Here is a 43281-nt window from a genome sequence, read left to right as displayed (position 1 = left end):
GGGTGTGGGGGGCGGGGTGGGGTCGGGGGCGGTGGGGGTTCGCGGGGTGACGCGGGTGCCCGCGCCGACCCGCGACACCAGGAACCCCTCGGCGACGAGCTGCTCGTACGCCTCCACCACCACCCCTCTGGACACCTGGAGGTCGGCGGCGAGGTCGCGGGTGGCGGGCAGCCGGGTGCCGGGCGCGAGCCGCCCGCCCCGGATGGCGTCCCGCAACTCGGCGGCAATTTGCCCCGCTATTCCACCATTTTCCCGATTTATCTGGATATGCAGGTCGGCCACATTGGTCCTGTCTTCCGGCAAGGCATTGGACTGTTTCCGAGAACCAATGTCTTTCTAGCATCCATCGCATGAAACACGGCATCCCCGGCGCCTCGTCCGCCATGTTCCTGGTCGGCACGCTGGCCGGCGTCTCCGGCCTCGTCGCCGCGTACCCGCTGTACGGCGGCCAGGCGGTCCGGTACCTCGTCGCGGCCGCCATCCTGCTCCTCATCACCCGCCCGCTCGGCCTGCGGTTCGTCCGCCTGACCGGACGCGAGACGCTGTACCTCGGCCTGCTCACCCTGCTCGGCCTGGTCCTGTTCAACGTGTGCGTCATCGAGGCCACCCGCGCCGCGGGCCCCGCCCTGGTCGGCACCGTGCTCGGCACCGTGCCGCTGTGGCTGGCCCTGGCCGGGGGCCGTCCCTCGCCACGGCTGCTGGCCGGCGCGGCGGTCGTGGTGTCCGGCGCCACCCTCGCCACCGGGCTCGGCAGCGGCAACCTGCCCGGCCTCCTCTGGTCGCTCGGCGCCCTGGTCGGCGAGGTCGCCTTCTCCCTGCTGGCCATCCCGCTGCTGCCCAAGCTGGGGGCGATCCGGGTGTCGGCGTACTCGACGGCGCTGGCCGTCCCGATGCTGCTCGCCGTCGGGCTGGTGGCCGAGGGCACGGCGATGTTCCGGATGCCGACGGTGCCGGAGGCCCTGGGCTTCGCCTACATGTCGGTCGTCATCACGGTGCTCGCGTTCTTCCTCTGGTACAGCGCGCTCCCCCGGCTCGGCCCCGGGACGGCGGGGCTGTTCGCCGGGCTCATCCCGGTGGGGGCGATCGTGACGGGCGCGGTGCTCGGCGTCGCCATGCCCACCGCGTACGACCTCATGGGCGCCGCGCTGGTGATCGCCGGCATCCTCGTCGGGCTCACCGCCCCCGCTCCCGCCAGGGAGCCCGTACGGGCCGCCGGAGGAGGCGCGTAATCTACAGGGCGGACGAAAGGATGGACATGGGCGAGTTCGACTACACCGACCTGCTGCCGCTGGGAGCCGATGACACCGAATATCGGCTGATCACGACGGAGGGGGTGCGGAAGGTCGAGGCGGCCGGGCGGACGTTCCTCGAAGTCGAGCCGGAGGCCCTGCGGCTGCTCACCGAGACGGCCGTGCACGACATCTCCCACTATCTGCGGGCCTCCCACCTCGCCCAGCTCAGGAAGATCGTCGAAGACCCCGAGTCCAGCGGCAACGACCGCTTCGTGGCGCTCGACCTGCTGAAGAACGCCTCCATCTCGGCCGGCGGCGTCCTGCCGATGTGCCAGGACACCGGCACCGCCATCGTCATGGGCAAGCGCGGCCGGCACGTCCTCACCGACGGCCGCGACGCCGAGCACATCGCGCACGGCGTGTACGACGCCTACACCCGGCTCAACCTGCGCTACTCCCAGATGGCCCCGCTGACCATGTGGGAGGAGAAGAACACCGGCTCCAACCTGCCGGCCCAGATCGAGCTGTACGCCGAGGACCCGCACGGCCACCCCGACGAGTACAAGCTGCTGTTCATGGCCAAGGGCGGCGGCTCGGCGAACAAGTCGTTCCTGTACCAGGAGACGAAGGCCGTGCTCAACGAGAAGCGCATGATGGCCTTCCTGGAGGAGAAGATCCGCTCGCTCGGCACCGCGGCGTGTCCTCCGTACCACCTGGCGATCGTGGTCGGCGGCACCTCCGCCGAGTACGCCCTGAAGACCGCCAAGTACGCCAGCGCCCGCTACCTCGACTCCATCCCGACCGAGGGCTCGCCCTCCGGACACGGCTTCCGTGACCTGGAGATGGAGGCGAAGGTCTTCGAGCTGACGCAGAAGCTGGGCATCGGCGCGCAGTTCGGCGGCAAGTACTTCTGCCACGACGTCCGTGTCATCCGCCTGCCGCGGCACGGCGCTTCCTGCCCGGTGGCCATCGCGGTGTCGTGCTCGGCCGACCGTCAGGCCCTCGCCAAGATCACGCCGGAGGGCGTGTTCCTGGAGCAGCTGGAGACCGACCCGGCGCGGTTCCTGCCGGAGACGACCGACGAGCACCTGTCGGACGACGTCGTACGGATCGACCTCAACCGCCCGATGCCCGAGATCCTCGCCGAGCTGACGAAATATCCGGTCAAGACCCGGCTGTCGCTGACCGGCCCGCTCGTCGTGGCCCGCGACATCGCGCACGCCAAGATCGCCGAGCTGCTGGACGAGGGCGGCGAGATGCCGCAGTACCTGAAGGACCACGCGGTCTACTACGCGGGCCCGGCGAAGACGCCCGAGGGGTACGCCTCCGGCTCGTTCGGCCCGACGACGGCGGGCCGGATGGACTCCTACGTCGAACGCTTCCAGGCGGCCGGCGGTTCGATGGTGATGCTGGCCAAGGGCAACAGGTCGAAGCAGGTCACCGAGGCCTGCCAGAAGTACGGCGGCTTCTACCTGGGCTCCATCGGCGGCCCCGCGGCCCGGCTGGCCCAGGACTGCATCAAGAAGGTGGAGGTCCTGGAGTATCCGGAGCTGGGCATGGAGGCGGTGTGGAAGATCGAGGTGGTGGACTTCCCGGCCTTCATCGTCGTGGACGACAAGGGCGACGACTTCTTCACGGACCGCACGGGTCCCGTGCTGACGATCGGCCGCCGCTGAGGAACGCGCTGAGGAACGCGCCGAGGAACGCGGCGGGGGTGCCGGGTGGGGGGTTCTCGCCGCTCGGCACCGCCGTCAGGCGGCGAGTCGCACGGGCTCCCGGTGCGGCGGCACCACGGTGCCGTCGGGCAGCAGCAGACCGGTGTCGTCGAACAGGACGACGCCGTTGCAGAGCAGGCTCCATCCCTGGTCGGGGTGGGCCGAGATGACGTGCGACGCCTCACGGTCAGACGCGTCGGCACTGGGACAGACCGGATAATGACTGCACATCGCGCACCTCTCTGATTGCGCTCCGACGATGGTGTCGTGGGTGGTCATGAGTCGTAGGTGCTGGATCAGAACGGGAGCGGGCGGCCGGACGGCGTGCGAAGGTCGAGCGCCGGGGCGCTCGGCTTCCTCGGCCGGCGACGGATCTGGATCTGGCGCATTGTCATCACGTCCTTCGCGTGCCGGTCGGCGGTGCGGTACGGACTCGTCGCTCTGGTTCGACTCGGCGACGGCCCGCTGTTCTCGGCTTTACCATGCGCCCGCCCCCTTACGGCACCCTTACAACTCGCTGACCGACCCCTGTTTCCCCTGGTAGCCGGTCCACGGTTGAGCTGAACGTCCCCTCCATGCATCATGCCCGTTTTCTGGGCAGATGAGTGTGCCGACCGACACAGACCGTGGCCGCGCGGTCTCGACGCCAGGGGGACACTCGTACTACCTTCGGACAGAGGCCCGGCACAGGTTTGCTGACGTGACGAGTCAGGCAGGTTGACTTAAGTTCGCAACAATTTATCGGCCGCGCCTCTACTGGTCGGTTTACACAAATAGGTAAGCTGCCTGCCATGCGTGCGCCCTCCGGTTACCTTCTCGCCGCGCGCTATCGGCTTGTGGAGCCGGTCGGTCGCGGCGGCATGGGCACCGTCTGGCGGGCGCACGACGAGCTGCTCAACCGCTACGTCGCGGTCAAGGAGGTGCGGCTGCCCTCCGTGCTCGACGAGGAGCTGCGCGCCGAGCTGTGCGCGCGCACCGAGCGCGAGGGCCGGGCCACCGCGATGGTGGCGCACCCGTCCGTCATCACGGTCTTCGACGTCGTCACCGAGGACGACCGGCCCTGGATCGTCATGGAGCTGCTGCGCGCCAAGTCGCTGGAGCAGCTCATCCAGGAGGAGGGCCCGCTGGAGCCGCGCCGGGCCGCCGAGATCGGCCGGCAGATCCTCGGCGCACTGCGCGCCGTGCACGCCAAGGGCATCCTGCACCGCGACGTGAAGCCCAGCAACGTGCTCGTCACCGAGGACCGCGCGGTGCTGACCGACTTCGGGCTGGCCGCGCTCGAAGGTGACGTCTCCATCACCCAGGCGGGCATCGTTCTCGGGTCCGCGGGTTACATCGCTCCAGAGCGGGTGCTGGGCTCGAAGGCCAGCCCGGCCGCCGACCTGTGGTCGCTCGGCGCGACGCTCTACACCGCGGTCGAGGGCCGCGGCCTGCACGGTCGCCGTACGGCCGCGGCGGCGCTGGCCGCGCTGACGAGCGGCGAGCCGATCCCGATGACCAAGGCGGGCCCGCTCGCGCCGGTGCTCGACGCCCTGCTCAGGATCGATCCACACACCCGGCTCGACTCGGTGCGCGCCTCGCTCATGCTGGCCAGGGTCGCGGCCGGCGGCTCGGCCGAGGAGCCGCTGGCCCCGCGCCGGCCGCCGCGCGCCGCCCAGGGACGGTCCGCGCAGGGACGGTCGGGGCAGGGCATCGCGCCGCCCGCCTTCGCCCGCCGGCCCGCCCACCGGGGGATGCACCGGGCCGACGTCACGAACTCCGCCCCGGTGAGCGTCCCCAGGCAGGAACGCCGGCCCGGCGAGGGCGTTCACCGCAAGCGTGTGGAGCAGGGCGAAACTCCCTCTGCATATGCCCGTCTGAAAGCCACGGTGATAAAGTTGTGCCTTCCTCGGCGGTTCTGGCCAAGAGAACTTCGCAAGCGAGGGTAAAGCACTTCCCAAGCGAGAATCGATATCTTCTTCGTATGCCGGAACAGCAGACACGCCTGCTCGCGGAGCGTTACGAGCTCATCGCCCCGCTGGGCCGGGGCACCATGGGCACGGTGTGGCGCGCACGCGACCGCGCGCTCGGGCGCGAGGTGGCGGTCAAGGAGATCCGCCATGACCCGGGGCTCACCGAAGAACAGCGGACCGAGCTGCGCGAACGCATGGTCCGCGAAGGCCGCCTCGCCTCGCGCATCAACCATCCCGCCGTGGCCTCGATCCACGACGTCCTGATCGACGACGGCAGTCCCTGGATCATCATGGAGCTCGTCGAGGGCCGCTCGCTGGAGCAGGTCATCGACGAGGAGGGGCCGCTGCCCCCGCGCCTGGTGGCCGAGATCGGCGTCGACCTGCTCGGCGCGCTGCGGGCCGCGCACAGCCAGGGCATCACGCACCGCGACGTCAAGCCGGGCAACGTGCTCATCACCGAGAACGGCCGGGTGGTGCTGACCGACTTCGGCATCGCCAAGGCCGAGGGCGACTCGCGGCTCACCAAGACGGGCATGGTGATCGGCTCCCCGGGCTACACCGCCCCGGAACGTGCCAGGGGCGAGTACACCGGGCCCGAGTCCGACATCTGGTCGCTCGGGGCCACGCTCTACTTCGCGGTCGAGGGGCGGCCGGCCTACGAGCGCTCCACGATCGCCGAGACGCTGGCGGCGCTGCTCACCGAGAGCGCCGACCCGCCCACGCAGGCGGGGCAGCTGCGTCCCGTGCTGAACGGCCTGCTCAACAAGGACTACCGGCAGCGGCTCAACGCCGCCAAGGCGGAGACCCTGCTCCGCATGGTCGCCGACACCCCCACGAGCGAGATGCCGGTGATCACGGCCGAGGCTCTGATGGCTCAGGAGGTCGCGTTGCCCGACCCGTTCGCCAAGAACCCCCCGCCGGGGCCGGCCGGGCAGCCGCAGGCGCCCGGCGCGCGGCCGCCCGGCGCGCGGCCACAGGCACCGGCCGCACGGGGCCAGGAGCCGGGCATGCGGGGCCAGGAGCCCGGCGTGCGAGGCCAGGAGCCACGGGGCCGGGAGCCGCGGCCGCAGCCGTTCTCCGGTCCTCAGAGCCCCGCCGCGACGCCTCCCGGCTCGCGCGGCTCAGCGGGATCGGTCCCCGGCCCCAAAGCGCCCACGGTGCCGCAGAACGCCTCCCAGGGCCACCCGCAGGGCCCGCCCCAGAGTCCACAGAGCCACCAGCAGGGCCGTCCCCAAGGTGCTCCCCCGCAAGGCCCTAGGACAGGACCCCCGACCGGCCCGCAACGGCCGCCGGGCGCGGACGGCCAGGGGCCGGGCAACGCCTTCGACTCCGCCGGCGAGGGCTTCGACCCCGACCGCACGGTCAGCGTGGCCCGCCCCAAGGGCCCGTTCCCCGCGCCGCCGCCCCAGCAGCCGGCCGACGAGGGCTCGATCAACACGATGCGCATCCAGTCGCCGATCGGCTCCCCCGGCCAGCAGGTCTATCCCCCGGCCAACCCCCCGGCGGGCCGGCAGCCCGACACCGCCCCCAACCCGGCTCCCCCGCAGCAGCAGCCCCCGCACTTCGGCCCCCAGCAGGGCGGTCCGCAGGTCCCCTTCGAGGGCCAGGGTCTCGGCACGGACCTGTTCTCCATCGCCGGCCCCGCGGAGCAGAAGCCGACGGGCAACCGCAACGGGATGCTCGTGCTCATGGCGGTGGCCGCCGCGGCCGCCGTCGTCATCGCCGTCCTCATCGTGGCCCTCTTCAGCAGCTGACCCCGGCCCTCGCGGGTAAGACTGGGAGTCATGAGCGAGTTCCGTATCGAACATGACTCCATGGGCGAGGTCCGCGTGCCGGCGGGGGCCAGGTGGCGTGCGCAGACCCAGCGGGCGGTGGAGAACTTCCCGGTGTCGGGACGGCCTCTGGAGTCGTCCCACATCGCCGCGCTGGGCCTGGTCAAGGCGGTGGCCGCCGAGGTCAACGGCGAGCTGGGCGTGATCGACGAGGACCTGGCCGAGGCGATCGCGCAGGCGGCGGCCGACGTGGCCGACAACGAGCACGACGCCCACTTCCCGATCGACGTCTTCCAGACCGGCTCCGGCACCTCGTCCAACATGAACGCCAACGAGGTGATCGCCACCCTGGCCGAGGAGCGGCTGGGCCGCCCGGTCCATCCGAACGACCACGTGAACGCCTCCCAGTCGTCCAACGACGTCTTCCCGACCTCGATCCACGTGGCGGCGGCCACCGAGGTGACCTTCCACCTGATCCCGTCGCTGCGTCACCTGGCGGAGGCGTTGCGGGCGAAGGAGGCCGAGTTCGCGGGCGTGGTGAAGTCGGGGCGCACCCACCTGATGGACGCCACGCCGGTGACGCTGGGCCAGGAGTTCGGCGGCTACGCCACCCAGGTCGAGCACGGCGTCGTACGGGTGACCGCCGCGATGGACCGCGTGCTGGAGCTGCCCCTGGGCGGCACCGCCGTGGGCACGGGCATCAACACGCCGCCGGGGTTCGCGAAGGCGGCCATCGCCAAGCTGCGCGAGGCGACCGGCATCCCGTTCACCGAGGCGGCCGACCACTTCGAGGCGCAGAGCGCGCAGGACTCCATCGTGGAGCTGTCCGGGCAGCTCAAGGTGGTGGCGGTGTCCCTCAACAAGATCGCCAACGATCTCCGCTGGATGGGCTCGGGCCCCCGCGCGGGGCTGGGCGAGATCAACCTGCCCGACCTGCAGCCCGGCTCGTCGATCATGCCGGGCAAGGTCAACCCGGTGATCCCCGAGGCCACGGCCATGGTCGCGGCCCAGGTGATCGGCAACGACGCGGCGATCACGTTCGCCGGGGCGTCCGGGAGCTTCGAGCTGAACGTGCAGCTCCCGGTGATCGCCCGCAACGTCCTGGAGTCGATCCGGCTGCTGGCGAACGTCTCCCGCCTGCTCGCCGACCGCTGCGTCACCGGCATCACGGCGAACGAAGAGCGCCTGCGCGAGTACGCCGAGTCGTCCCCGTCGATCGTCACCCCGCTCAACAGGTACGTCGGCTACGAGGAGGCCGCGAAGATCGCCAAGCAGGCCCTCGCGGAGCGCAAGACCATCCGCGAGGTGGTCGTCGAGCGCGGCCACGTGGCCGACGGCACCCTGACCGAGGAGCAGCTCGACGCCGCGCTCGACGTGCTGTCGATGACCCGGCCGGATTAGGCCGTACGGGTCGCGTGGCCCCAGCGGGTGAGCAGGGAGAGCGCGGCGCCGGAGTCCACGGCGTCGGCGGCCCGCTTGTAGGCGCCGGCGAGTGCGGGCACGAGCTCGTTCGCGCGCGGCGCGCCCTCGGCGGCCACCACGGCGGCGGCGGCGTTCAGCAGGACGATGTCGCGCACCGGGCCGCGCTCGCCCGCGAGGACGGCGCGGGCGACGGCGGCGTTGTGCCGGGCGTCGCCGCCCCGCAGGTCGTCGGGACGGGCGCGGCGGATGCCCAGCTCGGCGGGGTCGAAGGCGGTGCGGGTGACCGTGCCGAGCCGGACCACCCAGATGGTCGAGGGGCCGCAGGTGGTGAGCTCGTCGAGCCCGTCGTGGCCGCGGAAGACGAGCGCGGAGCCGCCCCGCTCGGCCAGCACGCCGGCGATGACGGGCGCCATCCGCTGGTGGTAGACCCCGACCGCCTGCGCGGGCGGCAGCGCGGGGTTGGTGAGCGGGCCCAGGAAGTTGAACACCGTGGGCACGCCCAGCTCGCGGCGGGGCCCGGAGGTGCGCTTCAGCGCCGGGTTGAACACGGGCGCGAAGCAGAACGTGATGCCGAGCTCCTCGGCGACGTGCACGACGGCGGCGGGTGGCAGGTCGATGACCACGCCCAGCTCCTCCAGCACGTCGGCGGCGCCGGACTTGGAGCTCGCGGCCCTGCCGCCGTGCTTGACGACCTTGACGCCCGCGGCGGCGGCCACGATGGCGGCCATGGTGGAGACGTTGACGGTGTTGGCCCGGTCGCCGCCGGTGCCGACCAGGTCGACGGGATCACCGGAGACGCGGATCGCCGCCGAACGGGTCAGCATGCCGTCGGCCAGCCCGGAGACCTCTTCGACGCTCTCGCCCTTGGCCCGCAGCGCGACCGCGAACGCGGCGATCTGCGCGTCCGTGGCCTGGCCCGACATGATCTGCTCCATCGCCCAGGCGGCCTGGCGCGAGGTGAGCGAGACCCCGTCGAGGAGCAGGGACAGCAGCTCGGCCCAGATCTTCGTGACCTCTTTGACGGAGGCGGGAGTGGTGCCGGGTGCGACGTTGGCTGCGGTGCTGGTCACGGGAAAGCGCCCCTTTCGTGAAGTGCTCGACGGGGGCGCGTGCATGATGCCGGTGGCCGCCTCGTCGAGGCGGCCGGTGCGTGTGCGCTCGGAGGTCCGCCTAGGAGGCGGGCCACCACTGCTGCACAGACGCGATCATGCGGCCCAACATATCAGACGGGGTGATCCACATAGCGCAGCGCGCATCTATGTCGTCCGCCCCCATGCTGGCCGATCCGGGGAGCGCCTAGGGTGCGGAGTATGGCGAAGGAGCTGACTGGGCGGACCGCGCTGGTGACGGGGGCGGGCAGCGGCATCGGGGCGGCCTGCGCCCGCCGGCTGGCCGCCGCCGGCGCCCGGGTGCTGGTCGCGGACCTGCGGGCCGAGCCCGCCGAGAAGGTGGCCGCCGAGGTGGGCGGCGTGGCCGTGGTGGCCGATCTGGCCGATCCCGGGTTCGTCGCGGCGCTGCCGGACGAGCCGGTCGACATCGTGGTGAACAACGCCGGGTTCCAGCACGTGGCGCCGATCGAGGAGTTCCCGCCCGAGGTCTTCTCGGCCATGCTGCGGGTCATGGTGGAGGCGCCGTTCCTCATCGCGCGGCGGGTGCTGCCCGGCATGTACGAGCGCGGCTGGGGCAGGTTCGTCAACATCTCGTCCGTGCACGGGCTGCGGGCCTCGCCGTACAAGTCGGCGTACACCACGGCCAAGCACGCGATGGAGGGCTTCTCCAAGGTCGTGGCCCTGGAGGGGGCGGCCCACGGGGTGACCTCGACCTGCGTGTGCCCGGCGTACGTGCGCACGCCGCTGGTGGAGGCGCAGATCGCCGACCAGGCACGGGTGCACGGGATCGCGCCCGAGGAGGTGGTGGAGACGATCATGCTGGCGCCCGCGGCCGTCAAGCGCCTGATCGAGCCGGAGGAGGTGGCCGAGCTGGTCGCCTACCTGTGCGGCCCCAACGGCTCCTTCATCACCGGCGTCTCCCTTCCCATGGACGGGGGGTGGACCGCCCACTGATGTCCCGCCGCTATCTGGAGCTGCTGGCCCGCGAGGCGTCGGCGGTGGAGTTCGAGGGCCCGATCGTCGAGGCGCGGGCCCGGGGGGCGGACGCGGCCGAGATCGAGGAGCTGGAGCAGGCCAAGATCGAGGCGCTGCGGGTGCGCGCGCTGCTCAGGCGGCGGGCCCGGCGCGAGGCCGAGCTGTCGGCCCTGTACGACACCGCCGGCGACCTCGCCGCCCTGCGCGACCTGGACGCCGTCCTGGAGGCGATCGTCCATCGGGCCAGGCAGCTCCTCGCGACCGACATCGCGTACATGACCCTGCACGACCCCGAGCGGGGCGACACGTACATGCGGGTCACCGACGGGTCGATCTCGGCCAAGTTCCGTGCGCTGCGCCTGGCGATGGGCGCGGGACTCGGCGGGCTGGTGGCGCAGACGGCGACGCCGTACGCGACCGCCGACTACTTCGCCGACCCGCGCTTCCGCCACGAGGGCCACATCGACGAGGCCGTCAAGGAGGAGGGCCTGGTCGCGATCCTCGGCGTGCCGCTGCGGCTGGGGCAGCGGGTGATCGGCGTGCTGATGGCGGCCAACCGCAGCGCGCGGCCGTTCCACCAGGAGGAGGTGGCGCTGCTGGCGAGCCTCGCCGCGCACGCGGCGGTGGCGATCGACAACGCGCGGCTGCTCCAGGAGACCAGGAACGCGCTGGAGGAGCTGTCGCGGGCCCACCGCACCGCGCGGGCGCGCGGCGAGGCGGTGGAGCGGGCGGCGCTGGCCCACGACCGGATGACCTCGCTGGTGCTGCGCGGCGGCGGCATCGAGGACGTCGCGGCCGTGGTCACGGAGGTGCTGGGCGGGAGGCTCGCGGTCCTCGACGACCTGGGGCGCCCGCTCACGGGCGACGTGGGCGAGCTGGACGCGGGGGTGTTCGAGGCCGCGCAGGCGTCGCGGGCGCTCGGCCGCACGGTGCGGCGCGGCGAGCTGCTGGTGGCGTCCGTGGACGTCGGCGGCGAGCCGCTGTGCACGCTCGTGCTGCGCAGCGACGACGCCGACGAGCGCATCCTGGAGCGGGCGGCGCTGGTGTGCGCGCTGCTGCTGCTGTTCCGGCGGAGCGTGGCCGAGGCGGAGGGCCGGGTACGCGGCGAGCTGCTGGACGACCTGATCGCCCGGCCGGACTCCCCCGGCCTCGCCGACCGGGCCAGACGGCTCGGCGTGGACCTGGGGGCGCCGCACGTCGTCGTGGTGGTCAAACACGGCGGTCAGCGGGAGCGGGCGGCGTTCTGGGCGTCCTCGCAGGCGGCCATCCGGCACGGGCTCGCGGCGGGGCGGGGCGACGAGGTCGTGCTGCTGCTGCCGGGCGAGCGGCCGGGAGCGCTGGCCACGCGGGTGGCCGCCGAGCTGAGCGCGTCCCTCGGCGCGCCCGCGACGGCCGGCGCGGCCCTCGCGGCCCTCGCGCCGCCGGAGGAGGCCGCCCCCTACGCGACCGCCTACCAGGAGGCGCGGCGGTGCGCCGAGGCGCTGATCGCGCTCGGCCGGGCCGGTGACGGCGCGAGCGCGGCCGAGCTGGGCTTCGTCGGGCTGCTCGTCGGCGACGGCCGCGACGTGCGCGGCTTCGTGGACCGGGTGCTGGGCGCGGTGATCGGCTACGACGCCCGGCGCGGCACCGCGCTGGCCGACACGCTGGCCGCCTACTTCGGCACGGGCTGCTCGCCGTCGCGTACGGCCGAGGCCCTGCACATCCACGTCAACACGGTGACGCAGCGGCTCGACCGGGTCGGCCGGCTGCTCGGCGACGGCTGGCAGGAGCCCGAGCGGGCGCTCGAACTCCAGCTCGCCCTCCGCCTGCACCGGCTCGGCCACACATCCACCGGCCAGAGTGTGGGCCCTGACTCCATATGAGTGACGCCGGTCACTCCCTACCGTGACCGGCATGGCCACTTCCATCAAGAAGATCGTCGCCGCCAGCCTGATCGGCACGACCATCGAGTGGTACGACTTCTTCCTCTACGGCTCCGCCGCCGCCCTCGTGTTCAACAAGCTCTTCTTCCCCGAGTCCGATCCCCTGACCGGCACGCTGCTGTCGTTCCTCACCTACGCCGTCGGGTTCGTCGCCCGGCCGCTCGGCGGCCTGGTCTTCGGACACTTCGGCGACCGGGTGGGCCGCAAGACCCTGCTGGTCGTCAGCCTGCTGATGATGGGGACGGCGACGTTCCTCATCGGCTGCCTGCCGACGTACGAGACCCTCGGCCCGGCCGCCGCGCTGGTGCTGACCGGCCTCCGCCTGGTGCAGGGCTTCGCGCTCGGCGGCGAGTGGGGCGGCGCGGTGCTCATCGTCTCCGAGCACGGCGACGACGCCCGCCGCGGCTTCTGGGCCTCCTGGCCGCAGGCCGGCGCGCCGGGCGGCAACCTGCTGGCCACCGGCGTGCTGGCGGCGCTGGCCGCCTGGCAGTCGGAGGAGACGTTCCTGGCGTGGGGGTGGCGGGTGCCGTTCCTGCTGTCGGGAGTGCTCGTGCTGATCGGCCTGTGGATCCGGCTGTCGATCACCGAGTCGCCCGTCTTCCAGAAGTCGGCGCCGGAGGAGCGGGCGCCCATCGTGGGCGTGCTGCGCCACCACTGGAAGGACGTGCTCGTCGCCATCGGCGCCCGCCTGGCCGAGAACATCTCCTTCTACCTGCTCACCGTCTTCGTCATCACCTACGCCAAGACCGCCGGCGTCGAGAACTCGACCGTGCTGAGCGCGGTGCTCGTCGCCTCGGCGGTGCACTTCGTGACGATCCCGATGTGGGGCGCGCTGTCGGACCGGGTCGGCCGCCGCCCGATCTACCTGGCCGGAGCGGCCGGCATCGGGCTGTGGATCTTCGCGTTCTTCCCACTGGTGGACACCGGCAACTTCCTGGCGATCACCCTCGCGGTCATCGTCGGCCTGCTGTTCCACGGCATGATGTACGGCCCCCAGGCGGCCTTCTTCTCCGAGCTGTTCGGCACCCGGATGCGCTACACCGGCGTGTCGATCGGCGCCCAGCTCTCGGCCATCGTGGCGGGCGCGCTCGCGCCCATCATCGCGGTGGCCCTGCTGCGCGCGTACTCCAGTAGCCTTCCCATCTCTCTCTACCTCGGGCTGGCCGCGGTCCTCACGCTGGGCGCGGTCTACGCCGCCCGGGAGACCCAGGGCCGCGACCTGGCCGAAAGGACCCACGTACGTTGACATCCTCCCCCTCGTGAACCGAGGGGGATTCCGACCGTCGCCGGTCAGCCTTCCTGCTTCATCGCCGGTCGCCCGCCCGAGAGGAGGACTCCCGTTGAGGTCTTACACCAGCTCCACAGGCGTTTCAGCTCTCCGCCAGCCCGGCGGCGAGCAGCATGTTCTGGGCCGCGTTCACCTCCCGGTCATGCACCGCGCCACACGCACAGACCCACTCACGGACGCTCAACGGCATCTTCTCTTGCAGGGTCCCGCAGACCGAGCACAACTTGGAGGAAGGAAAGAAACGGTCCACGACCGCCAGCGTGCGGCCGTACCAGTCCGTCTTGTACTCCAGCATGCTGCGCAGCTCCCGCCAGCCGGCGTCAGAGATGGCGCGGGCCAGTGCGTGGTTCTTGAGCAGGTTGCGGACAGCCAGGTCTTCCACGGCGATCGTTTGATTTTCGCGTACCAGCCGTGTGGTGACCTTGTGCAGGTAGTCGCGCCTGCGGTCGGCGATCCGGGCGTGCACCCGTGCCACCTTCAGCCGGGCCTTGGCCCGGTTCTTCGACCCCTTCTCCTTACGGGCCAGCGCCCGCTGCGCCTTGGCCAGCCGACGCCGCTCACGCCGCTCATGACGCGGATTGGCGATCTTCTCGCCGCACGCCAGCGTGAGCAGCGCCGTGAGACCCGCGTCCACGCCCGTCGACCGCTCGACCGGCGGCAAAGGCGCGATCTTCTCCTCCACCAGCAGGGACACGAACCACCGCCCGGCCGCGTCCCTGGACACGGTGACCGTGGACGGCTCGGCCCTCTCGGGCAGCGGACGCGACCACACGATGTCCAGCGGCGCCCCCATCTTGGCCAGGGTGAGCCGGCCATCGCGCCAGCGGAACGCCGAACGGGTGTATTCGGCCGACGCCCGCGACCGCTTCTTGCTCTTGAACGTCGGATACTTCGCGCGGCGGGCGAAGAAGTTCGCGAACGCCGCCTGCAGATGCCGCAGCGCCTGCTGCAACGGCACCGACGACACCTCAGACAAGAACGCCAGCTCCGGCGTCTTCTTCCAGGCCGTCAGCGCGGCCGACGACTCGGCGTAGGAGACGCCGCGGCCTTCCAGCTTGTAGGCGCGGGTCCGCTCCTCCAGCGCCTTGTTGTAGATCAAGCGCACGCAGCCGAACGTCCGGACAAGCTCTTCGGCCTGCTCGGGGGTCGGATAGAAGCGGTACTTGTAGGCCCGCTTCACAAGCTGCGCCACGTCCCGCACTTTACTTGCGAGATCGGTTCAGCACCGGCCGATCCTCAAAGACGGCGGACCGTCTGTCAGCGCATCGCCTGCCCTTGCCTCGCTTCGCTGGAGTCCGATTCCTTTCCCGCCTGAAGACGGGAGAGTTTCCTAGGAGGTATTTGATGAAGGTCACCACTCCCCGGCTCACCCAGAACGTCCTGACCGTCGAGGGCAGGGACGGCGGCGAGCCCGTGCTGTTCGTCCACGGCAACGTCTCCTCGGCCGCGTTCTGGCGTGACCAGATGGCGGCGCTGCCCGGCCGCTACCGCCCGCTCGCCGTGGACCTGCGTGGCTTCGGCGACACCGAGCCGGCCCCGGTGGACGCCACACGCGGCCTGCGCGACTACTCCGACGACGTGCTCGACCTGGTCGAGACGATGGATCTGGCGCCGGTCCACCTGGTCGGCTGGAGCATGGGCGGCGGCGTCGTGATGCAGGCCCTGCGTGACCGTCCCGGCGTGGTGCGGAGCGTCACGCTGGTCAACCCGGTCTCGCCGTACGGCTTCGGCGGCACCGAGGGCGTGGACGGCCGGCTCACGCACCCCGACGGCGCGGGCGCGGGCGCCGGCGGCGCGAACCCCGACTTCGTGGCCCGACTCCAGTCCGGTGACCTGTCGGACGAGTCGCCCACCTCGCCGCGCAGCGTCTTCCGCTCCTCCTACGTCAAGCACCCGGTCCCCGACGAGGACTTCTACGTCCGCGCCATGCTGACCACCCGCGTGGGCGAGGCCCACTACCCGGGCGACCTGGTCACCTCCGACGCCTGGCCGAACGTGGCCCCCGGCAAGACCGGCGTGCTCAACACCATGTCCCCGACCTACTTCCGGCTGGACGACCTGCCGGAGATCGACCCCAAGCCGCCCATCCTGTGGATCAGGGGCGCCGACGACGTCATCGTCTCCGACACGTCCCTGTTCGACCTGGCCCACCTCGGCGCGCTCGGCGTCGTGCCCGGCTCCCCCGGCACGCCCGCCCAGCCGATGGTGACGCAGACGCGGGCGGTGCTGGAGCGCTACGGCGCCTACCGCGAGGCGGTCATCGCCGAGTGCGGCCACAGCCCGCACCTGGAGCACCCCGCCGAGTTCGGCCGCCTCCTGGCCGCCCACCTGGGCGAGGCGTGATGCTGGTCGCCCTCACTCTCGTCGCGAGCCTGCTGACGCCCGTACAGCAGCAGCACCCGCAGCAGCTCGCGGTGCCGGGCGCGGAGAAGCAGGTGGTCGCCCGCCTGGCCGACCTCACCACCGCCGGCACCGTGGCCAGCGGCCACACCGACCCGGCCGACTGGGCCGGGCTGCACTCGGCCGCCACCGTCAACCCGACCGGCGTGCCGGGCACGCAGATCGACGGCTACTTCCCCGACACCTCCACCGGCAACGCGACGCACGGCTGGAACCACGACGCCCAGTTCGTGATCAGGCTGCCCGACCGCTGGAACGGCGGCCTGGTCGTCAGCGGCACCCCGGGCAACCGGGAGCAGTACGCCAACGACTACACGATCTCCGACTGGGTGCTGTCCAAGGGCTACGCCTTCGCCGCCACCGACAAGGGCAACGTCGGCACCGCCTTCCACGAGGACGGGCGCGCGCCCGGCGACGCCATCGCCGAGTGGAACCACCGCGTCACCCAGCTCGCGGTGGCCGCCAAGGCCGTGGTCCGCCAGCGGTACGGCCGGCAGCCGGCCCGTACGTTCGCGGCCGGCATCTCCAACGGCGGCTACCTCGTCCGCTGGCAGCTGGAGAACCGCGGCCACCTCTACGACGGCGGCGTGGACTGGGAGGGCACGCTCTGGCGGCTCAAGGGCGACAACCTGCTGAACGTCCTGCCTCCGGCGCTGAAGGCGTACCCGGACGAGGCCGGGGTGCGGGCGGCCGGGTTCGCGGCCGGGTCGGAGTTCCTGTGGCCGTTCCACCGGCAGTACTACTGGGAGCTCACCCAGGAGCTCTACCAGAAGGAGCTGGACCCGTCCTACCAGGGCGCGCCCGCGGACTACGACTACGACGCGCGCAAGCCGTACGGGGCCGTCGCCAAGATCGCGCTGACCGGCCGGATCACCAAGCCGCTCATCACGGTCCACGGGACGCTCGACACGCTGCTGCCGATCTCCCGCAGCTCCGACGTCTACGCCCGGATGGTCGGGCCGCACCGGCCGTTCCGCTATCACCGGGTCGAGGGCGGCAACCACCTGGACAGCCTGGTGGATCTCTACCCCGACCGGCTCAAGCCGCTGCTGCCCGTCTTCAGGAGCGCGTTCGAGGAGCTGGAGGGGTGGGTCAGGTGAGATAGCGGTGCCGGCCCGCGCGCGCCAGGCGCACCACGTGCCGGACGCCGGGCAGGCGCCGGCCGAGCCGGTGCAGCGGGGTGTCCCTGCCGAGCGGTGAGGGCCGGCTCGGGTCCACGGCGGCGGCCGGGCGCACCTGCACCCGTCCCCGCCGTACGCTGAGCGCGAAGCGCAGCCCTATCTCCTCCTCGGCCGAGCGCAGCGACGCCATCCAGTCGCCGCGGCAGAGGTGGTCGGGGGCCGGCCACATGCGCCGCACCGGCAGCTTGGCCACGAGCTGTCCGGCGATCTTGCCGGGCAGCCCGGCCTCGGCGAGGGCGGGGGCGCTCACCTCGCGCTCGCGGCCGTGGCCGGTGCTGTGCAGCACCAGCTCCAGCGGCGGGCCGCCGCTCGGCGGCACGTACGGCACCGGCAGCACCACGTAGGCGTGCCCGTCGAGCTGCTTGACCTCGGCCCCCGGTGACACCAGCGCGATCGACTCGGCGAACGAGCGCGGCTCGACGGCGAGCCCCAGCTCCCCCTGATCGGTCCAGCAGGGCACGACGAGCCGCATGCGGGGCCGCTGGGCGAGCACGCCGAGGCAGTTGAGCGGGCCCTCTCCCCTGCGCACCCGGCTTCTCGCCTGGTTGGCGCCGCCGTACATGCGTACGTGCAGCTCCCACTGGCCGGGCAGCAGCGGCTCGCCGAACGCGGCGCTGCTCACGTCGATCCTGGCCTCGGCCTTGATCTGCACGCGGGCCCTGCGGCGGCCCTCCTGGACCACCTCGACGCGCTGGGCGAGCGGCAGGAAGTAGATGTCGCCGGTCTCGGCGTGGCGTACGTAGACCTCGATGCGGGCCCGCTCGACGGCGTCGCTCACGTTGGTGACGGTGGGGTGCAGCAGCTTGGGATCGATGGCGCGCGGCGGCACCCAGTGCAGGCGGGGGCCGTCCACGCGGTAGCGGTCGGGCCGGCCGTCGCCGTCCTTGACCTCGACGGTGAGCCCGAGCACCAGGACGTGGGCGTCCCAGCGCACCTCCGTCAGCTCCGAGAGCAGGCCGCCGCGGCGGGTCGAGGTGGACAGCAGCACGATCTGGTCCAGGCGGCCCGTCCTGACGAACGCGGCCACCGCCCGGAGCTGGACGGGCAGGTGGCGGTCCAGCTTCTCGGGGAAGCGCTCCTTCACGAGCTGCTGCACGAGGCGGAAGTGCCGGCCCCGGTCCACGGAGGAGTCGGCGAACCTGCTGGTCAACAGGGGCCGCAGGACGGCGTAGCGGTACCAGTAGGCGTACATGCGGTCGCGCTGGCGGCCCTCGCCGACGTAGGCGTCGATGTCGTTGAGCAGTGACCGCAGCTCCTGCGCCATGGCGTGCGGCTCCTCCTCCAGCCGGGGCCGTTCGCCGAGGTGGCAGCAGACGTGCTCGGCGAGCACCGCGATCACCTTGGCGCGCACGTACGCCCGCATGACGAACGCCTGCTCGGCCAGCCGCCCGCCGGTCAAGGAGAAGCCGAGGTCGTGCTCCTCCAGGAAGGCCCGGCGGTAGAGCTGCTGCGGGCCGAGCACGCTGAGCAGCCGGTCGCGCAGGATGTCGGCGCGGCCGGTGCTGCGGTTGAAGGCGATCATCGGCGGGCCCGAGTCGCGCACCAGGCGGCCGATCAGCACGTCCGCGCCGGTGTCCAGGGCCCGCTCGTGCATGCGGGCGAGGGCGTCGCGTTCCAGGCGGTCGCGCTGGTCGAGGAAGAAGACGTACTCGCCACGGGCGGCGGCCAGCCCGACGTTGCGGCCCCGTGCGGGCGAGCCGGTGCAGGGCAGGTGGAGCGCCCGGACGTTCGGGCGGGTGGCGGCGATGGCGTCCAGGCGCTCGGCGGTGCCGTCCGTGGATCCGTCGTCCACGAGGAGCACTTCGACGTCGCCCGCGGGCATCGACTGCTCCAAGGCGGAGCGGATGCACGCGTCCGCGGTGTCACCCGGATTGTGGACATTGACGATCACACTGACCTTCACACCCATGCGGCCAGCCTGTGCCCCGCCCCGCCGTCAGGGCGCGGTGGCTTGCCGATTGCAGAAGGAAAGTTGACCTGGCCGGGTGTCCCTCTGGGAGGTTCAGTACCAACCCACGCGCTGCGAGTGACCCCAGGCGCCGCAGGGCGTGCCGTAGCGGCCCTTGATGTAGCCGAGGCCCCACTTGATCTGGGTGGCGGCGTTGGTCTGCCAGTCGGCGCCCGCGCTCGCCATCTTGCTGCCGGGCAGCGACTGCGGGATGCCGTACGCGCCGGAGTAGCGGTTCATGGCCCGCTCGTTCCAGCCGCTCTCCTTGGTCCAGAGCGACTCCAGGCAGCCCCACTGGTCGGCGCCGAAGCCGAACGAGGCGAGCATGGCCTTGGCGACGGCCTTGTTGCTGCCGGGCGAGGGGTTGGTGCCGGGCGGGAAGTTCTGGGCGGGGAAGCCGTCGCCGCCGGGGGCCTGCTTGGGCACCACCCAGGACAGCTCCTCCTTGTGGTCGGCGGCGCCGTCGCGGTTCTTCTTGAGCTGCTCGGCGCGGAAGGCCTGCTCGGCCGCGGCCTTGAGCGCGTCGGTCTCGGGGTCGGGCGCCGAGAGGTTGCCGCTGGCCAGCTTGCCCATGTCCTCCATCGTGAACACGGGGGCGGCCGGCTTGCTCGCGTTGTCGATCGCGCGCATGGCGACGAAGGTGCCGCCACCGCCGACGACCGCCAGCGAGACGACGGTGATGACGATGGCCTTGGGCTTGACGCGGCGCGACGACCGGCGTGCCGAGGGGACATCGGTTGTCGGGGGGCGCTCACTCAAACGCGGACCGGGGCTCACGATCCATGAGCTTGCCCTGTCCTGGGGGGTGCCGCGCAACCGAAACGCGGTAATCGCTTGATGTTCCCTTGGCTAACCAGCACGTTAGCGTGCTATTTCAGGATACTGTGAGATTTGTCACACTATGATGACTCCCCTTCGTGCCCCCGTTGACCGAAGGGAAGCCGCTTTCAGGGTTTCTGTCCTTCTTCCCGATGTCTTCAACACGACGTCACAGTTTGGTGACACAACCCGGCTATACAGGACATGGAACGATAATGTGCGCGTGGCAGGCATTCTCCTCGTCGAAGACGACCCCTCGGTCCGCACCGCACTTGAGCTGGCGCTGACCCGTCAGGGGCACTCGGTGACGTCGTACGCGACCGGCGAGGAGGCACTCGACCACATCCGGGCCCGCCGCCCCGAGATCGCCATCCTCGACGTCATGCTCCCCGGCATCGACGGCATCGAGGTCTGCCGCCGGGTGCGCAAGCTCGACCAGCTCCCCGTCATCCTGCTCACCGCCCGCGGCGACGACCTGGACATCGTGGTCGGCCTGGAGGCCGGCGCCGACGACTACGTGGTCAAGCCGGTCGAGCCCCGCGTGCTGGACGCGCGCATCAGGGCCATCCTGCGCCGCGCCGAGTCCGCCGCCTCCGACCGCATCACCTTCGGCGAGCTCGTCATCGACCGGGGCGCGCTCAAGGTCACGCTGGCCGGCAAGGAGATCCACCTGACGCCCACCGAGCTGCGGCTGCTGCTGGAGCTCGTCCGCCACCCCGGGCAGGTGCTCAACCGCCGCTACCTGCTGAGGGCGGTCTGGGACCACACGCACATCGCCGACTCCCGCCTGGTGGACGCCTGCGTGCAGCGCATCCGGGCCAAGATCGAGCCGAAGCCCGCCGAGCCGGTGTTCATCCACACCGTGCGCGGCTTCGGCTACCGCTTCAGCCCTCCGTGACCAGTGATGTCCCAGTGATCCCTCTTCCCACCGGACTGCGCGCCCGGCTCGTCATCACGTTCACGCTGGTCGCCGTCACCGCGTCCATGCTCGTGGCCACGATCGGCTTCGAGCTGGCCAAGACCGCCCTGGTGACCAGGACCGAGCGGACCTCCATGGACCTCGTCGTACGGGAGCTGAACGGGGTCGACTTCCCCGTCGGCCGGCCGCGGCCGGGCGAGGCCGAGCCCACGAGCAGGGAGCTGAACCGCCTGGCCCAGACCATGAGCGCCCCCGGCAGGAGCGTCGTGGTCGAGTACGGCGACCTGGTCTCCGTCACCGGCCCGATGAGCCTCCGCGACGTCCCCAACGAGCTCTACGGCCGCGCCAAGCAGAGCGTCGTCACCCAGCGCCGGGTGATCAGGGGCGAGCTGTGGCTCATCGTCGGCACCGAGGTCCACCGCGCCACGAACGGCGTGCCCGAGGCCACCGGCCTGCGCGCGTTCGTCTTCTTCCCCATGCGCGCCGACGTCAGCCAGCTCGACACCCTGCGCGCCAGGCTGTTCCAGGGCGGCATCGCGATCGTGCTCATCGCCCTGGTCGTGGCGCTGTTCTCGGCCCGCCAGGTGCTGCTGCCGGTGCGCCGGCTGAGCGCCGCCGCCCAGGCGCTCGGCGAGGGCCGGCTGGACACCCGCCTGCCGGTCCACGGCCAGGACGAGTTGGCCGGGCTGACCGCCAGGTTCAACGACGCCGCCGCGGCGCTGGAGCTGAGCGTGTCCGAGCTGCGCTCGCTGGAGGCCATGTCCCGCCGGTTCGTGGCCGACGTCTCGCACGAGCTGCGCACGCCGCTGACCGCCATGACGGCCGTGGCCGACGTGCTGTCGGAGGAGGCCAACCGGCTGCCCGAGGCGCCCGCGGAGGCCGTCCGGCTGGTGCTCGGGGAGATCGAGCGCCTGCGCGAGCTGGTCGAGCACCTCATCGAGATCAGCCGCTTCGACGCCGGCACCGCCACGCTCAACCTGGAGCCGGTCAACGTGGCCGACGCTATCGACGACTGCCTGGGGACCCGCGGCTGGACCGAGCAGGTCAAGGTGAACGCCTCCCAGGGGCTGACCGCCAACCTCGACCCGAGGAGGTTCGACGTGATCGTGGCCAACCTCGTCGGCAACGCGCTCAAGCACGGCGGCCCGCCGGTGGTGGTCAGCGCCCGCAGCACCGAGAACGGGCTGGAGATCAGGGTGCGCGACCACGGCAAGGGCATCCCGCGCGAGGCGCTGCCGCACGTCTTCGACCGCTTCTTCAAGGCCGGCGCGGGCCGGGCGCGCAGCCAGGGCAGCGGCCTCGGCCTTGCCATCGCCCGCGCGAACGTGCACCTGCACGGCGGCACCATCTCGGTACGCGCCCAGGAGCCCGGCACCCTCTTCACCGTCTGGCTGCCCCACACATGAGAGCCAGGGCCGTCCTCGCGCTGCTCGCCTGCGTCCTGCCGGCCGCCTGCGGCATCTCGCCCACCGACGTGCAGGAACGCGGCAACGCGCCCACCATCAGCATCCCGCCGCCGTCCAAGACGATCTTCCTCATCAGGGACGGCAAGCTCACGCTGGAGCCCGCCGACGTCGGGGACGACACGGTGGAGAGCCTGCTCGGCGCGCTGTTCGCGGCGTCCGGGCAGCCGCTCGGCAACAGGGAGACGGCGCTGCGCGGGTTCACGTACCTGCGGACCAAGGACTCGCTCAACCCCGTGCAGCGCGACGAGATGCAGCTCCCGCGCACGCTGACGCTGACCGTCTACATCAGGGGCGCGGGCGCGCTGAGCGACCTCGGCAAGGCGCAGATCGTCTGCACGGCGCAGCAGGACGCGGCGTACGAGCAGGTCAAGATCGTCCGTGACAACGAGAACCGCCCCCCGAAGGACGAGGGGCGGTACACCTGCGGCGATCTCCGCAGCGCTACATCGTGATGTCCTCCAGCATCTCGGTGACCAGCGCGGCGATCGGCGAGCGCTCGGAGCGGGTCAGCGTGACGTGGGCGAACAGCGGATGCCCCTTGAGCTTCTCCACCACCGCCACCACGCCGTCGTGCCGCCCGACCCGCAGATTGTCGCGCTGGGCGATGTCGTGGGTGAGCACCACGCGGGAGTTGGCGCCGATCCGGCTCAGCACCGTGAGCAGCACCCCGCGCTCCAGCGACTGGGCCTCGTCCACGATGACGAACGCGTCGTGCAGCGATCGGCCGCGGATGTGCGTGAGCGGGAGCACCTCCAGCATGCCCCGGTCCAGCACCTCGTCGATCACCTCGGGCGTGGTGACCGCGCCCAGCGTGTCGTAGACCGCCTGCGCCCACGGGCCCATCTTCTCGCCCTCGGTGCCCGGCAGGTAGCCGAGCTCCTGGCCGCCGACCGCGTAGAGCGGACGGAAGACGACCACCTTGCGGTGCTGGCGGCGCTCCAGCACGGCCTCCAGGCCCGCGCACAGCGCCAGCGCCGACTTGCCGGTGCCGGCCCGGCCGCCCAGCGAGATGATGCCGATCTCCGGGTCCATCAGCAGGTCGAGCGCGATGCGCTGCTCGGCGGAGCGGCCGTGCAGGCCGAACACCTCTCGGTCGCCGCGCACCAGGCGTACGGACTTGTCGGGCAGCACCCGGCCGAGCGCCGAGCCCTTGGCCGACAGCAGCCGCAGCCCGGTGTGGGTCGGCAGCTCCCTGGCCTCCTCCACCTCGGCCGTGCCGTGCTCGAAGAGCGTCTCGACGTCCTCGGCGGTGACCTGGATCTCGGCCATCCCGGTCCAGCCCGACTCGTGCACCAGCTCGGCGCGGTATTCCTCCGCGGTCAGGCCGATCGAGGCCGCCTTGACCCGCATGGGCAGGTCCTTGGAGACCAGCACGACGTCGCAGCCCTCGGCGGCCAGGTGACGGGCCACCGTGAGGATGCGCGTGTCGTTGTCGCCGAGGCGGAATCCGACCGGCAAGATGGACGGGTCGCTGTGATTGAGCTCAACCCTGAGTGTGCCGTCCCCAGTCGGCGTCGGCATGGGCTCGTCGAGCCTGCCGTGCCTGATCCGCAGATCGTCGAGGTAGCGCAGGGCCTGCCTCGCGAAATAGCCGAGCTCTGGGTGATGCCGCTTGCCTTCCAGCTCGGTGATCACGACGATCGGCAGGACCACGTCGTGCTCGGCGAAGCGGGTCAGGGCCGCCGGGTCGGCCAGCAGCACCGAGGTGTCGAGCACGTAGGTGCGCTTGGCCGGCTGGGTCGTAGGGTTGCTCGAGGACACTGCCACACGTTCTCCCCCGGGCGCCCCACGTGCGGGCGCCCTGCAGACGAGGCGGGAATCGGACCGGACCCGCGTTCCCCGACCGCGAGACGCCGTCGGCGCCGGGTTCCGGCCCCCCTCGGCGGATCGTGGTGCAAAGGCGGGACCTCTCCGGAGTGTTCGACCTGTGGTCGGACACTTTCAACGTTACGTCCTCGATACCCGAATGTCGTGTCAAGAACCGTAACGTCGATGTCTCGCAGCGTAATCGCGCAGCGCCCGCAGGAAGTCAACCCTGCGGAAGTCGGGCCAGTAGGCCTCGTGGAAGTAGAACTCGGAGTGAGCGCTCTGCCAGAGCATGAAGCCCGACAGGCGCTGCTCGCCCGAGGTCCGGATGAGGAGATCCGGATCGGGTTGGCCGCGAGTGTAGAGATGCTCCGCGATGTGCTCCACATCGAGCACCTCGACGAGGTCCTCGATGCTCGCTCCCTTGCTCGCTTGCTCCTGGAGCAGTGAGCGCACCGCATCGGCAATCTCACGTCTTCCTCCATACCCAACTGCAACGTTCACAATCAGGCCCGGACGGTGTGATGACGCTTCTTTCGCGTTTTTGAGGACATTCGCCGTTCGGTCCGGCAGCAGGTCCAGCGCGCCGACGGGGATGATCCGCCAGCCCTGGTCCACCAGCTCCCGCGTCACGTCCTCGATGATGCGGAGAAGCGGCTCCAGCTCCTCCCTCGGCCGGTTGAGGTTGTCGTTGGAGAGCATCCAGACGGTGACGACCTCGACGCCGGTCTCGCGGCACCAGCAGAGCAGCTCGGAGATCTTGTCGGCGCCCTTGCGGTGGCCCGTGGAGACGTCGCTGATCCCCATGGAGCGCGCCCAGCGGCGGTTGCCGTCGATGATGACCCCGACGTGCCGGGGGATGCCGTCCTTGGACAGCTTGGCCTCCAGCCGGCGTTCGTACAGCCGGTAGACCAGGTCGCGCAGGCCCACGGAGTGTCCTCCCCAGCGGTTGCCCTCGGTCAATGACCCAACAGGCAATTATCACCGCGAATCATCTGTGCCCGCTCCTTCTCCGGCATTCCTTGCCATATCTCTGCCTTCCAGACATCCCTCGGCCTCCTCCAGGAGACCCCGGACGAACGACGACAGCTCCGCCGACGTCAGCACCGCCCGCATGCCGACTCCCGCGGCGCCCCACGCCTCGACGTACGCCCGCCGCGTCACCCGCCAGCGGCTGCCCTCCCACAGCGGGATCGTGCGCAGGCGGCAGCTCAGCTCGCCGCCCGCCGGTCCCGACCTGCTGCGGTAGCGGAAGGAGAACAGCTCGCCGTCCGGCTCGCCGCCGGGGAACCTGTCGTCGGGATCGGCCCACCGCCAGTCCGCGTCGCGGCCCCTGCGGGCCTCGTCCACGCCGTGCGCCAGCCGGCTCAGCAGCCAGCCGCAGCGCTCGCCCACGCTGCCGTACGGGGCGCCGTCGCGGTGCAGCTCAAGGGTGACCTCGTACGGGGTGCCGACGCTGTCACGGCACGCCACGGGCGTGACCCGCAAATAAGATCCGTCGACACAGCGCAGTCCCCCCATGCACCCCTGCGTTTCCCGGCGGGTGACCACTAAACCCAGACGTGCGAGCGCCACAGCGGCGGCTGGTGCCACTCCGTCCAGCCGTGGCCGGAGCGCCCGTCCTCGGCCTCGAAACGGCACATCGCCCGGGGGAACACCGCCGTCTCCCCCTCGGGCGAGGTCAGCGTCACCGGCGCGAACGCGACCGGCCGCGCGGTCACCGCCAGCCCCGGCAGCCGCAGCACCGTCGCGGCGGGGCGGTCGCCGTCGAAGGAGGTCGCCGCCGTGAAGCCCGCCGCGTGCGCGGGCTCGCCGCCCGGCGGCACGGTGAACGCCGGCCAGGGCAGGTCGAGGCCCACGTTGGCGCGCATGCCGTGCACGTACGTGCCGTCCGTCAGCCGGCCGCTGCTCCACATCCAGGAGATCGTCCACCAGTCGCGCACGCCCCAGCTGTGGTCGCGTTCGCCGTGGCCGTGGAAGGGCCGGCCGTCGATCGTGCCGGTCACCTCGCAGGGGACCTCGTAGCGCGGGGTGATGGCGTAGCCGTACGCGCCGCCCTCCGTGCGCCACTCCAGGTCCAGCGAGAGCGCGTCGGAGGCCAGCCGGACCGCGGCGGCGCGGAACGGGTCGGCGATCCGCTGGGACGCCTCGTAGCCCGCGCCGCGCACGGTCAGGCCCGGGTCCTCGGGCAGCGGCGCGTCGTGGTCGATCACGGACGCGGCCAGGCCGTCGGGGGTGACCAGGCAGGCCCAGTACCAGGCGCGCTTCCAGTTGGGGTAGAGGCCGAGCCGCACGTAGCCGCCCAGCTCGCCGTCGTCCGCCACGAAGTCGAAGTAGTAGGACTCGTTCCACAGCTGCTCGCCGCCGGGCTCGTGGAGCCGCTCGTCCCGCTCGTCCAGGGGCCACTGGCCCATGTTGACCACGCGCATACCGCCTCCCAAGCGCATGCTACGGCAGCAGCCGCCGCCACCAAGGGGCCCGGCGGCGGGGCGGGTCCGGCAGCCGGCCGCGCTCGCGCAGCCAGGCGGCGAAGTCGTCGGCGTCGGCGCGGTAGTTCGGGGGCGGCTCCTCGCGGGCCCGCGCGTACGCGGCGAACTCGGCGGCGAGGCCGGGCCCGGCGGCCACGGCCGCGTCGGGGCGCAGGCGCGCCACGACGGAGCGCCGCTTGGCGACCAGGCTCTCGGCCTGGGCGCGCAGGCGGGCCGGGTCGAAGCCGTCGGGAGCCTCGCCGCCCGCGACCAGCGCCCGCACCACCCGCCCCTGCGCCTCCGCCAGCCGTCCCCGCGCCGCCGCCAGGTCCTCCTCCTCGGGCGCGGCCCGGTCCGTCACCCGGACTCCCCCGCGGCCATCGCGGCCCGGATCCTGTCCAGCTCCCCGGCCAGCACGGCGTCGCTCGGGAAGCGGTCGTCCCACTCCAGCAGCACCCCGGGCGGACGGGTACGGGCGCACAGCTCGGTGAGCAGGTCCAGCACCTGCTCCGGCGCGGCCGTGGTGTGGGTGTCGTGCCAGATGCCCTGGTGCTCGTGGCCGCCGGCGACGTGCACGTACGCCAGGTGCTCCAGCGGCAGGGCGTCGAGCGCGGCCACCGCCGGCAGGCCCAGGTTGACCTGGTTGGTGTAGAGGTTGGCCACGTCGACGAGCAGCCGCACCCCGGTCCGCTCCACCAGCTCGGCGAGGAACTGACCCTCGGTCAGCTCGTCGTCCGGCCAGCCGAAGATCGCGGCCACGTTCTCCAGCGCCAGCGGGACGGGCAGCGCGTCCTGCGCCCGTCGTACGTTGTCGGTGACGACGCGCAGCGACTCCCGGGTGCGCGGGATCGGCAGCAGGTGCCCCGCCTCCACGCCGTCGCCGCGTACGAACGCCAGATGCTCGCTGACCAGCGGCGCGTCCAGCGCCTCGGCGCACGCGGCCAGGTGCGCGAGCCGCCCGGCGGAGGGCGGCTCGGCCCCGCCGACGCCGAGCGACACGCCGTGCGGGATCACCGGCACTTCCCTGGCCCGGAGCAGACGCAGCGACTCCGGCAGCGCGCCGGGCCGGATGTTCTCGGCGATCGCCTCGACGAAGCCGACGCCCTCCATGCGCTCGATGGTGAGATCCAGCTCGGCCCGCCAGCCGATCCCCACGCCCAGCTCAGCCGCCGCCACCGCCGCACCCTCCACCGCCGCCGCAGCCCGACCCGCCCCCGCAGCCCGACCCGCCGCCGCAGCTCGACCCGCCCCCGTCGCCACCACCGGAGGAGCCGAACTCGGAGCCGCCGAACGCGCCGCCGGAATCGCCGCCTGAATCGCCGTACGTCACGCCGTCCCCGCCGCCGTACGCCCCGCAGGACCCGGCCACGTCACCGCCGGGGTGGCCGGCCATCAGCTCCTTGGACAACGCCGGATCCCCTGCCTCCCCCAGCCCGTAGAGCGCCACCAGCACCCCCACGGCCGCCGCCGCCGGCCCCTGGTCGCGTACGCCCCTCGGATGGTGCGCCCGCGCCGAGAGCAGCACCTCGCGCCCTTCACGGGTGACGACGTTCCTGAGCCGCCTGCCGTGCCTGACGCAGTCCACGAGCCCGATCACGACAGCGGCCACTCCCACGAGGAACGTGGGGAGGAAGACGGCGTCGGGGCCGAGCGCGTCCGTGGCGTCCAGCACGCTCAACGCCACCACGAAGACCGCCGCCGCCCAGGTGACGGCCACCAGCCGCTTCCTGCGCCGCCGCGCCTCCTTGAACGCCTCCGGCGGCACGAGGAGCCCGCGCGCCTCCAGCCCGGCGGCGAGCGCGGCCAGCGCGGGATGCGCCGCCAGCTCCCACCGCAGCTCGGCGGCGTGGTGACCGCCCGGCCTGGAGGCGAGCGCGTCGAGCACGGCCTGCTCGATCGGCACCGGCGAGGGCGCGGCGCCGTCCACGGCGGTGACCTGCGAGCCCCTGGACACGCGGACGGCGCCGGCCGTCGCGAGGACGGCCAGCGCCGTGTTCACGGCTCTGCGTGGCCCGCCCGTCAGGTAGGCCAGCTCGTACGGCTCCAGAGGATGCCCCCGGCCGCCGGGCTCGGCCCCGGCGACCCGCCGGATCTCGGCCTCGACCCAGGCGCCGACCGCCCGGACCGTGATCAGCATGCCGGCAGCGGCGACGAGCAGGACGTAGCCCACGGTGCCCCCCTGTGATCGGTGCGGCGGCGCCATCAACGTACGACGGCGCCGCCGCACCGGACAAGGGCGCTACCCGAGCCGGTCGAGCAGGGCGTTGTACTCCTTCCACAGCTCCTTCGGCAGGTGGTCGCCGAACTTCTCGAAGTGCGCGGGGATGAGCGCCGCCTCCTCGCGCCAGATCTCGCGGTCCACGCTGAGCAGCGTGCGCAGGTCGTCCTCGGAGAGGTCGAGTCCCTCGGTGTCGAGCTCGGCGGGCAGCAGGCCGATCGGCGTGGAGACGGCGTCGGCCTCGTCGTTGAGGCGGTCGACGATCCACTTGAGCACGCGGCTGTTCTCGCCGTAGCCGGGCCAGATGAAGTTGCCGTCGGCGTCCTTGCGGAACCAGTTGACGTAGTAGATGCGCGGGAGCACGGCACCCTCGCGCCGGCCGATGCTCAGCCAGTGGGCGAAGTAGTCGCCCATGTTGTAGCCGCAGAACGGCAGCATGGCGAACGGGTCGTGACGCAGCTCGCCGACCTTGCCCTCGGCCGCGGCGGTCTTCTCGGAGGCGACGTTGGCTCCGAGGAAGACGCCGTGCTCCCAGCTCAGCGACTCCGTGACCAGGGGCACGGCGGTGGCGCGGCGACCGCCGAACAGGATCGCGGAGATGGGCACGCCCTTCGGGTCCTGCCACTCGGGTGCGATGGTCGGGCACTGGGCGGCGGGCGTGGTGAAGCGGGCGTTCGGGTGGGCGGCCGGCTCGTCGCTGTCGGGCGTCCAGTCGCGGCCCTTCCAGTCGGTGAGGTGCGCGGGCGGCTCGTCGGTCAGGCCCTCCCACCACACGTCGCCGTCGTCGGTGAGGGCGACGTTGGTGAAGATGCTGTTGCCCCAGAGCGTCTTGACCGCGTTGGCGTTGGTGACCTGGCCGGTGCCGGGCGCGACGCCGAAGAAGCCGGCCTCCGGGTTGATGGCGTACAGGCGGCCGTCCTCGCCGAAGCGCATCCAGGCGATGTCGTCGCCGACCGTCTCGACCTTCCAGCCGGGAATGGTGGGCTGGAGCATGGCGAGGTTGGTCTTGCCGCACGCGCTCGGGAAGGCGGCGGCGATGTAGCGGGTCTCGCCGGAGGGCGGAGTGAGCTTGAGAATGAGCATGTGCTCGGCCAGCCAGCCCTCGTCGCGGGCCATGACGCTGGCGATGCGCAGCGCGTAGCACTTCTTGCCGAGCAGCGCGTTGCCGCCGTAGCCGGAGCCGTACGACCAGATCTCGCGGGTCTCGGGGAAGTGGCTGATGTACTTGGTGGAGCTGCACGGCCACGGCACGTCGGCCTGGCCGGGCTCCAGCGGCGCGCCCACGGAGTGGACGCACTTGACGAAGTCGCCGCGCTCCTCGATGAGGCGCAGCGCGCGCTCGCCCATGCGGGTCATGATCCGCATGGAGACGGCGACGTACGGCGAGTCCGTGATCTCGACGCCGACCTGAGAGATCTCGCCGCCGAGCGGGCCCATGCAGAACGGGACGACGTACATCGTCCGGCCGCGCATGCAGCCCTTGAAGAGCTTGCCGAAGGTCTGCCGCATCTCCGCGGGCGGGATCCAGTTGTTCGTCGGCCCGGCGTCCTCGGGGCGCTCCGAGCAGATGAAGGTACGGTCCTCGACCCTGGCGACGTCGCTGGGGTCGGACTTGGCGTAGAAGCTGTTGGGACGGGCGGCGAGCCGGACGAGCGTGCCCTGCTCCACGAGCAGGTTGGTGAGACGGGTCCACTCCTCCTCGGAGCCGTCGCACCACTCGATCCGATCGGGCTCGGTAAGGACTGCTATCTCTTTCACCCACGCGGCCAATTCGCGATTGCTCGTCGGCGTGGGCACTTCCACGGTCACGGACACGACTGCGCTCCTCCACTCTCTCAGGGCCCAGTCATCATCAACGACGGAACGGCCGGAAGGCCAATTGGCATAGACCTGTTTGGCGGGGCCGTCGTCGCAGGCAGGGGCCCTGGCGATTGGGGGAGCCTACCCAACCGAAGCGGATTTAAAAGAGAATTAACATTGAGTGGTCCAGTCCAATCGCGATGGTCTAAACCAATTTCCGCAGTGGTTTAGTCCATTCATCGCGCCGTTTCCCCTGTACCGCTTCATGAATCGACGTCCGGGCCCGCGGCGCGAACGCGGTCGACATGCTGAAGGGCGTCGCGAAGATCGGTGAGCCAGGTGTCGGCGTTCCTGCCGACCAGGCGTACGCACCAGGCGAGCGCGTCGCTGCGGCTGCGGGCCACGCCGGCGGCCACCAGCGTGTCGAGCACCTGCCGCTCCGACTGGCGCAGCCGGGTCATGACCGGCACGGACAGTGTGGTGAACATCACGGTGAACCCGCCGCAGGACACCCCCCAGGAGACCTTCTGGCGGAACCTCAGCTCGGCCTCGCGGGCGATCTCGATGCGCCGCTCCCTGGTCTCCTCCCTGAACCTGCGGGCCAGGCCCTCGACCAGGGCCGCGCGTTCGGCCTCCGGGGTGTCCTCGGGCGGGTCGGGGAGCGTGCCGACGACCGCGATCTCCTCGCGGTCCCTGACGATCTCGGGGGCGCCGGTGAACCAGCCTTCGGGGAGCCGCCCGGTGAACCAGCCCCGGACCTCCGCCGTCATGTCTTCTGCAGTCATGTAATCACCATTACACATTTACAGACCGCAGGCACGTCAGGGAAGGAGGGTGTCGCCTTCGAGAGGGGTCAGCGGACCTTGGCGGCGGCGACCGGGCTGACCCGTACGACGCCGGCGAGGTTCCTGGTGTAGACCTTCGAGATCTTGACCACGTCGCCGGTGCGCGGCGCCTGGATCATCTGCCCGTTGCCCCAATAGATCGCCACATGGGAGATGTAGTCGGGGTTCGTCGGGTCGGACCGCCAGAAGATGAGGTCGCCCGGCTGCGCCTGCGACAGCGGCACCTGCGGCCCGGTCACCCACTGCTGGTGCGTCACGCGCGGCATCCGCACGCCCGCCTGGGCGAAGGCCCACTGCACCAGCCCCGAGCAGTCGAAGGTGTTCGGGCCCTCCGCGCCCCACACGTACGGCCGCCCCAGCTTGGACGCCGCGGCCCTGAGCGCCACCTGCACCTGCTCGCCCGTCATGAACGAGCCCGCCGGCCAGTTGCGCGCGGTCTGCTGCTGCGGCTGCGACAGCACCGGGTTGACGCTGGCGACCTGGGTGCCCTTGGGCAGCGCCTTGAGAATCCGGCTCCGCAGGGCGGCGGTGTCGGCGGCGGGCGCGCTGACGATGAGCGCGTTGTCGCGCGGCAGGCCGAGCGTCCGGCCGACCTCCTTGGAGACCACCGCGTCGACCGCGCCGAAGCCGGTGGTCGCGTACGCGCCGATGCGCATCGTCCCGGCCGGCCCGCGCACCTGCCGGTGCAGCGAGAGCCCGCCGTCGTTGCCGAGCACGAACGACACCGCGACGTCGCCCGCCGCGACGTTCTGCCAGAGCGCGTCGGAGGAGGCGGTCACCTTGGGGGTGTAGGCCCGGAACGTGGACGGATCGACCGCGAGGGTCTGCACCCGCTTGCCGTCGAGCGTGATCGAGGCGGCGTCGGCCAGCTCCAGCGCCCGCACCCCGCGCAGCCGGCTCACCTTGCGTAACTGCGCCTCGGTGAACGGCTTGCGGGTCAGCACGAACAGGTTGGGCTTGTGCAGCTTGCGCAGCGGCGCCACCGGCCGGACGGTGCGGACCGGCGTCTGCTTCTGCGGCCGGCGCTCGGCCAGCAGCGTCTGCCGGGGAGTGGGGTGGGCGGCCACGGGGCCGTCCGGCTCGCCCTGCGGCGGCTGGGCCAGCAGCAGCACGTCGGCCGTCAGCACCGCGACCAGCGCCACCACGATGAACGGCACCAGCTTGACCGGATCGCGGCGCTTACGGGACTGGACGAGAAAGGTGAGATCCTGCCGGATCCCCCCTGGCCCATGCCCGGGATGCCCTGGCCCCTGCCCGGGATGGCCGTACACGGGATGCCCGTGCGGGGCGTGGGGGTGCATGACGGGTCCATGCACGAAAGCCGCCGGACCAGCGGGGGCCCGGCGGTTCGTCTCCTCCGGCGTCAGTTGCCGACGTACGGCACTGCCTCCAGGATCTCGACGGTGTTCTGGCGCCCGTTGGGCATGGAGTACGTCGCCTTCTCACCGATCTTCTTGCCGTTGATCGCCGCTCCGAGGGGGGACTTCGGCGAATAGACGTCGATCGGCGCACCGCTCTCCTCGCGCGAGGCGAGCAGGAAGGTGACCTCGTCGTCGTCACCGACGAACCGGATGGTCACCGTCATGCCGGGCCCGACCACGCCTTCGGCCTTGGGGGCCTCGCCCACCTGGGCGTTGTCGAGGATCTGACGGAGGTGGAAGATCCGGGCCTCCATCTTGCCCTGCTCGTCCTTGGCGGCGTGGTAGCCGCCGTTCTCGCGCAGGTCGCCCTCCTCACGGGCGGCCTCGATCTTCTTGGCGATGTCGACGCGCCCGGGGCCGGAGAGATATTCGTACTCCGCCTTCAGGCGGTCGTACGCCTCCTGCGTCAGCCATGTGACGTTCTCATCGCGAGAGTCGGCCACGGGTTCTCCTTGCTTGCCTAGGGGGCCCTGAGATCACTTGAGGTTTCCAACGGTTGAATTGCGAAAGGCTAACAAGTCAACCGTCGGTTCGCTTCCCCAAATGTCTCACTATACGAGATTGCAGTACTGGACGTGGACGGAAGTCGCCTGGGCACTGGTGTCCAGGCTTTCCTTGAGCTGCTTACTACCCTCACCAGCCGGGATTCTTACTTCCTTGCTGCCGACTTCCCCGTGGTTGACGTCCAGCGCCCTGATCCGGCAGACGGCCGCCCTGTCATCCGGTTTGTAGACCTGGAAGGTGATCTCGGCCTGCGTCGGGCCGACCACGTCGAACATGATCACCTGCGCCGGCGCCTCCGACCCGCCCGCGGTCATGGACCACATCACGTAGCCCCACCCGCCCGCGATGATGGCCACCAGGACGCCGATGACGACGTGGACGACCAGCCTGCCCCGGCGCCTCGGGCCGTCGGGCAGCTCGTCGGGGGTGCCGAGAACGGGTCCGTTCCCGACATCTCTGGTGACCATGGTGGAATCTCCCTGCACTCCCTGAGCGTTATCCGAGACAATTGTCGCCCGCGGGGGTCCCGGTACACGACCTGACCCTCACGACCGCCTGCAGACAAACTAAGTGACCGGTCCGACTGAGGAGACATCGAGCCCGTGAGTGCACCGCTGAGGCTGATGGCCGTCCACGCCCACCCCGATGACGAGTCGAGCAAGGGCGCCGCGACGATGGCGCGCTATGTGCGCGAAGGTGTGGAAGTCCTGGTGTGCACCCTGACGGGCGGTGAACGAGGGTCCGTGCTCAACCCCAAGATGGACCGCCCCGAGATCGTGGCCAACATCGCCGAGGTGCGCAGGGCCGAGATGGAGCGCGCCCGCGAGATCCTGGGCGTGCAGCAGCGCTTCATGGGCTTCGTCGACTCCGGGCTGCCGGAGAGCGAGGAGGAGCAGCTGCCCGACGGCTGCTTCGCCGTGCAGAAGCTGGAGGACGCCTCCCGCCCGCTGGTGGCCGCGGTGCGCGACTTCCGGCCGCACGTGATCCTCACGTACGACGACGACGGCGGCTACCCGCACCCCGACCACATCATGACCAACCGCGTGTCGGTCGAGGCGTTCGAGGCGGCCGGCGACCCCGACCGCTACCCGGGCACCGGCGACCCGTGGCAGCCGCTCAAGCTCTACTACCAGATGGGCTTCACCAAGGAGCGCTTCGAGGCGCTGCACGAGGCCATGACCTCGCGCGGGCTCGGCTCCCCCTACTCCGACTGGATCTCCCGCTGGGAGGACCGCCCCGCCAAGTGGCCGGTCACCACCCGGGTGCCGTGCGGCGACTACTTCGACATCCGCGACGAGGCGCTGCTGGCCCACGCCACGCAGGTCGACCCCGAGGGCTTCTGGTTCGGCTGCCCGCGCGAGCTGCAGCAGGAGATCTGGCCCACCGAGGACTACCACCTGGCGCGCTCGCTGGTCGACACCGAGCTGCCCGAGGACGACCTGTTCGCCGGCATCCACGCCGACGACGTCTCGCCCGCCTGCCACTGAGTCTGCCGCTGGGGCTGCCGGGGGCCGGACCACGAGGTCGCGGCGGCATACTGGAAGTGTGACCTATCTAGCAGCAGGTGATGTGAGTCCGGGTCTGCTCGGCTTCGTCGTCGTGGCCCTCATCGGCTTCGCCCTCTACTTCCTGATCAAGTCCATGAACAGGCAGATGGCGAAGATCGAGGTGCCGCGGGCGGGCGACGTGCGCGACACGGACGACAAGAAGGCCGAGTAGATGCCGATCGAGATCGTCGACAACTCGTCGGAGAGCCGTTTCGAGATCCTGGTGGACGGCAAGGTCGCCGGGTTCGCCGACTACCGCCTGCTGCCCACCAAGGTCGTCTTCACGCACACCGAGGTCTCCCCGTTGTACGAAGGCCAGGGCCTGGCCGGCCGGCTGGTCGACCACGCCCTGCGCGTCAGCGCCGACACCGGGCTGCGGGTCGTGCCGCTGTGCCCCTACGTCGCCAAGTACATCGAGCGCCACCCGGAGTTCGCGAACCTCGTGGACGCCAAGGACTGAGCCGATCACTCGGCGGGCGTCCAGGCCCGTTCCAGCGCCTCCGGCAGCCCCCACCAGCCGAGCGGCGTGAGCACGCCGCCGGCGTCGACGATGCCGAGGCACGCCCACAGCGGCACCACGGACGCGAAGAAGCCCTCGGTGGCCTCCAGCTCCTCCTCGTCCTGCTCCTCGCTCTCGATGTCCTCCGACTCGGCGATGAGGCGGGCGATCCGCTCCGGCGAGGCGAGCACCCCCGGCCCCAGCCTGGCCAGCGCGGTCACGGCCGCCAGCCAGTCGGCGTGCTGGATGGCGCACAGGTTGGCGAGGGTGAGGTCCTCCTCGCTGAGCCGCCGCTCGAGGTCGGCGAACTCCACCAGCTCGTCCCCGCTCTCCGGCAGGTCCGCGACCGGGCCGGCGACACCCGCCGCCACCATCAGCCACAGCTCGCGGTCGTCGCGGGGCATCGGCCGGTCGTCGAGCCCCGCGCAGGCGCGCAGCACGTTCGCCGGGTAGCCGGGCTCGGCCAGCAGCTCGCGCAGGCGCGCCCCGGCCGCGTCCAGCTCGGCGGCGGGCGGCTCGGGCCGGCGCGGCAGGTCGCCGAGTATGCGGCGCAGCTCCGCCAGCGCGAACGCCTCCTCCTCGTCCCAGGCGGCGAACAGCTCCTCGTCCTGCTCGTCGTTGACCGCCTGCTCGGGCGTCCGGCCGTCGGGCAGCGGGGTGGCCAGCCAGCGCTCCTGCAGTTCCTCGTACGCAGCCCGCGCCTCGGGATCGCCCCCGGCCAGCGCGTCGGGGTCGATCTCGCCGGCCGCCACCCGCTCCTCCAGGTGGGCGACCAGCCGCCGGTGCATCTCGGCGGCCACCGGCCCGCGTTCGTCCTCCTCGGGCCAGACGAAGTAGCCGGGCGTCATCAGGATCGGCTCGGTGCCCGTGGACTCCAGCCAGCGCTGGACGTCACCGACCGTGGCGACGCCCGCCTCGATCGAGCCGAGCGTCGCCTTGGCGGAGTCCCAGAACGCCCGTGACAGCGGGTTGCCGGCCGCGAGCAGCGCCCGCCGCAGGTCGGACAGCGCCACCAGCGCCACGCCCGAGGGCACGGCGAGCAGCGCCCTGGCCACGTCCCTGCGCGTCAGACGGCCCGGCGGCCGGTCGGCGAACGCGCAGACGAAATCCACATCCACCCTCCGTAACCTACGCCGCCCGGGGCCACGGCGCTGGCGGTCACCGGAGTCGGCGGGCCCGCGGTTTAGGGTGGGCCGAGGAGGTCGTGATGAACCACTTGGCAGGCTCCACCAGCCCCTATCTGCTCCAGCACGCCGACAACCCGGTCGACTGGTGGCCGTGGGGCGAGGAGGCGTTCGCGGAGGCCCGGCGGCGGGACGTGCCGCTGCTCATCAGCGTCGGCTACTCGGCCTGCCACTGGTGCCACGTGATGGCCCATGAGAGCTTCGAGGACGCGGGCACCGCCCGGCTCATGAACGAGCACTTCGTCAACGTCAAGGTCGACCGCGAGGAGCGGCCGGACGTCGACGCCGTCTACATGGGCGCCACACAGGCCATGACCCGCCAGGGCGGCTGGCCGATGACGGTGTTCGCGACGCCGGACGGCCATCCGTTCTACTGCGGCACCTACTTCCCGCGCCCCCACTTCCAGCGCCTGCTGCAGGAGGTCCACAGGGTGTGGACGGGCGACCGGGAGTCGGTGCTCAGCCAGGGGGCGAAGGTCGTCGAGGCGCTCAACGACAACACCGCCCTGCCCTCGGGCCCGCTGCCCGGCGCGGAGACGCTCGCGCGGGCGATGGACAACCTGCGCGAGTCGTTCGACCCGGTCCGGGGTGGTTTCGGCGGCGCGCCGAAGTTCCCGCCGTCCATGGTGCTGGAGTTCCTGCTGCGCTCGGGCGAGCGCGAGATGAGCGCGCGGACGCTGGAGGCCATGGCCCGCGGCGGCATCTACGACCAGCTCGGCGGCGGCTTCGCCCGCTACAGCGTGGACGCCGGCTGGGTCGTCCCCCACTTCGAGAAGATGCTGTACGACAACGCGCTCCTGCTGCGCGTCTACACCCACTGGTGGAAGGCGGGCGGCGGCGACCTCGCCCGGCGCGTGGCACTGGAGACGGCCGACTGGCTGCTGCGCGAGATGACCACCCCCGAGGGCGGCTTCGCCTCGGCGCTCGACGCCGACAGCGAGGGCGTCGAGGGCAAGTTCTACGTCTGGACGCCCGACCAGCTCGACGAGGTCCTGGGCGCGGACGACGGGCGGTGGGCGACCGGGCTGTTCGAGGTCACCGGCACCTTCGAGCACGGCACGTCGGTCCTGCAGCTGCTGAGCGACCCCGACGACCCCGCGCGCCACGGGCGCGTACGCGAGCGGCTGCTGGCCGCCAGGGAGCGCCGCGTGCGCCCCGGACGCGACGACAAGGTCGTGGCCTCATGGAACGGCCTGGCCATCGCGGCGCTCGCCGAGACGGGCGTGGTGTTCGAGCGGCCCGACCTGGTGGCCGCCGCCGAACGCGCGGCGGAGCTGCTGGCCCGCGTCCACGTGGTGGACGGCCGGCTGCTGCGCACGTCCAGGGACGGCCGCGCGGGGGCGAACGCCGGCGTGCTGGAGGACCACGCCAACCTGGCCGAGGGCCTGATCTCCCTCTACGGCGTCACCGGCGAGGCCCGGTGGCTGCGGCTGGCGGGCACGCTGCTCGACATCGTGCTCGACCGCTTCTCCGACGGCAAGGGCGGCTTCTACGACACGGCGGACGACGCCGAGCGGCTGTTCCAGCGGCCCCAGGACCCGACGGACAACGCCACCCCGTCCGGCCAGTTCGCGGCGGCGGGCGCCCTGCTGTCGTACGCGGCGCTGACCGGCTCGGCCCGGCACCGCGAGGCCGCCGAGGCGGCGCTCGGCACGGTGTCGGTGCTGGCGCCGGGGCACGCGCGCTTCGCCGGCTGGGGCCTCGCCGTGGCGCGGGCGGCCCTGGACGGGCCGGTGGAGGTGGCGATCGTGGGCGCCCCCGACGATCCCCGGCGCGCGGCGCTGCACCGGGCGGCGCTGCTGGCCGACGTACCGGGGCTGGTGGTCGCCCTCGGCGACGGCGACGCCGCCACGCGCGGCGGCACCGGCGAGGCGCTCGCCCCCGCCGAGGAGGTGTTCCCCGCCCTGCTGGAGGGCCGAGGCCCGATCGACGAGGCCCCCGCGGCCTACGTCTGCCGCGGCTTCACCTGCCGCCTCCCGGTGACCACCGTGGACGCCCTACGCACCCAACTGGCAGCCGACTGACCCCGCGCATCGCCGCGGACGGTAGCAGCGGCCCAGCCACCAGGGCCGCTCAACCGGCGTCCCACCCTGCCGACAGGGCCGCTCGGCCGCGCAACCGGCGTCCCCACCCTGCCGACAGGGCCGCTCGGCCGCGCAACCGGCGTCCCCGCCCTGCCGACAGGGCCGCTCGGCCGCTCAGCCCGCCCAACCGCCTGGGGCGGTCAGTCGTTCGGGGTGGTGCGGTCGGGGCCGTTGCCGGGGGGCTGGTCGGTGCGGGTGAAGGGCTGGTCGGCCTCCTGGGAGGACGGCGGGTCCGACTGCTCGGACTGGTCGCCGCGCCTGCCGAAGTCGTTCTGGCCGTTCTGGTCGTTGCGGCCGCCGTCCTGGACGCTGTCGCCGGGGCCCTCGCTGGTCGGCCAGCCGTCGGAGGACGGCTCGTCGGGCTCGGTCGACGGGGTGCTCCAGCCGTCGTCGGACGGCGGCGAGTAGTCCTGCTGCGGCTCGTCCCCCCGGTCGTCGCGGAAGGGGGAGTAGTCGTCCCAGCCGTAGTCGGACGGCTCGGGGAACTCCTCGACCGGCTTGCCCGCCATGGCCTCGGTCATGAACGCCCGCCAGATCTGCGCCGGAAGCTGCCCGCCGAACTGGGTGCCGTAGCCGGGGACCGTCACGGTCTTGTTGTCGTCGCGGAACATGTTGACCGCGACCGCGAGCTGCGGCGTGAACCCGTTGAACCAGACCGACCTGGAGTCGTCGGTGGTGCCGGTCTTGCCGGCCACCGGCCGGTCGTAGAGCCGGGCCGCGGTGCCGGTGCCGTATTTGACGACCTGCTGCATCGCGTACGTCGTGTCGGCCGCGGCCTGCTCGCCGATCACCTTCGTCGAGACCGGCTCGACGACCTCCTTGTGCCCCTCGCCGTCGGTGACCGACTTGAGCACGTGCGCCTCCACGTGCACGCCCTTGTTGGCGAACGTGGAGAAGCCGGAGGCGTTCTGCACGGCGCTGACCGAGGAGACGCCGAGCGGGAAGGAGGCCGCGTCCTTCTGGGTGAGCTGGGCGGCCGGGATGCCGGCCTTCTCGGCGGTCTCGGCCACCTTGTCCAGCCCGACCTTCTGCCCGAGGTCCACGAACGCGGTGTTGACCGAGTTCTGGGTGGCCTGGACCAGGTCGATGCGCCCGTAGGAGCGTCCGCTGTCGTTGGGGATGGGCTTGTCGGCCGAGGCCACCCGCAGCGGCGAGTTGCCGTCGACCTGGGTGGACAGGTCGAAGCCGTTGTCGAGCGCGGCGGCCAGGGTGTACGGCTTGAACGTCGAGCCCGCCATGACCTTGGCCGAGAAGGCGTTGTCGTAGGAGTAGCGCTCGGGGTCGCCGCCGTAGAAGGCGACCACCTCGCCGGTCGCGGGATCGACGGCGGCCAGCCCGGTGCGCACCTTCTGCGAGGTGCCGTCCGGGATCGTCGCCTTGACCGCCCGCTCGGCCGCCGTCATGAGCTTCTTGTCGAAGGTCGAGACGATCTTCAGCCCGCCGCTGTTGATCTCCTCGTCGGTGTAGCCGCGCCGGTTGAGCTCGTCGGTGACCTGCTGGAGCATGTAGCGGGCCTGGCCCTTGAGCTCGAACGGCTTCTTCGGCGCGACCAGCTCGGGGAACTTCTGGGCGGACGCCTCGGCCGCGCTCAGCGCGCCGGTCTCGCGCATGGCGTCGATCACCGACTTCCAGCGGTAACGCGCCGCCTGCAGGTCGGCGCCCTCGGGGTCGGCGAAGCGGCTGGGCTGCTGGATCACGGCGGCCAGGTAGGCGCCCTCGGCCACGTCGAGGTCCTCGACGTCCTTGCCGAAGTAGGCGCGGGCGGCCGACTGCACGCCGTTGGCGCCCCGGCCGAAGTAGATCGTGTTGAGATACTGCTCCAGCACCCAGTCCTTCGGCTTGGACTGGTCGACCTTCATGGCGATCAGGATCTCTTTGAACTTGCGGGTGACCGAGCGCTCCTGGCTGAGGCCGCTGTAGTAGTTGCGGACGAGCTGCTGGGTGATGGTCGAGCCGCCCTGGAGCTGCTGCCCGGTCACGGTGGACCACAGGGCGCGCGCGGTGCCCTTGGCCGAGACGCCGGCGTCCTCGTAGAACGAGCGGTTCTCGGCCGCGATGACGGCCTCGCGCACGTGCTCCGGCACCTTGTCCAGCTCGACCACCTTGCGGTCGACGCCCTGCCGGGCGAGGACGGTCTTGCCGTCGCGGTAATAGATCACCGAGCCCTGCGCGGTGGCCTGTTTCTGGGTGGTGTCGGGAATAGGAGTCATGGCCCACGCGACGGCGAAAAGGCCGACGAGTACGAGGATTCCCGCTCCCGAACAAATCAGCAGAAGCCGAAGTATCCGCTTTTTCGGCATTCCGCCCCCTCCACCGCTCCGCACCTTCGACCCCCCTGTCGCAAGCCTGCAAGCTGGGCGAATGCCAAGGGTAAACGATCGATATCGGTGCCCCGTCCCATGGCGATACTACGTCGAACGGCTCTCGCGACGCGGAACATCGGCGACCAAGGGCAGCACTCGGTAAGGAACCGGGGTGTCCAGGGCAATGATCGAATTAGTCCGCAACACGCCTTGGACATCCACAATTTGATCGATAACTCGCTGCAGATCCGCATTCGTCCGTGCGACCACCCGGCAGAGCAGATCGCTGGCCCCGGTGATCGTGTGCACCTCCAGCACCTCGGGGATGCGCGCCAGCCGGTCGGCGACCGGATCGTGCCCGGAGACCTGGCGGATCTCCATCGTGACGAAGGCGGTGACGCCGTAGCCGAGCGCGGCGGGCGACACGTCGGGGCCGAAACCGGTGATCACGCCGCGGGCGGCCAGCCGGTCGAGCCGGGCCTGTACGGTGCCGCGGGCCACCCCGAGGCGGCGCGAGCACTCCAGCACGCCGAGGCGCGGCTCGGCGGTCAGCAGCGCGATGAGCCGGGCGTCGAGGTCGTCGATCGTCGTCATGCTGTACAGAAGTAGCGGACAACTCCGCTCAACGCTAGGCAGATTGTCCACTCTTTCAAGTAACTCTTGCGCAACTCGTCCAGACATATCGAGAGTTGGGGGCATGAGCGATGTTTTTCCGGTCAACGGCATGGACGCCGTCGTGTTCGCGGTCGGCAACGCCCGCCAGGCGGCCCACTACTACTCCACCGCGTTCGGGATGAAGCTGGTGGCCTATCGGGGGCCGGAGAACGGCAGCCCCGAGACGGCCGCGTACGTGCTCACCTCGGGCAGCGCCATCTTCGAGTTCCGCGCCTCGATCCGGCCCGGCACCGACCTGGCGCGGCACGTGGCCGAGCACGGCGACGGGGTGATCGACCTGGCCATCCAGGTGCCTGACGTGGAGGCCGCCTACCGGCACGCCGTCGAGCAGGGGGCGAAGGGGCTGGAGGAGCCGTACACGCTGGAGGACGAGCACGGCAAGGTGGTGCTCGCGGCCATCGCGACGTACGGCGAGACGCGGCACACCCTCGTCGACCGCGCCAACTACAGCGGCCCCTACCTGCCCGGCTATGTCCCCGCCGAGCCGCTGGTCGCCCCGCCCGCGACCAGGACCGGCCGGCTCTTCCAGGCGGTCGACCACTGCGTCGGCAACGTCGAGCTGGGCAAGATGGACGAGTGGGTGGAGTTCTACCGCAAGGTGATGGGCTTCACCAACATGGCCGAGTTCATCGGCGACGACATCGCGACCGAGTACTCCGCGCTCATGTCGAAGGTCGTGGCCGACGGCACCCGCAAGGTCAAGTTCCCGCTCAACGAGCCGGCCGTCAGCCGCAAGAAGTCGCAGATCGACGAGTACCTGGAGTTCTACGGCGGCCCCGGCGTGCAGCACATCGCGCTCGCCACCAACGACATCATCACCACGGTCGACCACATGAGGGCGGCCGGGGTGCGCTTCCTCGACACGCCGGACTCGTACTACGACGACCCCGAGCTGCGCGAGCGCATCGGGCAGGTGCGAGCGCCGATCGAGGAGCTGAAGAAGCGCCGCATCCTGGTGGACCGCGACGAGGACGGCTACCTGCTGCAGATCTTCACGCAGCCCGTGCAGGACCGGCCCACCGTGTTCTTCGAGCTGATCGAGCGGCACGGCTCGCTCGGGTTCGGCAAGGGCAACTTCAAGGCCCTCTTCGAGGCCATCGAGCGCGAGCAGGAACGCAGGGGCAACCTTTAGTTTGTCCCGACTTGTCCCGGGTGATCACAGCATCATGGGACCGTCGCCACCGTTAGGGCCCGAGGACGCCGCCGCATGTCCGTGCGCCGGCGTCCTCGTCGCGCACCCCGTCCAACCCTCCCGTACGAGAACCCGCAGACCAGGCCGTGTCGCAGCCGGTGCCTGACCGAGAGTAATATTCTGGTCACGGATCGAAGGGGGCTGATTTCGGGGATGCGTTACGAAAGACGCTCAGTCGCGATCTTGATGGCGCTGGCCGGCGCGCTCGCCTGCACGCCGGCCGACCAGCCGCCTCCGTCCACCGATCCCACGGCCGCCGCGATCGCCGACGCCCGCGCGGGCGCGCCCGGCATCGGCGACCCCGCCTTCCCCCTGGACGGCAACGGCGGCTACGACGTCGCCCACTACGCCATCGCCATCGACTACACGCCCGCCGACAGGCAGCTGCGCGGCGTCACCACCATCACCGCCGCCGCCACCCAGGACCTGTCCAGCTTCGACCTCGACCTGACCGGCTACGACGTCAGCGGCGTCACCGTCGACGACGAGGCCGCCACCTTCAGCAGGCAGGGCCAGGAGCTCAAGATCCGGCCGGCGCGCCCGATCGAGGACGACGACCGCTTCACCGTCCGGGTGTCCTACGCCGGCACCCCCCAGCCGGTCGTCAACTCCGCC

The 43281-nt window shown here is 71.5% G+C and carries 39 protein-coding genes and 1 pseudogene (1 of these 40 cut by a window edge); 19 read left to right on the top strand and 21 right to left on the bottom strand.

Features of this window, described 5'->3' with window-relative positions; translation table 11 throughout:
• The coding region (locus tag ACBR40_RS21675; protein WP_371249897.1) for a GntR family transcriptional regulator at positions 1–282 on the bottom strand (282 nt) is incomplete at its 3' end.
• Between the two features lie 68 nt (positions 283–350).
• Here ACBR40_RS21675 and ACBR40_RS21670 point away from each other — a divergent pair.
• Both ACBR40_RS21670 and ACBR40_RS21665 read left to right on the top strand, forming a co-directional pair.
• Positions 351–1229, top strand: coding sequence for a DMT family transporter (locus tag ACBR40_RS21670; protein ID WP_344210788.1), 879 nt, complete (start codon positions 351–353; stop codon positions 1227–1229).
• 26 nt (positions 1230–1255) lie between these two features.
• Complete coding sequence (locus ACBR40_RS21665) at positions 1256–2908, top strand: fumarate hydratase (RefSeq protein ID WP_344210790.1); 1653 nt, start codon at positions 1256–1258, stop codon at positions 2906–2908.
• Positions 2909–2983: 75 nt separating this feature from the next.
• Here ACBR40_RS21665 and ACBR40_RS21660 read toward each other — a convergent pair whose 3' ends face one another.
• Positions 2984–3178 (bottom strand): DUF5999 family protein, encoded by a 195-nt coding sequence (locus ACBR40_RS21660; RefSeq protein WP_344210792.1) that lies wholly within the window; start codon positions 3176–3178, stop codon positions 2984–2986.
• Positions 3179–3738: 560 nt separating this feature from the next.
• On the opposite strand from ACBR40_RS21660, the gene ACBR40_RS21655 reads away from it, so the two are divergent.
• From ACBR40_RS21655 to ACBR40_RS21645, 3 genes are read left to right on the top strand one after another with little or no spacing between them, the layout of a single operon-like run.
• A complete protein-coding gene (locus ACBR40_RS21655) occupies positions 3739–4875 on the top strand; it encodes a serine/threonine-protein kinase (protein WP_371249896.1) in 1137 nt (378 codons plus the stop codon).
• 35 nt (positions 4876–4910) lie between these two features.
• Positions 4911–6653: a protein kinase gene (locus ACBR40_RS21650; RefSeq protein WP_371249895.1), complete on the top strand. Its 1743-nt coding sequence runs from the start codon at positions 4911–4913 to the stop codon at positions 6651–6653.
• 30 nt (positions 6654–6683) lie between these two features.
• Positions 6684–8072: a class II fumarate hydratase gene (locus ACBR40_RS21645; protein ID WP_344210798.1), complete on the top strand. Its 1389-nt coding sequence runs from the start codon at positions 6684–6686 to the stop codon at positions 8070–8072.
• On the opposite strand, the gene trpD is transcribed toward ACBR40_RS21645, so the two are convergent.
• On the bottom strand, positions 8069–9163 hold the full coding sequence (gene trpD / locus ACBR40_RS21640; RefSeq protein ID WP_371249894.1) for an anthranilate phosphoribosyltransferase: 1095 nt from the start codon (positions 9161–9163) through the stop codon (positions 8069–8071). The genes ACBR40_RS21645 and trpD overlap by 4 nt on opposite strands.
• Positions 9164–9403: 240 nt before the next feature.
• On the opposite strand from trpD, the gene ACBR40_RS21635 reads away from it, so the two are divergent.
• Genes ACBR40_RS21635 through ACBR40_RS21625 form a run of 3 tightly spaced genes read left to right on the top strand, consistent with a single transcriptional unit; the run spans position 9404 to position 13345 of the window.
• Complete coding sequence (locus ACBR40_RS21635) at positions 9404–10156, top strand: 3-hydroxybutyrate dehydrogenase (protein ID WP_344210802.1); 753 nt, start codon at positions 9404–9406, stop codon at positions 10154–10156.
• Positions 10141–12039 (top strand): helix-turn-helix domain-containing protein, encoded by a 1899-nt coding sequence (locus tag ACBR40_RS21630; RefSeq protein WP_371249893.1) that lies wholly within the window; start codon positions 10141–10143, stop codon positions 12037–12039. The genes ACBR40_RS21635 and ACBR40_RS21630 overlap by 16 nt, the downstream gene beginning before the upstream one ends.
• Before the next feature lie 31 nt (positions 12040–12070).
• Positions 12071–13345, top strand: a complete 1275-nt coding sequence (locus ACBR40_RS21625) for an MFS transporter (RefSeq protein WP_344210806.1) — start codon at positions 12071–12073, stop codon at positions 13343–13345.
• Between the two features lie 44 nt (positions 13346–13389).
• Here the strand turns inward: ACBR40_RS21625 and ACBR40_RS21620 are convergent.
• A pseudogene (locus ACBR40_RS21620) lies at positions 13390–14579 on the bottom strand (RNA-guided endonuclease InsQ/TnpB family protein).
• 152 nt (positions 14580–14731) lie between these two features.
• Between ACBR40_RS21620 and ACBR40_RS21615 the strand changes: the two are divergent.
• Entirely contained in the window at positions 14732–15730 is a 999-nt protein-coding gene (locus ACBR40_RS21615) for an alpha/beta hydrolase (RefSeq protein ID WP_344210808.1), read from the top strand.
• Positions 15730–16887: a prolyl oligopeptidase family serine peptidase gene (locus ACBR40_RS21610; protein ID WP_344210810.1), complete on the top strand. Its 1158-nt coding sequence runs from the start codon at positions 15730–15732 to the stop codon at positions 16885–16887. Before ACBR40_RS21615 ends, ACBR40_RS21610 begins: the two co-directional genes overlap by 1 nt.
• Here ACBR40_RS21610 and ACBR40_RS21605 read toward each other — a convergent pair.
• On the bottom strand, positions 16880–18877 hold the full coding sequence (locus ACBR40_RS21605; protein ID WP_344210812.1) for a glycosyltransferase family 2 protein: 1998 nt from the start codon (positions 18875–18877) through the stop codon (positions 16880–16882). The genes ACBR40_RS21610 and ACBR40_RS21605 overlap by 8 nt on opposite strands.
• A 93-nt stretch (positions 18878–18970) precedes the next feature.
• Positions 18971–19582 (bottom strand): lytic transglycosylase domain-containing protein, encoded by a 612-nt coding sequence (locus tag ACBR40_RS21600; protein WP_371249906.1) that lies wholly within the window; start codon positions 19580–19582, stop codon positions 18971–18973.
• A 376-nt stretch (positions 19583–19958) separates the two neighbouring features.
• On the opposite strand from ACBR40_RS21600, the gene ACBR40_RS21595 reads away from it, so the two are divergent.
• Genes ACBR40_RS21595 through ACBR40_RS21585 form a run of 3 tightly spaced genes read left to right on the top strand, consistent with a single transcriptional unit; the run spans position 19959 to position 22572 of the window.
• Entirely contained in the window at positions 19959–20633 is a 675-nt protein-coding gene (locus ACBR40_RS21595) for a response regulator transcription factor (protein ID WP_344210816.1), read from the top strand.
• A gap of 14 nt (positions 20634–20647) precedes the next feature.
• Positions 20648–22060, top strand: a complete 1413-nt coding sequence (locus ACBR40_RS21590) for an ATP-binding protein (RefSeq protein WP_371249892.1) — start codon at positions 20648–20650, stop codon at positions 22058–22060.
• The gene (locus ACBR40_RS21585) at positions 22057–22572 is read left to right on the top strand and encodes a hypothetical protein (protein ID WP_371249891.1); all 516 of its coding nucleotides are present in this window, start codon (positions 22057–22059) and stop codon (positions 22570–22572) included. The genes ACBR40_RS21590 and ACBR40_RS21585 overlap by 4 nt, the downstream gene beginning before the upstream one ends.
• Here ACBR40_RS21585 and ACBR40_RS21580 read toward each other — a convergent pair.
• From ACBR40_RS21580 to ACBR40_RS21525, 12 genes are all read right to left on the bottom strand, one after another.
• Positions 22562–23887: a PhoH family protein gene (locus ACBR40_RS21580; protein ID WP_344210822.1), complete on the bottom strand. Its 1326-nt coding sequence runs from the start codon at positions 23885–23887 to the stop codon at positions 22562–22564. The genes ACBR40_RS21585 and ACBR40_RS21580 overlap by 11 nt on opposite strands.
• Positions 23888–24094: 207 nt before the next feature.
• A complete protein-coding gene (locus ACBR40_RS21575) occupies positions 24095–24856 on the bottom strand; it encodes an isoprenyl transferase (RefSeq protein ID WP_344210824.1) in 762 nt (253 codons plus the stop codon).
• Between the two features lie 51 nt (positions 24857–24907).
• Positions 24908–25414: a hypothetical protein gene (locus tag ACBR40_RS21570; RefSeq protein WP_371249890.1), complete on the bottom strand. Its 507-nt coding sequence runs from the start codon at positions 25412–25414 to the stop codon at positions 24908–24910.
• 62 nt (positions 25415–25476) lie between these two features.
• Positions 25477–26355 carry a hypothetical protein gene (locus tag ACBR40_RS21565; RefSeq protein WP_371249889.1) on the bottom strand — a complete coding sequence of 293 codons (879 nt, stop codon included), beginning with the start codon at positions 26353–26355 and terminating at the stop codon, positions 25477–25479.
• A gap of 19 nt (positions 26356–26374) precedes the next feature.
• Positions 26375–26755 carry a hypothetical protein gene (locus ACBR40_RS21560; protein WP_344210830.1) on the bottom strand — a complete coding sequence of 127 codons (381 nt, stop codon included), beginning with the start codon at positions 26753–26755 and terminating at the stop codon, positions 26375–26377.
• Positions 26752–27570: a DUF692 domain-containing protein gene (locus ACBR40_RS21555; protein ID WP_371249888.1), complete on the bottom strand. Its 819-nt coding sequence runs from the start codon at positions 27568–27570 to the stop codon at positions 26752–26754. Before ACBR40_RS21555 ends, ACBR40_RS21560 begins: the two co-directional genes overlap by 4 nt.
• Positions 27557–28564: a TIGR04222 domain-containing membrane protein gene (locus ACBR40_RS21550; protein ID WP_371249887.1), complete on the bottom strand. Its 1008-nt coding sequence runs from the start codon at positions 28562–28564 to the stop codon at positions 27557–27559. The genes ACBR40_RS21555 and ACBR40_RS21550 overlap by 14 nt, the downstream gene beginning before the upstream one ends.
• A 69-nt stretch (positions 28565–28633) precedes the next feature.
• The gene (locus ACBR40_RS21545) at positions 28634–30427 is read right to left on the bottom strand and encodes a phosphoenolpyruvate carboxykinase (GTP) (RefSeq protein ID WP_371249886.1); all 1794 of its coding nucleotides are present in this window, start codon (positions 30425–30427) and stop codon (positions 28634–28636) included.
• A 248-nt stretch (positions 30428–30675) separates the two neighbouring features.
• Complete coding sequence (locus ACBR40_RS21540) at positions 30676–31197, bottom strand: hypothetical protein (protein WP_329589876.1); 522 nt, start codon at positions 31195–31197, stop codon at positions 30676–30678.
• A 68-nt stretch (positions 31198–31265) separates the two neighbouring features.
• Positions 31266–32558: a C40 family peptidase gene (locus ACBR40_RS21535; protein WP_344210837.1), complete on the bottom strand. Its 1293-nt coding sequence runs from the start codon at positions 32556–32558 to the stop codon at positions 31266–31268.
• A gap of 62 nt (positions 32559–32620) precedes the next feature.
• A complete protein-coding gene (greA, locus tag ACBR40_RS21530; RefSeq protein ID WP_020545145.1) occupies positions 32621–33121 on the bottom strand; it encodes a transcription elongation factor GreA in 501 nt (166 codons plus the stop codon).
• 108 nt (positions 33122–33229) lie between these two features.
• On the bottom strand, positions 33230–33649 hold the full coding sequence (locus ACBR40_RS21525) for a DUF4307 domain-containing protein (protein ID WP_344210840.1): 420 nt from the start codon (positions 33647–33649) through the stop codon (positions 33230–33232).
• Positions 33650–33784: 135 nt separating this feature from the next.
• Here ACBR40_RS21525 and mca point away from each other — a divergent pair, with 135 nt between their 5' ends.
• The 3 genes from mca to ACBR40_RS21510 all read left to right on the top strand — a co-directional run bounded on the left by mca (position 33785) and on the right by ACBR40_RS21510 (position 35189).
• Positions 33785–34669: a mycothiol conjugate amidase Mca gene (gene mca / locus ACBR40_RS21520; protein WP_344210842.1), complete on the top strand. Its 885-nt coding sequence runs from the start codon at positions 33785–33787 to the stop codon at positions 34667–34669.
• 82 nt (positions 34670–34751) lie between these two features.
• Entirely contained in the window at positions 34752–34901 is a 150-nt protein-coding gene (locus tag ACBR40_RS21515) for a hypothetical protein (RefSeq protein ID WP_344210844.1), read from the top strand.
• Positions 34902–35189 (top strand): GNAT family N-acetyltransferase, encoded by a 288-nt coding sequence (locus ACBR40_RS21510; protein WP_344210846.1) that lies wholly within the window; start codon positions 34902–34904, stop codon positions 35187–35189. It abuts the gene before it with no gap.
• 5 nt (positions 35190–35194) lie between these two features.
• Here ACBR40_RS21510 and ACBR40_RS21505 read toward each other — a convergent pair whose 3' ends face one another.
• Positions 35195–36346 carry a hypothetical protein gene (locus ACBR40_RS21505; RefSeq protein WP_371249885.1) on the bottom strand — a complete coding sequence of 384 codons (1152 nt, stop codon included), beginning with the start codon at positions 36344–36346 and terminating at the stop codon, positions 35195–35197.
• A gap of 89 nt (positions 36347–36435) precedes the next feature.
• Here ACBR40_RS21505 and ACBR40_RS21500 point away from each other — a divergent pair, with 89 nt between their 5' ends.
• Entirely contained in the window at positions 36436–38436 is a 2001-nt protein-coding gene (locus tag ACBR40_RS21500; RefSeq protein ID WP_371249884.1) for a thioredoxin domain-containing protein, read from the top strand.
• A gap of 200 nt (positions 38437–38636) precedes the next feature.
• Here ACBR40_RS21500 and ACBR40_RS21495 read toward each other — a convergent pair whose 3' ends face one another.
• Together ACBR40_RS21495 and ACBR40_RS21490 are read right to left on the bottom strand one after the other, a co-directional pair.
• A complete protein-coding gene (locus tag ACBR40_RS21495; protein WP_344210852.1) occupies positions 38637–40706 on the bottom strand; it encodes a transglycosylase domain-containing protein in 2070 nt (689 codons plus the stop codon).
• A 198-nt stretch (positions 40707–40904) separates the two neighbouring features.
• The gene (locus ACBR40_RS21490) at positions 40905–41393 is read right to left on the bottom strand and encodes an Lrp/AsnC family transcriptional regulator (RefSeq protein ID WP_091087113.1); all 489 of its coding nucleotides are present in this window, start codon (positions 41391–41393) and stop codon (positions 40905–40907) included.
• Positions 41394–41496: 103 nt separating this feature from the next.
• Between ACBR40_RS21490 and hppD the strand changes: the two genes are divergently transcribed.
• A complete protein-coding gene (gene hppD / locus ACBR40_RS21485; protein ID WP_371249883.1) occupies positions 41497–42606 on the top strand; it encodes a 4-hydroxyphenylpyruvate dioxygenase in 1110 nt (369 codons plus the stop codon).
• A gap of 213 nt (positions 42607–42819) precedes the next feature.
• Positions 42820–43281 carry the start of a M1 family metallopeptidase gene (locus ACBR40_RS21480; RefSeq protein WP_371249882.1) on the top strand. The gene runs 957 nt beyond the window's last position, so 462 of the gene's 1419 nt are visible here — the first part of the coding sequence; it begins with the start codon at positions 42820–42822; its stop codon lies off the right edge, out of view.

It is taken from the genome of Nonomuraea sp. AD125B, from assembly GCF_041402765.1.
Taxonomy (GTDB): domain Bacteria; phylum Actinomycetota; class Actinomycetes; order Streptosporangiales; family Streptosporangiaceae; genus Nonomuraea; species Nonomuraea bangladeshensis.
Note: the sequence above shows the minus strand (reverse complement) of the source record. Positions and strands in the feature narration are given on the sequence as shown.

Excerpts from the sequence above, each read along its gene's own strand:
- ACBR40_RS21655 (WP_371249896.1), top strand. The coding sequence starts at position 3,739 with ATGCGTGCGCCCTCCGGTTACCTTCTCGCCGCGCGCTATCGGCTTGTG.
- ACBR40_RS21585 (WP_371249891.1), top strand. The coding sequence starts at position 22,057 with ATGAGAGCCAGGGCCGTCCTCGCGCTGCTCGCCTGCGTCCTGCCGGCC.
- ACBR40_RS21660 (WP_344210792.1), bottom strand. The coding sequence starts at position 3,178 with ATGTGCAGTCATTATCCGGTCTGTCCCAGTGCCGACGCGTCTGACCGT.
- ACBR40_RS21510 (WP_344210846.1), top strand. The coding sequence starts at position 34,902 with ATGCCGATCGAGATCGTCGACAACTCGTCGGAGAGCCGTTTCGAGATC.
- ACBR40_RS21535 (WP_344210837.1), bottom strand. The coding sequence starts at position 32,558 with ATGCACCCCCACGCCCCGCACGGGCATCCCGTGTACGGCCATCCCGGG.
- ACBR40_RS21490 (WP_091087113.1), bottom strand. The coding sequence starts at position 41,393 with ATGACGACGATCGACGACCTCGACGCCCGGCTCATCGCGCTGCTGACC.
- ACBR40_RS21650 (WP_371249895.1), top strand. The coding sequence starts at position 4,911 with ATGCCGGAACAGCAGACACGCCTGCTCGCGGAGCGTTACGAGCTCATC.
- ACBR40_RS21625 (WP_344210806.1), top strand. The coding sequence starts at position 12,071 with ATGGCCACTTCCATCAAGAAGATCGTCGCCGCCAGCCTGATCGGCACG.
- ACBR40_RS21610 (WP_344210810.1), top strand. The coding sequence starts at position 15,730 with ATGCTGGTCGCCCTCACTCTCGTCGCGAGCCTGCTGACGCCCGTACAG.
- ACBR40_RS21635 (WP_344210802.1), top strand. The coding sequence starts at position 9,404 with ATGGCGAAGGAGCTGACTGGGCGGACCGCGCTGGTGACGGGGGCGGGC.
- ACBR40_RS21540 (WP_329589876.1), bottom strand. The coding sequence starts at position 31,197 with ATGACTGCAGAAGACATGACGGCGGAGGTCCGGGGCTGGTTCACCGGG.
- ACBR40_RS21500 (WP_371249884.1), top strand. The coding sequence starts at position 36,436 with ATGAACCACTTGGCAGGCTCCACCAGCCCCTATCTGCTCCAGCACGCC.
- ACBR40_RS21645 (WP_344210798.1), top strand. The coding sequence starts at position 6,684 with ATGAGCGAGTTCCGTATCGAACATGACTCCATGGGCGAGGTCCGCGTG.
- hppD (WP_371249883.1), top strand. The coding sequence starts at position 41,497 with ATGAGCGATGTTTTTCCGGTCAACGGCATGGACGCCGTCGTGTTCGCG.
- ACBR40_RS21525 (WP_344210840.1), bottom strand. The coding sequence starts at position 33,649 with ATGGTCACCAGAGATGTCGGGAACGGACCCGTTCTCGGCACCCCCGAC.
- ACBR40_RS21615 (WP_344210808.1), top strand. The coding sequence starts at position 14,732 with ATGAAGGTCACCACTCCCCGGCTCACCCAGAACGTCCTGACCGTCGAG.
- ACBR40_RS21665 (WP_344210790.1), top strand. The coding sequence starts at position 1,256 with ATGGGCGAGTTCGACTACACCGACCTGCTGCCGCTGGGAGCCGATGAC.
- ACBR40_RS21495 (WP_344210852.1), bottom strand. The coding sequence starts at position 40,706 with ATGACTCCTATTCCCGACACCACCCAGAAACAGGCCACCGCGCAGGGC.
- ACBR40_RS21605 (WP_344210812.1), bottom strand. The coding sequence starts at position 18,877 with ATGGGTGTGAAGGTCAGTGTGATCGTCAATGTCCACAATCCGGGTGAC.
- ACBR40_RS21565 (WP_371249889.1), bottom strand. The coding sequence starts at position 26,355 with ATGCGCGTGGTCAACATGGGCCAGTGGCCCCTGGACGAGCGGGACGAG.
- ACBR40_RS21670 (WP_344210788.1), top strand. The coding sequence starts at position 351 with ATGAAACACGGCATCCCCGGCGCCTCGTCCGCCATGTTCCTGGTCGGC.